Origin of the sequence: Alicyclobacillus fodiniaquatilis (genome assembly GCF_042678105.1) — a bacterium.
Taxonomy (GTDB): domain Bacteria; phylum Bacillota; class Bacilli; order Alicyclobacillales; family Alicyclobacillaceae; genus Alicyclobacillus; species Alicyclobacillus fodiniaquatilis.
Window position 1 is genome coordinate 179,019 of sequence record NZ_JBHUCX010000099.1, and the last position, 56,705, is coordinate 235,723.

Here is a 56,705-nt window from a genome sequence, read left to right on the forward strand (position 1 = left end):
ATGTCTGAGTTCGGGGTTGCCCAATCACGAGAATCCACTGTCCACAGCGCTACTGGATGACCCAGTGTCCGAACAGAACGAGTTTCAATTGAATTGATGATGCCGCCAGGCGGGCGATAATAGCGTGGGTATGCGCCAGTGATCTGATGAATAATCGTGTCAGTCTTACGGACGTCTTTGCCCACCCAAGTCGGATCCTTGTGTTTTAAAAAATCATGACAGTAACCGTGGTTTCCAATTTCATGTCCATCCTTCACAATTCTACGTGCGATGTTGGGGAACTTTTGCGCTCGTGCGCCCAAGATGAAAAAGGTGGCATGCACGTGCTCTTGCTGTAAAACCGTCAAGATTTTTGGCGTGTAGATAAGGCTCGGGCCATCATCGAACGTTAAATACACGACTTTGTGTACACCTGTTTTTCGATCCATCGCTTGACACACAGCAACCGGACAAAACGCGATTCCCATCATGATGGTCAAGAGGCAGTAGACCCACCGCAACCACTGACGAAGCAAAAGTCATCTCCCCCCTGACCGTTTCCAGACGTATTGCTCCTGAGTATGTCCCCCTCAAGACGGGTTCATGTGCTGTGGTACCAAAAGTCCCGATTGAATTGGGGGATATACACGATGCCAAATGACAAGTCCATGCATACTTTAGGTGTAGCGAATGTATTAGGGGGAGGGGCGATGCAAAAGCATGTCACGAAACAAAAACCAATTATCAGTCAGGCGATTCTTCGCTCCGTTGACTTTGGGACAGCCATCCTGATTTTGTCTGGTCAAGTGACCGGCGTTGGGGTCTTTGCAGTGCCCGGTGGCATTTACCTGAGTGTGACTGGGCCGATTTTGGGTGGAACCAGATTAACTGGCAAGTCGGAAGCAGCGAAAGTGCTGATTGACGCCATCGACATCATGATTGCGTTGCTTTTGATTCTGGGTGAATTGAGTGTATATGGTCCATTCGTTGGGCCTGGGGCATTATCCATTGTCATTACAGGCGCACCTTTAGGGATCACCAGCTTGCCAGCCGCAAAAAGTAAATCAAAAGCGGCTGAAGAGTTTTATCAGGACTTGCGGCGTGTATTAATTAATCGCTATGTATTTGGAGATGAGGTGTAAAGGGGGAGGCCCAATGCATTTACACGAAGTTGCAGCAAAAAAACTCTCGCTGTCGACGCTCGGCGCGATCACGCTCTTTCTTACAGTATTTTACTTCTATTTTACGACACCAGAGGATTCATCCACAGCTCCCGCAGAAACCAACAGTTAGGCCACTCTTCTGACTCGTGTAAAAGCGAGTGTATAGATTGGCGCCAAGCTGTTCACAATATGGCTTGTCATCATCACAACACCACTGGGAGGGCATAGACATGACATCTCGTAACCGTAAAGTGATTCCACAGGCAACTGAAGCTTTGTCCCAAATGAAATATGAAGTTGCATCAGAGTTTGGTGTACAACTTGGGGCAGACACATCAGCTCGTCAGAACGGATCAGTTGGTGGAGAGATCACGAAGCGCTTGGTCGCTTTCGCTGAACAACAAATGTCTGGCCGTTAATTACAAGTAACGTATCAAGCACAATAAAGCAAAGAGGCTGCCGACAACGGCAGCCTCTTTGCTTATCGACAGATGACTATGATTGCAAAAGTGACGGGAGTTCGTGAAGGTCGGTGATGATGTTGTCCGGTTGGGGACCAAGCGTGTCTGAGACCGCATTTTGCCGATTGCACCAAATCGAGTGGAACCCGAATGCCTTGGCGCCTGAAATGTCCCAACCGTTAGATGAAACGAAGATGACATCTGTTTTTTCGCAGTGCGTCGTGTCAATGACCAATTGGTACGCAGCACGCGCGGGTTTGTAAGTCCGAAGCGGTGCAGAAGAGAGCAGATAGTCAAAAGAGAATAAAATGTTTTCAGCAGACGCCAACTTTTGTAACGCGCGAAACGTCCCGTTGGAGAGCACAACCAACTTGTGTGAGGTTGCGTTGAGCGCATCCAACGTCGTTTTGACATCGTCGTAGACTGGTAAGCTGTCATGTGCTTCAATGAGCTTTGCACAAGCAATTTGTTCGTTGTGAACGCCCATGGAACGCAATGTAAACAGAAACGCTTGCTGTGTTAATTTGTCAAAGTCCTGATATCGGTTCATCAATGTGCTGCGCCAGGCGTAAGCGAGCTGTTTGTCGCGCCACACGCGTTGGAACTCATCGGCACGCTCACCAACAAATTGTGCGGCCACAGATTGCAGCGCATCAACATTAAAAAGTGTGCCATACGCGTCAAATACAATGACAGACATAGAAGGTGACTCCTCTCCAAAGGGCAACAGCCCCGATTGCGATCAACTATACCCCACGGGTATTCGGATCCCATATCACTTTGTGAATTTGCAGATTCAACTTCACGTTTGGCAATTTTGCCGCCAATATTTTTTCCACCAGACGATGCGGGGGCATCGTTTCCCACACAGGGCTGAAGAGCACGGTGGCATCCGAAGGATGGCGCTCAAGCACCGTTTGGGCGACGACGAAGTCGTCATCGTCAGCGATGACAAATTTGACTTCGTCGGAGGGCGTCAGCACGGCAAAGTGTTCGTGCACCATCTTGTCCATCTCACCGCTCGCAGGCAGTTTGTAATCGACGATGAAGCGCATTTTTTCCCGCAAAATGGCGCTTTCGTGACGAATTTGAGCGAATGGCCGCAAATCGATAGCGCCATTGGTCTCAATGTGGATGTCTCTGACGTGATCGACATCAGCCAAAGCTTCAATCAGACGCATCGACTTGTGCTGATGAATCAGCGGTTCACCGCCTGTCAGACAGATGTTCGACCAGCCATAGGCGGCGACCCGTGCGACGATCTCCGCGATGCTCGCCTCAAATTCCGGCTTGTACGGCGCGTAACTATAGGGGGTATCGCACCATGTGCAACGCAGGTTGCAGTGAAAGAGACGAACGAAGACCGTCGGATAGCCAGCTTTCGTGCCCTCTCCTTCAACCGTTTCAAAAATCTCGACCATTGGCAGTTGAATGTCGTTGAGATCCATTGCCTTGGTTTGTTCAAATTGGTTGAGCCAACGGTGCTGGCGACTCATTCCATCCACGTCCGTTTCATCGTTGCTCGACTGGTTGGCGTCTCGTAAAGCGTCAATTCTTCCAGACGGATGCCCCGTTCATCCGCTGTTTCGCGCTGAAAGGCCACTTCTAATTGCTCCCACATCCAGACGACCATGTTTTCCGCTGATGTGTTCATCGGCGGCAACACCTCATTGAGGTATTGATGATCCAACTTGTTTTCTATCACTTCGCGATAAATTCGCTTCAGTTCGCCAAAGTCGATGACCAGGCCGATCTCGTCGACAAAGCCACTGACCGTGATGACGAGACGATAGGTGTGGCCGTGGAGATTCTTGCATTTTCCTTCGTAGTTATGCAGATGATGCGCCGCGTCAAAGCTGAATTCCTTCGTGACAGCAACACGTTTTTGGTGATACGCAAGTTCATCAGGTTGTATATGTGTGCCGAGTTGTTGCAGTTTGGTGGGAATCTGATAGGACCCCATACAGATGATTTCCTCCTTGTTGAAAGGCCGTCTTGCGATGTTTGTATCTTGCGCTTTCAGCGCCGCGCTCATCAAGCAAACACGTCTTATTTTGGCCACGCAAATAAAGAAGCCCCTTATCGGGGCTGTTCGTACGCGCTATAATAAAAACCGCATGTTCGGTGCCATTCGTCGCTGCATTTATTCGCCATCTTCTGCGATCCACTGGTCTCCCCATTTTTGCACTGCTTCCATCACAGGTTGCAGCGCCTTCCCTTTTTGCGTCAGCTCATATTCGATGCGAACCGGCGTCTCAGGATACACGTGGCGCACTAGAATGCCCGTTTTTTCGAGCTCTTTGAAACGTTCAGCGAGCATGCGGTCGCTCATGTTTGGAATCATCTCCGAAATGTCTTTAAAACGTTTCGGGCCCTCCATCAGAACGCGAATAATCAAACCCGTCCATCGTTTCCCAAGGAGCGCAAATGCAGACTCGAATTTAGGGCACAGATGTTCATAGCTCCCCATCACGATCATCTCCTAGTCTCTAGTTTATCACATTTTGCTTCTATCTCGTAATGTTTTAAAGTAACTTCCATCTGTCGTGCCGCAAAGTCGATAAATATGTCCGTCGTTTCCTGTTGCATCTATGTATTTGGCTAGGACAATGCGCTTTACAAAACGGTGCCAAACTGGTTGACTTCTGATGAGAAATGAGAACGGTTGGAGGGTTCGAATTGATGCAAAATTCATTACGTCTGCCGGAACCAGCGCTGTTCGCCGACGAATATGCCACACAAGCAAAAATGCGATTAGATAACTTGACGAAACCACTAGGGAGTCTCGGCGACTTGGAGTTGGTGATCAGGCAATTGGCTGGGATCCAAAGGCGGATCATCCCGCAGTTGCAGCACCCACATTTTCTCGTGTTTGCTGCGGATCACGGGGTTGCTGCGGCGCATCAAGTTTCCCGATATGGGCAGGAAGTGACCGAAGAGATGGCCGTCAACATGGCGATGGGCAGTTCGGTGAGCGCGGTCTTGGCGCGTCAGCACAAGATTCCTGTGCGCGTCATCGATGTGGGCATCTGTCGCGCCGTCCGTCATCCTGACGTCGTCGTCCGCAAAATCGGCCATGGGACGAGCGATTTTACCCAAGGTCCGGCGATGACGCATACGCAGCTGGCGCAGGCCATCCAGGTGGGCATAGATGAGGCCAACCGGGCGATGGATGCGGGGGCGGATCTGCTGCTTTTAGGTGAGCTGGGCATCGGCAATACGACGAGTGCGACTGCTTTGGCCGCGTGGCTGTTGGACAAGCCGGTCAGTGCGTTGGTCGGCCGGGGGACAGGCGTGGATGATGAGGGGATGCAGCGCAAGATGAAGGTCATCGAGATGGCGCTTGCGGCCTGTCATGCCGCTGAAGCAGAAAGCGATTGGCTGGATGGCTTCGCCCGTCTGGGCGGGTTTGAATTGGCAGCCATAGCTGGCGCGATGCTGGCCGGGGCCGCCCGTCGTGTGCCGACGCTGCTCGATGGCTTGATGACTGGGGTGGCCGCGTTGTGGGCCACGAAAATGGCGCCAGCACTGGCTGCATATCTTTTGGCGGGTCACTTGTCGCCAGAACCAGCCCACAAATTGATTTTAGCTGCCATCGGCTGCCAACCGCTGCTGACATTGTCCTTGCGTGTCGGCGAAGGGACAGGCGCCCTTTTCGCTTGGCCAATTCTCGCGAGTGGACTGAAGGTGATGGCGGAAAGCGCCACTTTTGCCGATGCCCGCGTCACCAATCCACATCAAGATGCATCAGCGGATGAACATGTGGAAAATATATACACAAACCAAACAGAAGCGCCTGTCGCCGCAGATTTTAGCCTTGCTGAACGTGAAGCGGTATACAAGGTGATCCTTGCTCGGCGAGACATTCGCGTTTTTTTGCCGCAGCCACTTGACCCAAAGATCGTGACGCGCATCTTGCAAGCAGGCCATCATGGTCCTTCGGTGGGCTATATGCAGCCATGGAATTTCATTGTGATCGAAGATAAAGATGTGCTTCTTCGCTTGCAGCATGTGGTGGACAAAGCGCGCGTCGAGGCGGGGCGAGTGTACGCGGACGCCAAGCGGGATTACTATTTGCGCTTGAAAGTGGAAGGGCTGGTGGAAGCGCCATTGACCATTTGTGTCACCAATGACAGCACGCGCGGCGGGCCGCACGTTTTGGGGCGACATACGATACCCGAGACCGATTTGATGTCCACCGCCTGCGCAATTGAAAACATGTGGCTGGCTGCGCGCGCTGAAGGTGTGGCTATGGGATGGGTGAGCATCTACGAAAAACAGGATGTGCGCGATGTGCTGTCCATCCCGGCGCATGTGGATCCGTGCGCATTGCTCACACTCGGATATACACCTCATTTTCCGGATATCCCTGTACTCGAACGAGTTGGCTGGGGTGAACGGCTGCAACTCGATGATTTGATTTACCAAAATGAATGGGGGGCATTACCCGAAAAATAATAAATTACGACTTGTGTCGATCCCGCTCGACATCATATTGACAATTGCACGGTCGTTAAATAGGATGTAAAAGCGATGAAACATGTTTTTCAGGTGCTCTACAAATGTAGAGAGAATAGGGAAACCGGTGAGAGTCCGGTGCGGTCCCGCCACTGTAAGCAGCGTCGTGTCTGTTGCCACTGGTGAATTTTGCTGGGAAGGAAACAGGCGAATTGTTGTGCTGCGAGCCAGGAGACCTGCCTGAAAAAAGGACGAGCCAACCTTCGAGGAGAGGTTTGTTTGGCTATGGCACGAGCTTGGAACACTTGCTTCGCCATGACGAACAACGAGCCTGTAAAAGGCGTGCTTTCTTTCTCTCGTTGGGACGCTCCACACTTTGAGGAGGGTTCCATCTATGATAAACCGCAAGGCGCGGTACACCACTGTTTTTGCATGCGCCCTAGCTGTGTTGCTGGCAGGCTGTGGGATGGCAAACAATACATCTACGAATCAGACGACTTCAACGGGCACTTCACAGGCGAAGAACACCGCCCAATTTCCCATCACGTTGACCGATGACGCCGGTGACAAAGTGACGGTGCAGAAGCAACCGCAGCACATTGCGTCAGGCACGGAGGGCACAGATGAAATTTTGGCCTCTTTGGTGCCAAAATCACGCATTGCGCTCGTGACAAATCTGTCTAGTGATCCCACTTATTCCAATGTGGCCAATCTCGTAAAGGGGATTCCGCAAATGTCCAAGGCGGACTCGGAAAAAATCCTCTCGACCAACCCTGATCTCGTACTGCTCGCCTCTTATGTGACGCCTGGCGTCGTCAAACAGGTGCGCGACGCAGGCGTGCCTGTCTACGAGTTTGATGACTTCACTTCTGTACAGAGTATCGAGAAAAATATCAAGGTGATTGGCAAATTGGTAGGCGCGACGGCAAAGGCCAATGCGATTGTGACGAATATGAACGACAACATGCAGAAGCTCAAAAATGCCGTGAAAGGGCAAAAGCCGGTCACCGTGCTCGATTACAGCTCGTACGGATTTGCAGCGGGCAAAAATACCACGACCAACGACGAAATCACCATGGCTGGCGGTGTCAATGTCGCCGCGAACTTGGATGGCTGGAAACAGATCACCGATGAGGAGATTGTCAAGATGAATCCAGACGTCATCATCGACGCGACCGATGACAAAGGATTCTTGCAAAAATTGCAGAATAAAGCAGATTTACAATCTGTATCTGCCATTCGCAACCATCGACTGTACGCCATTCCCGATGCGGATTTGTCCAGCGTGTCGCAATATGTGGTCCAGGGAGGCGTCGATTTGGCGAAGGTGTTTTATCCGAAGGCGAGCATCCCTGATATTCAGGTCATGCAATGAGTGCGCGTCGCCATCAGTGGACGTTCATCGCGCTGGCAGTCGGCTTGCTCGTTTCACTCTGTCTGGAGATCTGCATTGGTCCGATGAATATTCAAGTCGACAAAATCATTCCAGATACGGTGCAATATTTGCAGGGACAGCACAATACCGATGCGACGGTCGTCGGCGCGATTCGCTGGCCGCGGGCACTTGTGGCGGTGCTGGTTGGGGCAGGGCTCGCCATATCCGGCGCCGTGCTGCAGGCGGTTTTCAAAAATCCGATGTCTGATCCCGGCATCATCGGTGTGTCCAGCGGCGGGGCATTAGGCGCCATTTTGACCATTCATTTGGGCTTGGCGGCTGCAAGTGTGTGGACGACACCGCTTGGCGCTTTTGTATTTGGGCTGTTGGTCGTTTTGCTCATCTATCGCTTGGCGACCGTCCGCCAACAGACCAATTTATACGCATTGTTGCTTGCGGGGGTGGCCGTGGGTTCGTTTTGCAGCGCCATCATCACATTGATTCTTTCCCTGTCACCGCTGCAAGAGATGCAAGAGATGTTATTTTGGCTGATGGGCGGATTGGATGGCAGCAGTTGGTCCGAGGTGCTGCTGCTCGCCATTTTTATTGGATTTGGCCTGATTCTGTTTATGTTGCTGGCCTGGTCGCTCGATATCATGATGACAGGAGAAGACCACGCGATGGGGGTAGGGGTGCCTGTCCAGCGGATGAAACAGTTGACGCTTGTGCTGTGCGCGCTCATCGTCGGCGTGTGTGTCAGCACCACAGGCGTCATTTCGTTTGTCGGGCTGATTGTCCCACACGTGTTGCGTCACTTTGTCGGAGCGCGCCATCGGCTGCTCATTCCTGCGTCCGCGCTCGGCGGGGCCATTTTGCTCTCCTTGTCCGATCTCGTCGCGCGCATGGCCCTGCAGCCAATGGAAATCAATGTGGGGGTTGTTACGTCATGTCTTGGCGCGCCCTTTTTTCTGTATCTTCTATTTAAACGTCAACGCGCGTGGCAGAGGGGTAGATAGCGTATGGCCATGCTCAGACTGGAACAATTGTCACAACACCCCATTCTCCGACCGCTGGATGTGTCCTTGGATGCTGGGAAGGTGGTCGGCATCATTGGGCCCAATGGCGCAGGCAAGTCGACCTTGATGCGTACGATTGCCGGTTTGTTGACCCCAACAGGCGGTCAAGTGTTTGTCAATGAGACGCCTGTCCAAAAATTATCATCGCGCCAGCGCGCGCACCACATTGCCTACTTGCCGCAGCAATTGCCGGATGACATCCCATATACCGTACAGGAATTTGTGGAGATGGGGCGCTACAGTCATCAACGGGTGACCTTTCGCGCGAGCGAGAGAGGCACCCCGGCGGTTCGCCGCGCGATTGCGCAAATGGGTTTGGAAGAACTCGTGGACACACCACTGCAGCATGTCTCCGGGGGTGAACGGCAACGCGCCGGGATCGCCCGTTGTCTTGCCCAAGAAAGCCCTGTTCAACTGCTGGATGAACCGATTGCGAGCCTCGACGTCTATTACCAGTTGGATATCATGACACAGTTGCGAAAAATGGCCCAAGCTGGCCATCTTATCTTGATCGCCATTCACCATTTGGAGTTTGCTTTGCGATTTTGTGACGATCTGTTGGTCATCCGCAATGGCGACTTCTATGATACAGGTCCTGTGGCGGATGTGTTTACGAGCAAAATGGTGCGTGATGTATTTCACATTGACGCGACGCTGTTTGTGGACCCCTTTTTGAATCATTCGCGTTTGAGTTTTTCACCGTTGGACAGCGAGACGTGACGTTAAGGCATCTGTAGCGGCGCGGAGGCATTCAGCAGAGCCAATGAGGCATCTTCTTTAGCGCGTGGAGGCGAAGTGTATGACGGTACATCTGGTCACGGGTGGTGCGCGCAGTGGCAAGAGCCGCTTCGCGGAACAACTGGCTGCAATGGCTGCTAGGCCCACAGAGATCTGTTTTGTGGCGACAGGTGTCGCGATGGACGCGGAAATGGAAGCGCGGATTGCGCGGCACAGGCGGGATCGACCGGCAGAATGGCGAACGCTGGAGGTGCGGCACGATGTGGCAAAGGCAATTGAAGATGGAGAATACAAAGTCTATCTGATCGACTGCCTGTCTTTGTTGCTCAATAACTGGATGTTCGATTTAGCGTGTACGGAAACGCTGTTCTGGCGCAAGTTGGACGATCTCACTGCCGCATTGGCAGCATCGTCTGCCACTTGTATCGTGGTGACCAACGAAATTGGCCTTGGACTTGTGCCAGCGGATGCCGAAAGCCGACGCTATCGGGATTGGCTCGGGTGGATGAATCAGGCCATCGCCCAAATGGCCGACCGAGTGTACTTCGTCGCCAGTGGCATTGCCATCGATTTAAAACAGTTGCCTGGCAGCGTGGTTGTCCGTTGAGTAGCGCGAAGGCTGCGGCAATGTAGTGCAAAACCATGTGTGAAATGGCGATTATGATGAGGAATGGGGGCGGGGGAAGGTGTGGCGCAGTTTTGTCCTTGCCTGGCAGTTTTTGACCATCCTGCCAGCGCCGTATATCAAAGATCCGAGTGAAGCGGAGTTTCGGCGGAGCGCACTCTGGCTGCCTTTTATCGGCCTTGGATTAGGGGCGATTTTAGCGGGCTTGCGATATGCCCTTGCTCATGTGTTGCCAATCGGTGCGGCGACGTTCATCGCTTTGACCGTCTATACCATTTGTACGGGTGCATTACATGTCGACGGACTGATGGATACAGCTGATGCGATTGGCAGTCGCAAACCACGCGAGTTGGCCTTGGATATCATGAAAGACAGTCGAGTTGGGGCCATGGGGGCCATCGCCGCGGTTTTGTCGCTCGCTGGCAAATGGATTGCCCTGACCGCCTATCCGGCAAAATGTGTATTGCCACTACTGCTCGTACCGCTGTTCAGTCGTTTGGGGATGGTGTGGGCGATGTTGTTGGCGCCGGCCGCCAGGCCAAACGGTTTGGGCGCGATGTTTGCGCGTCAAGTGCCGCCCATCGGCGTCGGCGTCGTTTCGGCCATCGTCGCGATCGGCTGTATCTGGCTGATTCCTCTGCGTGTGGCGATCACGCTGTTTTGCGCGTTTGTGCTGCTTGTGTTTCTGTTCACCCTGTGGATGCGGCGCCGCTTTGGCGGCATGACTGGCGATACATATGGGGCATTGGCGGAGCTCATCGAATGGGTTCTGTGGTTCGTCATGTTGGCCTTGTTCGCATGGAGAATGCCTTCATAGACTTCACTGTGACTTCACTGCAAGTGGCTTGTATCGTTCCAGCGCAAGATCTGCCAGTTTGATCCCTGTTTTTGCGCGACGGAGAAACTGGCGTGTTTCGGTTGATATGCGCGAAAATGGCCGAGACTGCGCTGTTCCAAGCCACAGCGCCAAAAGCCGAGCAGTGCGCCGTGTGTGACAATGCACAAAGTTTGGCCGCTGTATTCGGCGCTCCAGTCAGATACGGCCTGTTCCATGCGCCCGGCGGCACTGGACCACCGCTCGCCGGAAGGAAAGGCAAAATCGACCGTATCCGGAGAGAGCGCTTCGTCAAATGCCGCCTTGTGCAGCTCGTACGCCTCAAACGAAGACACGCCGTCCACGACGCCTAAATCTATCTCCATCAGCCGTTCATCCATATGCCGCACGCAGTTGGTATGTAGGGACGCGATGGCGTCGGCAGTTTGTCTGGCCCTGGCCAGTGGGCTGGTGATGACGGCGCAAATGGGGAGGCCGACGAGTGTGTTTGCCAGTCTCCTTGCGCACAGGTGCCCGTCTACGTGCAGCGCGGTGTCGGTTCGGCCAATCATCACAAACTGTTCATTTGCCAACGTGGGCGCATGGCGAGCGAAAATCACAGTCGTCAAGTACACCGCTCCTATCTCATCATAAAGTCGATACCCCGGTGCCGTGCCAACATGGTGGACTATTCTCGACCATCGTGCAAGTATTCTTGCATGATGTGGGCCATGTTGTGCATCGTCAGGGAATGCAGCCAGAGCCGGCCCGGTCCAGTCAGGCGGATCATATACAGGCCATCCCCGCCAAACAGCATGTTGGTGACGCCTTGCATCCGCTGTACGCGGTAGTCGAGGCTGGCAGAGAATGCGGCGATGTGGCCAGGATGAACCAGCAAACTTTCCCCGCGGGCCAAATCCCAGTGCAATATCTCACCGTCTATCGAGACAAAGCCAAGTCCATGACCATCCATATAGGTGAAGATGAGTCCGTTGCCGCCGAGGAAACGGCCGATGTTCAAGGTGGCTTCGACGCCAAATTCGACATCCGCTTCGGCGCACAAAAACGCGTGACGCTGCACGATGATGCGGCCGTAGTTCTGTAGCGGCAGCGGTAGAATGTGACCGGGCATCCGCGTCGTAAAGAGGACGGATTCCGCATCGTGCGGGGCGTGAAAATAGTTGAGCATGATACTGTTGCCGCTGAAAGCCCGCCGCAGCATGCCACCGAAGCCCCCAGGCGCCCGAGTTTCCATGTTGGTGCCAGGCGTCATGCTGACAAGGCACCCGGTTTCGGAAAAAACGGTCTCTCCCCGCACAAGTTTGATTTCTAACGTCTGCATGGTTGTGCCATGAATCTGATATTCCATCGCAGGATTCGCCCTTTCGTGCATCGACCTTTGCCAACAAGATCAGGCGCCCATTTTGTTCAAAGGGGCTGCTGGATGACAAGCTGAACTTTACGTGAACATGCCGTACGGTAGATGTATATTAAGCGTACCGCAATTGTACCATGCCAACGCTGAAGAACACGACGGCAAACCCAGCCAAGACGGTCAAGGGCCAGACGATGACGGCGAGTGTGACATTGCTCATGGCCGCAGTCTGAACTGCGTTGAGCGCCCAACTTTGCGGCATGAGCCAAGCAAGATGTTGCATCCACTGCGGCTCCAAATCAAGCGGCCAGTAGATCCCTGCAATCATGCTGGAGATGGACCCAATACCGCTGCCGATGATCATGTGTTGTTCCTGTGTTTTCACGAGCCCAGCAATACAGAGCGCAAAGCCCGCCATCGCAAAGATGTAAAGCGAAACAGTTAGAGCGATCCAGCCATTGAATGGGACATCTACACCAAACATCAATCTACCGGATAAAGTCATGAGGATATACTGGATCCAACCGATAAAAAAGTAGGATAACCCATAGCCAGTTATCACACCCGCTCTGCTCACAGGTGTCATTTTCATCCGTGACCAAGTGCCCGACATCTTTTCTTCCAAAATATTTCCGGTCGATCCGAACAGCGTGAAGATGATGAACATGACTGCAAACCCGATGACTGAGCGCTCCGTGTCGGTCAAGGGATTGTGCGCGGGTTTACCGCCGCTTAATGTATTGGTGGTGGTTGAGATGGGCGCTTGGATATGTTTTGCCTGCGCCATACTTTGAACAAACGTCTGCGCGCTTTGCTGCGTATCCAGATGTGTATGGGCTGTTTCTTTCAGCAGACCGACGTTGCCGGCAAGCGCCCATTCGTTGATTTGGTTTTGTAAATCAGCAATGGAGCTATTTGAATCACTTGCCCCTTCGTTGGGAGATGCAGTTGTGTCAATTACAAGCGATTGGTGCGCCAACGCTTGTTTCTGCAATCCTTGGGGCAACGTGATGATGACATCCGCCTTTAGATTGCGCAATTCGCTGGTCGCTTGACTTGACGAGATCACCTGGACTTTGTAGTCGGCATCCTGTTTCATTTCTTGTATCAATCCGCGTGAGACAGTGGAATGGTCATTATCCACAACTGAGATGTTGAGTTTAGCAGAACCGCCAGCGTTGGGCAATACCCCAAACACGAACGTAAATACGATGGGCAGTGCAAGCATCCAAATCAGCGTGCTTCGGTTCCGGACAATGCCCAATAAAGACCTTTTTAAAATCGCCAAACAGGCAGTCATCCGGCTACCCCCCCTCTTTCAACGGTCCGTCCATAGCGCAAACTGCCGACCAAACCACAGATGATGCCGAGCACCACCAGATAACAGAATGGCGCGAGCAACTCGCGGCTCGAAATGCCCATTACAGAGTTGACCATCGCAGTCAGCACTTGACCATTTGGCAAACCGCGGCCAATGCGCTGCATAAATTGCGGGAAGCCATACAATGGGTAGAAGCTGCCACCGAGAATGGCCGCAATTTGAGCCCCAATTTGGCCTAATGAATCCATAATGCGCATGTTGTTTATCCAACTGCCCAAGGCCACGGAAATCCCAGACAGCGCGACGGCGTATGCGACGAGAATCATCACGGTCTGATCTATCGGTCCCAAGTGGATGTTCAATATGAAGCGGAAACAAAGCAACAAGGCTGCCCCATACAGGAGCAAGACGACGAAAGTAGAGAGCAAATGGCCACTGACAATCGCATAGCGCGATGCCGGTGACGCCATCATTCGGCGATATAAATCGCCTTGTTTTTCCCGGACCATCCTGCCTGCGCGATTGAGGGCGTGGGTGAGCATAAACATCACCATCATGCCAATGGCGTAATAGGAGCCCGTCGAGACAGAATGCAGCGTCGTCGAGATGGACTGCACCTTGGCCGCTTTGATGTCAGCTGTTTGGTTAGGCAAGTTTTTCGCCGCGAACTGAGTTTCGGCCATAGACTGTCCATACGCTTGCACGATGTCATTCACAATGGAGCTTTCTGTATCGTGATCCGCCCCCGCTTCGATCCGCACATCCGATTTGTGACCCGCTTCGATGCTCTGTGAAAAGTTTTGCGGAATCCAAACGACGACATTTGCCTCATTGGAACTGGTCTGGGCGCGCGCGCTGGCCAACGAGTTGGCTTCATGCACCGTCATTTGCCCGGTTTGCTTTTCGAGCGTCTGGACCAAACCTTTGCCGAGTGAACCAGCATCTTGGTTATAGACGACCACCGGAAAGGAAGGGATTTTTGGATTGCTGCCAAAAATCCCGCCTAATGCGAAACTGAGCACAGCGGTGATGACCAACGGCATGGCAAATAAGAAAACCAGCGCCTTCCTATCTCGCACGAGCGCCAAAAGATTCGCTTTGGCCATTTTGACTGCCAATTGGATGTTCATGCACTGGCACCGTCCCATCCGTCGCGCAATTGCCGACCCGTCAGATGGAGAAAAGCGGATTCGAGATTCGGTTCTTCCACGTTGATTTTTGTCGGTTGCAAACCGTGTCGGCTCATGGCCAGAACCGCCTTGCTGACGGCAGAGGCTGCATTCGTGCTTTGCATGACCAAAGCGCCCTCTTTGTTCTGCACTTGCTTGAGGGATAGATCCTGCTGCAACTCTGCAACGAGGGCGGTCAGATCACCCTGCGTGTCAATCGTGATGGTGGCCAGGGTGCCAGCAAGTTGTCTGACATCGTTCAAATCGCCGTAGGCAATCACTTGACCGTGATCCATGATGGCCAAACGCTCGCAAAGAAATTGCACTTCTTCCATGTAGTGACTCGTGTAAATGATGGTGACGCCCTGACGGTTTAAATTTTTTACGGTCTCCAGAATGTGATTTCGCGATTGTGGATCAATACCGACTGTCGGTTCATCCATAATCAGCACTTCAGGGCGATGAATCATCCCCACAGCGATATTCAGCCGCCGCTGCATTCCGCCAGAGTACTTTTTGACCAACTGCTTGCTGTTGTCTTCGAGTCCGGCGACCTGCAGGCACCAGTTTACATTGTCCTTGAGTGCGGAGCCGGTGATGCCATACACGGTGCCCCAGAATTCCAGATTTTCACGGGCGTTCATCATGTCGTACAGCGCGATGGTCTGAGGAACGAGACCAATGCGCTGTTTTAAAAACTTTGGATGTTTGCGCATCGTTTTGCCGTGCATGGATATTTCACCTTCATCCGGCGAGAGAAGGCCGGTGATCATGGAGATGGTCGTCGACTTGCCGGCGCCGTTCGGACCCAACAATCCAAAAGCATCGCCTTGGTTGACTTGAAAACTGACATTTTTCACGGCCGCTTTCTCGCCGAAATGCTTGGCCAGGTGTTTGACTTCCAACATGTGTGGTACCTCCTCGTACTCGCATTTCCTGTTACAAGCTTACCCTCCAAGCGTTTTTCGCACATGTGCTAAAGGATAGAAAAACGAGGTGGCTTTTGTCGCCACCTCGCGCTATGGTCATATGACGAAAGTCATGGTCGCATGCTTTTGGTCAAGGGGAAGCAACTGCTCCCTAGGATGGTTTGTTGTGGGTAGGGAGCTGACCGTAACCTTGTCGCACAGCGTACAGCGCCACTTGGGTTCTGTCGCGGAGAACGAGCTTGGCAATCAGATTGCTGACATGGTTCTTGACGGTCCCCTCTGTGACGTGCAACTGCTCGGCGATTTCGCGGTTGGACATGCCTTGTGCCAGACAGTCGAGCACGTCGGTCTCCCGCTCTGTGAGTCCTGCGACAGCTTGCGGCGGCTTTTGGAGAACAGGCTCGGCAGGCTCTGGCGCCCGTTCTTGTTGATTGACCGCTGTGAGAAATTTTTTGGCGATGTTTGGCGGCAAGACAGCGCCGCCACGCACTGCCACGCGAATGGCTTCGGCGATCTCTTCCGCAGGCATGTCCTTGAGCAGATAGCCAATGGCGCCTGCTGAAAGCGCGCCTACGACATCATCCTGTTCATCATAAGTGGTCAGCATGAGAATTTTTACATCAGGCTGTTGCTGAAGTACGTTGCGCGTCGCAGTGATGCCATCCATTTTTGGCATGCGGATGTCCATCAAAACGACGTCTGGTTTTTCCGTCAATGCGGGAATGACCTCACTGCCGTCGCCTGCTACACCTACCACCATGATGTCGTTCTCCAACCCAAGCAACGTGCGCAGGCCTTCGCGCATCAGCCGTTGATCATCGACAATCAGTACGCGGATCATCCGTATGCTCCTTCCCATGTGGGTAATTGCGCCGTCAATCGAAAGCCCAAACCAGGTTCTGATTCAATTTGTAGGTCGCCGCCATACTGTTGCAACCGATGCTGCATGGAAGACAGGCCGAAGCCCATCGCCACTTCGGCCGTCCCCTTGCCATTGTCTTTCACTTCCAGTGTCACATAGGCGCCATTTTGATATAAGTGGACCTCGACACGCGTCGCCCGGCCATGTCGCTGTGCATTGGTCAGCGCTTCTTGGATGACTCGGTAAAGCACCGCCATCATTTGGGCAGGTAGCGATCCCAGCGCTGGATCGGCCGTGAAGAACGTCTCCATGCCAGTTAATTTTGTGAATTGCAACACAAGTCTGCGCAGGGAAGTGATGCCCTCGTCGGCTGAAGTGCGTCGAATGGCCCGCACCGATGTGCGCACTTCGTCCAGCGCTTCGCGCGCCAAGGCCTCGCAGACGACCAGGTTCTCCTGCGTCGTTTCCCGGTCGGCATCCTGTGTCCATATGCGCCTGGCCGCTTGAAGTTGGACGAGTAGCGCAGTCAAGCGATGTGCCACTGTGTCATGAATTTCTCCAGCAATGCGATTGCGCTCTTCAGCAGTGGCCAGATGATACACCTTGTCCGCGTATTCGTTGACTTGGTTGTTCACGATGCGAAGCTGGCGCGCCTGTTCCTGCACTTGGGCCATGGTTAAAAGTAATTGCTGACGCGCATTGGTTTGTACTTGCAACAAGAAAGCGAGTGTTGTGCCGACTCCGACGATGATGGCATAAAGCATCGCGACCAACCACCACGACAGCGCGGGGTCTGTCGTTTGTTCACCCGTTTGCATTTTTGCGCCGATGACGCACATCCAAGCGATGTCGATGACCGGGACAAGGCTTAGCAACCATTGCCACCAGTCGCCTTTGTATAGTGAAGTGAGCGTCAACAATGTCGGCAGCGTCAACAATATGGCGGGGCCAAATGGAGACACAATCGCCAGAAAGACGCTTAACAGGGTGATAAGCACACATTCGAAAAGCAACGTTACACGTTGAACCGTGCGCCAAATCATGTCATCGCGCCAAATGAACAGGATGAGGTTGGTGCCCATCAAGGCGACTGCGCCAATGATAAATATCGTTCGCTGCCAGGTCATTTGCGGGACATTCGTGTAATATATCACCACAAGTATTTGGGCAAATAAGCGTAACGTTAGCCAGAGACCTCGTGGTTCATGGCCGGAATGAATGCGTTTGACCGCATGACTGTCAACGGCTTCGTGCATGTTCAATTCGCTCCATCCGTCTGCGATAGCATCTTCGATGATGATCCATTGTCGATTTTGCTCTCATCTTACCATTGACATATGAAAGGACGGAAGGCATCAAAGTCAGATGGGTTGTGTCTCTGGGAACGTAACTGTCGTTCATGGTCACATAATGGGTATGATACAGATGCGGTGTAGTTCAATTTATTTGCTCATGTCCAAAGAGGCAGAGCAGTTCACTCTAGACCGCCATGCGTGATGCGCCCCGCACCAGCAGAATCATGAAAATGTCAGTCAATCGAGGCATCGCGGATGGCGCACGCAAAGGTGTCGACCTTATTTACAGGGTAGAGAAATCATATGACGTGAGGCGAAAACATGAATTTGCGGGAAATTGCACAGACCATCGCTGCAGCGGGCGGGCGGCTATATTTGGTCGGCGGCGGCGTGCGGGATCAAATTAGGGGACATTCGGCGAAAGATCTGGATTTTTGTGTCACAGGACTTTCGACTGAACAATTCTGGACCCATTTCCCGAATGCGTTTCTTGCCGGACGCGCCTTTCCTGTGTTTCGCCTGCCCGTTGACGGGCATGTCGCAGAATTTGCCCTGGCGCGGACTGAACACAAGATATCGGTCGGACATCGCGGCTTTCAGATAAACGCATCAGAGGGCGTGACCATAGAACAGGATTTAGAACGGCGCGATTTGACCATCAATGCGCTGGCGCTGGACGTGCTGACAAATGAAGTGATAGATCCGTTTGGCGGCCAAAATGACATTCACAATCGGGTGGTTCGCGCAGTGTCGGACGCATTTGCGGAGGATCCGCTCCGCGTTTATCGTGCAGCGCGTTTTGCGGCAACGTTGGACTTTCACATTGAACCACGAACCACTGCGCTGATGCGCAGTTTGCGCGATGAGTTATACGCGCTGAGCGCCGAGCGCGTGTTTGAAGAGGTCAAAAAAGCGCTTGGTAGCGCTCGGCCGTCCGTGTTTTTTATGGCGTTGAAGACGGCTGGCGTACTGGATGTCCATTTTGGCGAAATCGCTTCATTGGTTGGTGTGCTTCAACCAGAAAAATATCACCCAGAGGGGGATGCGTTCGAGCATACCATGCAGGTGCTTGATGCATCTGCAAGGCTGACGGAACGGGTAGAAGTGCGCTTTGCCGCATTGGTACACGATGTCGGCAAAGGGGTGACGCCGCGTGAGAAATGGCCATCGCATCACGGACATGAGGCGCTGGGCGTCCCTTTAGCGCGCCGTTTGTGCCAGCGGTTGAAACTGCCAAGCAAGTGGACAGAGGCGGCGACGTTTGCCACAGCAGAGCATATGAAGATGCATATTTTGCATCGCATGAAGCCTGTAAAAGTGGTGGATCTGCTGATGGCGGCGCAGCGCAATCCGTTGGGGGTAGAAGGGCTGGCCGTCGTTGGCATGTCGGATGACAGGGGGCGCAATTCGCCGAATGCGCCAAGTCCAAATGCAGCATCGTTGGATGCGCTGTGGCGTGTGATACAGGCCGTGAACGGAGCGGCGGTGACCACGGATGCAATTGGCAAGCAATTCGGTGAGGAACTGCGCAAAAAGCGTGCTGCTGCAGTACAGGCATGGCGGAACAGGGAAAAGTGATACCGTGAAATCAAGCGCGGATCGTTCATATTCAGTTCATAAAGTCCATGTATTTTTCCAGAGTAGACATGAGTAAAAAATGCGTCGCGATAGGTCGCGCTCATTTTGTGGGAGTTGAACTGGATTGATAAAAAAAGAGAAAAATAAAGGCGATTGGCGCCTGTTTCTCCATTTGCTCAAACAGACCAACCCATCGAAACGATTTCTCTCCATTGCGTTCTGTATGAGCATTGTGTCCACTTTGGTTGGATTGGTGATTCCGCTGTTTACCAAACAGCTGGTCAACGGGTTCTCCTTTTCTTCCCTGCATCGGTCGGAGATTGTCGTCCTCGTCATCGCATTTGTCGCTCAGGCGATTGGCAGTGGCTTGGCAACATATATGCTGAATCATGTCGGACAGAAAATCGTGGCGGGCCTAAGGGATAGATTGTGGAAAAAACTTATATTTTTGCCAGTTCCGTATTATGACAGTCACACGACAGGGGAAACCATCAGTCGGATGACCAACGATACGGCCGTCGTCAAGGCATTGATTACCGAACATCTGGCCAATCTCTTGAACGGCACGATTTCGTTGATTGGTTCCATCGCCATTTTGCTTTACCTGGATTGGAAAATGACACTGGTCATGCTGATTGCCGTGCCATTGTCCATGGCCATTTTGATGCCTTTGGGACGTCAGATGTTTAAAATTTCACGCGGGTTACAAGATGAAACAGCCCACTTCACAGGCATATTGACACAGGTTTTATCCGAGATTCGCCTCGTCAAAGCCTCCAATTCCGAACCAAACGAGTATGCGAGAGGGGAAACGGGGATTACCAACTTGTTTCGCTTTGGGTTGCGCGAGGCCAAAGTACAAGCGATGATTGGGCCGCTCATCTATTTCGTCCTGATGATTCTGCTTGTGCTCATCATTGGCTACGGCGGTGTGCAAGTCTCTTCCGGCGCGCTCACGGCTGGCGACTTAGTTGCCTTCATCTTGTATCTCTTTCAGATTATCATGCCGATGACCCAATTCACGCAGTTTTTTACACAGTTTCAAAAGGCGATGGGGGCCACCGAGCGAATCATCACGACGCTCCAGCACGACGAGGAGCGCCACGACGAAGGCAAGGTCGTTGAAAAAACGGATGAACCCATCATTGTCGATCACCTCACTTTTGGTTACAAGCGCGGCGAAGCGGTGCTCAAGGATGTCAATTTTACGGTACAGCCAGGAAAAGTGACGGCCGTCGTCGGGCCGAGCGGGGGTGGCAAAACGACGCTGTTCTCGTTGTTTGAGCGCTTTTATCAGCCGCAGGAAGGCTGCATTCGCCTTGGCGGGGACTCCATTGACACGTTCTCACTGGCTTCGTGGCGGAGGCAGATAGGCTACGTGTCGCAGGAAAGTCCGCTGGTGGCGGGTACGATTCGTGATAACATCTGCTATGGAACAGACAGACAGGTTGAAGACGCAGAGATCGAACGTGTCGCAGCGATGGCATATGCGGATCATTTTATCGATGCACTGCCGGATCGATACGACACTGAGGTGGGCGAGCGCGGCATTAAACTGTCCGGCGGTCAGCGGCAAAGAATTGCCATCGCACGGGCGCTCCTGCGGGATCCAAACATCTTGATGCTCGACGAAGCGACGTCAAGCCTGGATAGCAAATCGGAAGTTGCTGTGCAAAAAGCGCTTAAAAATCTGATGCAGGGCCGAACCACGTTGGTGATTGCGCACCGTTTGTCGACTGTTGTCGATGCGGATCAGATTTTGTTTATTGAGAAAGGCACCATCACAGGAAGCGGCACGCACGAGGAACTGTTCCAGCGGCACGAGATGTATCGCGAGTTTGCCACGCAGCAGTTGCGCATCAAAGAGGCGCCTGTGGCAGTCAGTGTGGGAGACTGATGGTGTGAAAGTGTTTGGTGTGACATGTTGACCATACGACGCGCCCAAAAGTGCCGAGGGTATCTTCATGCCAGAGAGGTGGATGATGAAAGATGACTAAAATTCTCGTAGTAGATGACGATCCCCATATTCGCGAACTTGTCGCATTATATCTGCAGGCGGAGGGCTTTTCTACATTTGAAGCGGCGGATGGCCTTGAAGCGCTCACGTTGTTGGAGTCCGTCAAAGTCGACATGGTGATTTTAGATGTCATGATGCCAAATATGGACGGGTGGGAATTGTGCCAGGCGCTGCGGACAGATTCGGAATTGCCGATGTTGATGTTGACCGCAAAAGGCGAAACGAATCAAAAAATCAAAGGGTTTCAGTTGGGGACGGACGATTATTTGGTCAAACCGTTTGAACCCCTTGAGTTGATTGCACGTGTGAAGGCGCTTTTAAAGCGTTATCGCATTGCGATTTCACAGACGGTTGAACTGGGGGCGCTGGTGCTCAACCGCAAAACACATGAAATATTTGTAAACCATGAAAGGATCACGTTGCCGCTCAAAGAGTTTGAACTGTTGTTTAAGCTGGCGAATTATCCGGGGAAGACATTTTCCAGAGAACAGCTGATTGAACAAATTTGGGGATACGATTATGAGGGGGACGAGCGGACCGTCGATGTGCATGTGAAGCGGCTGCGGGAGCGATTCCCTGAAGCGGAGCACACCTTCAAGATTACCACGGTGCGTGGACTGGGATATCGTTTGGAGGTTCAGGCGTGAGGGGTAAACTACGCATTTTTGGGATCATTTTATGTGTGCTTGCTTATAGTTTGCTTGCATTTACTGGCGGTTATTTTTTAACTAACGTCTTGTTTGCGTGGATGAGCATTCACTCTGTTGAATTGATTCGTCAACTGACGGCTTCGCTCTTTGGCTCTCTCATCTTTGGGCTGACAGCGTCTTTGATTGGCAGACTAATGCGTCCGAAACAGATGAAAATGTTTCGTTCAATGATAGACGCGCTGCGCGAAATCGCCAAAGGGAACTTTCGCGTCAATGTGCACATCCAGCACAGGCACGATTCCGACGATCCATTTGACCAACTTGCCAGAAGCATCAACGATGCGGCCGCGCAATTGGATGCAATGGAGCAGATGCGCCAGGAGTTTATCTCGAACGTATCGCACGAAATTCAGTCGCCATTGACATCGATTAACGGCTTTGCACACGCGCTATTGTACAATTCGAGTTTGAGTGATGGGCAGCGCGCGCACTACCTGGATATTATCGAGACGGAAAGCATCCGCTTGTCAAAACTCAGCGACAATCTGCTCAAACTGACTTCGCTTGAGTCGGAGCATCATCCGTTCGAGCCGAGGTCATATCGAGTGGACAGACAATTGCGCAAAATCATCCTCGCTTGTGAACCACAGTGGTCACAGAAAGATTTAAACCTGGACGTTTCATTGGATGAGGTCAGCATCATTGCCGATGAGGATTTATTGAGCCAGGTGTGGGTGAACCTTCTGCATAACAGCATTAAATTTACCCCTGATGGCGGCGAGATCAAAGTCACCCTGACACGGGCGGACAAATGGGTCTACGTGCACGTCAAGGACACGGGCGTGGGCATTGCACCTGAGGCGAAAGAGCATATTTTCGAGCGGTTTTATAAGGCGGACTCGTCGCGCAATCGGTCAGTCGGTGGCAGTGGGCTGGGGCTGTCCATCGTCAAAAAAATTGTTGACATGCATCATGGCGAGATCGACGTGAACAGCCATTTGGGGGAGGGAACTGAATTTACGGTCAAACTCCCGCAAAATGCGCTGAGGTAGAGATTGCGGCCAAGGTGCGGCTTTGTCACCTTGGCTAAATTTGTTGAAAAAAGTTGTCGAGCGTTGCAGGAAAATGGCGAAATACGCAGAATCTATAGTTTATAACAACAATGATTCGACTTTCATGATGATCGCTTCGTTAAGGAGGTGGATAGAAATGAAAGTTCTGAAGAAGGAAACATTCATCACAGTCGGCGTACTCGTCGCACTGGCTATCGCAACAGTCGCAGAGACTCCGTGGTTGGTAAGTTAACAGCTATTATTTTTTTCCATACAAAGAACCGGGGATATCCGGTTCTTTTTTTCTGCCTACACGCTGTAGATTTGAACTTATGGGTGAATATGCTAATGTTAGGATGGAGGATCATATGCCATACTTTGTGCTTGTTAGTATTGTTTTGGCGCTCCTGACGAAAAGAAACTTAGCCACGCTTCTTGAACTGCGATTTAAGTATTGGTATTTGATTCTGGGCGGTTTGGCGTGTCAAATCGGCTTAAATGCCGTCCATTTTGATGGCACAACCTCAGCAAGATGGTTGCTTGATCTATTTTTTGGCTGTGTGCTTCTTGGGATATTTTTAAATCGACATATCAAGGGTATGAACTTGATTTTATTTGGCGCTCTGCTAAATTTTTTTGTGATTGTCTTTCATCATGGGACCATGCCTGTGCTTGGCAGCTTGGTCAATGAGATGCACCTTTCCAAACTTGGCTCACGCCACAGCATTGCATCTACTTCTTGGGGATGGTGGCTTGCTGACTGGATTCCAGTCCCCCCGTTTATTATGAGCCCTGGCGATATACTGGTTGGAAGCGGGGTGATTCGGTTTGTTCTGTTAAATGCACGAAGAAGAAGAGAGGAATGAACGGTTTGCGCGCAATCAAACGTGGGTATCAATGGGGGTTGTTTGCCTCCGGCCTGTTTGTTCCGATTACAGCGATTCTTCATTTCTATATGAACTATACCTCTGAAATTTTCATTTTTACGGCGCTCGCCGTGGTGTTGAGTCTATTGCCGATTTATTTACCTGGCAATCTTGTGTGGAGTACAGGGGTCATTTGTTATATTTTCGTTCTCTTTTATTATGGGTTATATAATTCCTTTATCCCGCTCTTATTTGGCACATTGACGGTATATTTAAAGCATTCACAGTGGAATTTTCGCAGAGTTAATTGGTTTCGTTTTTTTGTGACCATGGGCATGTATCTCTACGCATTGTCTGGTAGTTGCCTATGGGAAGATTCTGTGAAGGGCATTCCGACCTTTTTTTCTATTTTTGGCGCTGTGGCGATCTTTGAAATCATCAATTTATCTCTATTTTTAGGCATACAACTTTCGGTTGGGCAAGCTAAAACGGCTTCGCGCTCATTCAAAACCTTTCACCTGATTCCGTTGTTTGCGACAACCACCATTCTCTCTTTGTTGATCAGTTCTGCCCATCTTGTGCCAGCGGTGTTTTATGCAGGCATTCTCCTTTTCTGTTTTATTTTGCTTTCTCGGCAGTATTTTAGGGCGGTGGAAACGTCCAAGGAGGCACAAGATAAGTATCGACTGATTGCACATCATACCTCTGACTTGATTGTTGTCATAGATCAGGATGCCATGATTACGTATGCATCGCCATCACACGAGCAAGTTTTTCAGTGTGTGCCTGAAGAACTCTGCGGCACCAGTCTGTACGATTATGTGAAAGAAAAGGAAACCGCGCAGTCCTTGCTCGCTAAAATCAAGCAGGAGCCGATTGCCCAGCGCTTGCAAATGACACTGCAAATTCAACAACACGCTGTCGTCGTGGAAACTGAGCTTTCCCCGGTGCTGGACGAGCGTGGACGCATTCATGATTTTATCGTCGTCTCCAGAGACATCACGGAACGTTTGCAACAGCAAGAATATCTGATTCAGGCGGAGAAGTTGGCCATCACCGGGCAGTTGGCGGCGGGGATCGCACATGAAATCCGCAATCCGCTCACGTCCATCAAAGGGTTTATGCAACTTTTGAAAGAGCACTTCAACGAGTTGTCGAATCAGACTTTTGATGTGATTTGGTCAGAGATCAATCGCATTGACGAAATTACGAGTGAATTGCTCGTGCTTGCCAAGCCGCAGCGGACCCAGTTGAAGAAGAACGACTTGAGCGCGATTATCCGGCACGTGATTACGTTGTTGGATGGGCAGGCGCACCAAAATAACATATATTTTAATTTTGATAGCGACAGATTGATTTTAGTGGAGTGCAATGCCAATCAAATGAGACAGGTATTCCTCAACATTTTCAAAAACAGCATTGAATCGATGGCTGGCGGTGGGACAATTGATGTTCGACTGCGCGAGACGGTGAGCGACGTCACCATCACTGTGACAGATGAAGGCACTGGTATTCCAGATGAACTCATATCCACGCTGGGTGAGCCTTTTTATACAACGAAAGAAAAAGGGACTGGCCTTGGATTGATGGTCGTGTACAACGTGATTCAAGAACACGGTGGGACCATCAGCATTGATAGCCAGAAAGATAAAGGCACAAAGGTGTGTATCAGTCTACCAAGCGTGCAATTGTCGCGTACGGACGATTTATGCTGAAGTTTGAGCGCGATGGCGCGGCGACAGACCGTATTGCCAAAGTGGGACATACTTACCTCATTTCAACGCAATACGGATGTTCATCCTCTCAGGATTGATTCGGATTGAAATCATTTTTAAATTAGCTCAAATTTATTCTTGAAGTGAGACACATCTACCTTTAGAATAATCATGACTAATATGGTCATGATTTGGACTTATAAACGAAGTTTTGAATGACTTATTTCCCTTTGGAAGGTGAGTTTGGCATATGTCACGGAGTTTCAGGCGCACGCTTTTAGGCCTGGCCGCATTGATTGTGATCGTGATTCTGGCTTGGCAAGGCATTACGGCTCATGGCAATCCGGATCCGACAACGAAAAATGTCGGTCACAGCGCAGCGATCATCGACACAGGTATTTTGGTTTTTAGGGAAGGTTTAGAGACAATTTTGGTCTTATCTGCAATTACGGCAAGTCTTGTGCGGACTCGTCAAGTGTATTGGAAACCCATTTCGGGCGGGGCGGGGTTGGCTTTTGCTGCAACCATTGTAACGTGGTTTGTCGTTGTTGGCATCATTGCCCTGGTGGGCCAAACGGCTCCGGAACTTGATATTCAAGCCGCAACTGGTCTACTCGCCATCGTTGTCTTGCTGGTCGTGATGAACTGGTTTTTTCACCGCATCTATTGGACTGGTTGGATTTCTATGCACAATCGGAAAAAGAAGCAAATCATCGACACGGTTGAGACGTCTTCTACTGGTTCTGCGGTGGAGGCGGCCAAGTCGGCAGCTTACAAAGGGCTGGTCATTCTCGGCTTCACATCTGTTTATCGCGAGGGATTTGAGGTTGTCCTATTCTTGCAAAGCATCCGCATGCAAGTGGGGTCTGGCGTCGTCGTGATTGGCGCGGCGCTTGGTTTAGCACTGTCTTTGCTGGTGGCAGTTCTCACATTTTTTGCGCATCAAAAGTTGCCATACAAAAAGATGCTTGTCTTCACTGGCGGCATGCTGGCAGTCGTCTTGCTGGTCATGGTTGGTGAGCAGATACAAGAGATGCAACTGGCTGGCTGGATGGGGACGACCACCATCCCTGTCAATATTCCGGATTGGCTTGGACTTTGGTTCTGCGTCTTTAACAATGTGCAAACCATCGTAGCACAGTTGATTGCCTTGTTGTTTGTCATTGGTTCTTACGTGGCTGCACAGTATGTTCGGGTATGGAAACCCCGGCGGCAATATGCGAAAAGCAGCGCGTCAGCCTAATGACTGACTGCGTGTTTATATCTAAGCTATTTTCCATTGTTCACGTGTAAACACGAACCGAGTGTATGACGGAATTTTTCAGATGGACGCATTCTGTGTATACTTATCTTTAATAAAGGTGATGGAGCTCACCACAACCGCCCGGAAGGGATAATGGCTCCTGCGCATGGTTTTTTCAATGTCGCAGGGGCCATTTCTTTTTTTCGGAGAACATGGATGTCGCGATGAGCGCGTTTTATTCTTCGATAACGGTGTGACATGTTGGCTACTAACTTTGTGATGGGGCGTGATCGACAATGGGGAAGTATTTAGAAATTCGCGTGCATGAGGGAGATCGGAAAGGCTGGTTTGGGAAATTGACCTACGAGGCGCTTGTTCAGTACTTGTGGAAATCCGGTGCGCCAGGCGTCACCGTTTTCCGTGGGAATGAAGGTCTGGACGAAGCAGGGCATTTTCAAAATGTCTACAATGAATACGCATCAGACAAATTGCCGATCACGTTACAGGTATATGGGGATGAAGCTGAAATTGACCACATGATGGAGGGCTTAGAAGCGCACATTCCACACAATGGGCAAGTTTTTGTCACAGAGAATGTATATTCAGCCAAACAGTTAGAGGGGGACTCAATCATGGGAGACGGCACTGTACTGAAGGTATATATGAAAGAGGAAGACCAATATGATAAAAAACCCTTATACCATGCACTGGTACTTGCCTTCAAAAAATTAGATGTGCTATGGGTCAGTGTGCAGAGCGCCATTGAAGGATTTGGCGCTGATCATGTCATGCGCAAATCGACGGTTTTTGAGTTTGCGGCGCATGCCCCGGTGCTTGTTGAAGCCGCATTGGAAGCGGACAAGGTGGACGCTGTTTTGCAACATATAAAACCACTCCTTGCATGCGCATCTGGCCCAGCGATTATTCTCAGGGGCGAAGTTGTCTCCATCGAGCCAGGTGACCATAAAAAAGATTGAACTCTTTTAAATCGAGTTGAACATGGTGCGCATTTGGTCGAAAAGGTTGGAGCGAAGGGGGACGAGTTCACTCGTCTCTCTTATCGCGTTGGGCCTTGAACGCATGATTCAACACTTCCGCAAATCCTTGCGGCGAAAAAGTAATGTCAATCCGAGTTGAACAACAATCGCAAATCATCGCCAAATGATTCCCGTAATTTTTTGATCGCTTCAGCTTGAATCTGGCGGATTCGCTCACGTGTCAAGCCAAAGAATAGACCGGTTTCCTCAAAGCTTTTCGGCTCCTCTCCGTTCAGGCCAAAACGCAACTGCAACACTTTTTCCTCTCTGGAGGACAATGTAGATAAGATCGCGTTAATTTCTCGTTGTCTGTCCTTTTCCAGGCTGGTTTGTTCAACGGATTGTGATTTGGTATCTTGTATAAAATCCTTGAGCAGGAAATTTCCTTCATCTCCATAGGGCGTTTCAAGAGATGTTGGCTCAGCGAGCATATTTTGCAGAATCTGCACAGTTTCAGACGGCACGGCTAGATGTTCTGCAAGGTCTTCTGCCGTTGGCGGTTGACCGGATTCACTCAACAGTTTGTTGGTAAGATTATTCACTTTAATCATTTTTCCATAAGCATAGACAGGAATGCGGATCATTTTCGATTTGTCCGCAAGCGCGCGCGTGATGGACTGACGAATCCACCATGTTGCATACGTGCTGAAGCGGCACCCTTTTTTGACGTTGAATTTTTTTGCTGCAGTGAGTAGCCCAAGGTTCCCTTCTTGAATTAGGTCTTCCATGTCCAAACCACGGTTCGTGTATTTTTTTGCAATGCTGACAACTAGGCGCAAATTCGCTTCAATCAACCTTCTTTGGGCTTCGTCGTCGCCTTGCTGAATTTGTGCACCGATTTGAATTTCTTCTTCATTGTCGAGCAATTTTTTCTTTCCAATTTGTTCTAAGTAAGAAGTGAGCACACTGTTTATACTGGTATTGCTTTCCTGATTATTCAAATTGGGCATCTGCGATCACTCCGTAGACGTGATAATAAAATAAAAAATGGCTCCTGCGACACGAGTTCGCAGGAGCCATTAGCCCAAAGGGCGGTTGTGGTGAGCTCCATCACCTATTCGATTATCTGCTATATCGGATTATACGCGCTTAGATCTCTGTCATGCAACTGTTATGGAATCGATTGCAAAAATTCTGTAAAGGGTTGTGACATTCATATTACAGCCTACAAATTAGACAGGGATACATCGCGATTCGAAATCAGAACAGATATGTTTTTGCACAAGTGACTAAAGTATGTTAAAACGTCACTGGCTTCCTGATAAGCATTGAGATCGACCTCATATCCTGTGCTCTATTTTATGGGGAGGCGTGAATTGATGAGAAAGGAAAGTGAACTTTACTTTCGAGGAAAGGGATGACACAATGACAAAGACACACTGGGAATTTGATTCCACCTGTCCACACTGTGGGAATGTGAATCATATTCAAGCGCCAATCGGGGAGTATGTTGTTCGTGTTCATTGCACACACTGTTCTCATGGATTTGACTACACCCATATTGTGCACAAACATCATGAGGTAAACGAGACCGACGATTGAATCAGGGTTCGTATATCACATGAATTTCTGTATATAGGCGATGGAGTTCGCCAAAACCGCTGGCAGCCCAGCTGATGACTCCTACCAGAATACATTTCTGGTAGGAGTCTGTTTTTTTCTAGGGGTTGTTCAAGGGAGCCATCTGTCGTCTTTGCAAGTCAAAAACAAATAAGTAGTGCCAGAGGAGAGAGACAATTGAGTAAAATAGCGCAGTTAAAAGCTCGTGAAATTTTGGATTCCAGAGGATTTCCGACCGTTGAAGTAGATGTCGTTTTGGAAAATGGATGTATGGGTAGGGCATCCGTGCCATCCGGGAAATCTACCGGACGCAACGAAGCCTATGAGCTTAGGGATGAGGATGAAGGGCGGTATCGTGGCAAAGGGGTTTTAAAGGTTGTAGAACATGTACAACAAGATATATTGCACTCAATTCGGGGGATGAGTGCTTTAGACCAAGCGGCAATAGACGATGCCTTGATTCAATTGGATGGCACGGATAACAAACAGCGCTTGGGCGCCAACGCCATACTGGGTGTCTCGCTTGCCACTGCCCGTGCTGCTGCAAAGTATAAAAATGTCCATTTGGTTGTGCACCTAGCGGAATTTGCTGGGCATCACTTGGATGATCTCACACTTCCGATTCCCATGATGAACGTCATCAATGGTGGCAAGCATGCAGACTCAGGCATTTCTGTTCAGGAGTTTAAGCTCGTTCCGCATGGAGCGACCAAAATCTCTCAAGCGATTCAAATGGGTGCAGAGACGTACCACGCTTTAAAGGATTTGCTGGCGCGCCAGGGACATCGCATTTCGGTGGGGGACGAAGGTGGATTTGCGCCGAAACTTGCGACGAACGAAGCGGCATTACAAATATTGTGCGAGGCCATTCTTGCAGCCGGTTATCAACCAGGCCAGGACATCTCCATTGGGCTGGATTTTGCCGCAAACGATTTTTATGCGAATGGAAAATATCATCTTGAGGGGCATGATTGGTCGTCTGACGATATGATCGAGTATTGTGTTCAATTGATCAATAAATTCCCGATTGTATCCATCGAAGATGGCCTTGCAGAGGATGATTGGGATGCTTGGCCGCGTTTGACGAATGCTTTAAAAAAGGTGCGGGTTCAGTGTCTGGGCGATGACATATTTGTGACAAATCCACGCATTTTTGCACAGGGAATCCAACAGGGGATTGCTGACGCCATTTTGATTAAACCAAATCAGATTGGCACGTTGACTGAGACGGTTCGCACCATGAAAATGGCTGCGGACGCTGGGTACAAAACGGTGATGTCGCATCGCTCCGGTGAGACGACCGATACTTTTATTGCCGATTTAGCCGTGGCGACCAACGCGAGGCAAATGAAATCAGGTGCACCAGCAAGAGGGGAACGCATCGAAAAGTATAACCAATTAATCAGACTGGCAGAAGAATTGCCGGATTTACAATTGGCGACTGGGTTATATCGGTTTTCATGACGGATTGAAATGAAATACCGGGCGAATCAGGCTCGCCTGGTATTTGATATGCGTGTGGAAAGGCGGAAATGATTTGGCATCGATTTCGTTTGTTTTAATGATTGTGCTGCTCGTCATTCTGGTCATTTCGCCAGCATCCTTGTTTGGATACCTGTATATCTTGTCAAAGAAACCCCAACATTCTGTCGTGCGGGCTCACCCCTATTTGGGATGGATGCGCTATCTTCTGGAGAAACTCGGGCCGGAATTTCGTCAGTACTGGTTTGATGATGATACGTCTGGAAAGCCATTTTCCAGAAGTGATTTTCTGGCGGTTGTGTTTGCGTCGAAGTATCGAAGCGATTTAATCAGTTTTGGCGGCAAACGCAATTATGATGAACCTGGGTTCTATTTGTCGAATGATTTATTCCCGAAACTGGTGGAAGAACTGCGCGTGGATAACCGCGTACAGGTTGAAGGACACAAATACAAAATCATTCGTGAAGGGCTGTTTACACGCCATGAAAAAATGATCGAGGATCAGGCGCAGCGATGGCTGTATGACGATGCGGAGGCCCTTGTCATCGGACAAAATCTCCAATACCCGTGGATTGTCAAAGGGATGTTTGGCGTATCAGCGACTTCGTACGGAGCGGTGGGGGAGCATTACATCGAGTCGACGGGAAGCGGTGCATTGATGGCGGGCGGATCGTGGATGAATACTGGGGAAGGTGGCGTGGCGCCTGAACATCTGGCGACAGGGGTGGACATCATCGCCCAAATCGGTCCTGGCATGTTTGGATTTCGTGATGAAAACGGCCATTTTTCATTTGAAGAATTCCAGAAAAAAGCCTTAGAACAAAATATTAAAGCGTTTGAATTGAAGTTTCATCAGGGCGCAAAAATTCGTGGTGGTCATTTGGAAGGCGCTAAAGTCAATCACAAAATTGCTGCGGTCCGCAAAGTGCCGATTGGCCAAACGGTCAATTCGCCGAATCGATTTCCTTTTCTCAAAAACGAGGCCGATGCATTGCGATTTGTGAAACAATTGCAGTTGAAAGGTGGAAAACCCGTTGGTATCAAGATCACCATTGGCGATGGTGGCAGAATCGAAAATTTTTTCGAAATGATGCTCAAGTTGGACATATACCCTGATTTTCTAACAGTAGATGGGAGTGAAGGCGGTTCAGGCGCAACTTTCAAATCTATGGCGGACGGAATGGGGCTGCCGTTGTACACTGCGCTTTTACTCTTGGATGACATGGCAAGACAATACGGAATCCGGGACAAAATGAAAATCTTTGCTGCGGGGAAATTGATCACACCTGATAAAGTGGCCATTGCGCTTGCTTTGGGGGCTGATTGTGTCAACTCAGCGCGGGGGTTCATGATGGCGAACGGCTGTATCATGGCCATGCAGTGTCATACAGGAAAGTGCCCAACCGGGGTGACGACAACGGATCCAAAATTCCAATCTGCGTTGGTTCCTAGCGAAAAACGTTGGCGCGTGATGAATTATATTTTACAGATGCGAGAGAGTGTGTTTGCCTTGGCAGCAGCTTGTGGTTTGAACAGCCCACGGGAATTGAGGCGAGAGCACGTCGTTTTTAAAAATGAATATGGGCGGACGGTACGTGTATCGGAATTGTTTCCCTATCCAAGTGTGGGCGCATCAAAATCATCGGCAGAGGAGATCAGCTAAATTTACGTATTGTGATATATCCCAGCATGTTGGCAGCGAACTTGACATCTCTTGACATCGTACTTTTGATTTGTGAAATGCTCAAAGTCTAAAATGCTAGGAGAATCGTTGATGATAGATGACATTGTAAAAGAGCTTGAATCCCTGCCGCAAAGTGAACTTCAATCGATTTATGAACTCATTGTCGCCAAAAAAGCGACATACCACACTTCCCTGGCCTTTGTGCAAGAATTGATGGGATTTTCCAGCCAGGGAGAAGTGAACGGAAAATATGTATACCATATGAAGGTCTACAACGAGTTGCTGAATCGGTATGGAATTTTACATGGTGGGTTAATGACTGCGTTTATTGACACGGCCATGGCGGAAACGACGTTTATTGTCGACAATACTGTTGAACGGGCATTGACATTGAACATAACAGTGGATTTTATCAAACCTGGGCTGGAGGGCGCGATACTTCGAGCAGAGGTGGATACCGTACAAAACAGTCATTCCATTATCGTTTTCCATGTGAATGTATTTGATGAAAATCATGAACTGAAGGCGACTGCGTTAGCTCATTTTTATAAACAGCACAAACGAAAAGTTTGAGTTGGTTGATGCGATTTGTGAACTGTTTACAAAACAAAAATGACTCCCGCGAGGTTAAAATTTCGCAGGAGTCATTAGCCCTTTTGGACATTAAGGTGAACTCCATCACCGATGCGTTTGTGACCATGGTATGCCTCGTCACTCATCTTGCAACGAACACTCGCCTAGTTCGAGGGGGCTGGATACCCCACGAATATCTCGAAGCCATTCGAGAAAGGGCGAACTCCAAAGGTTTGAGATAGTATAAGCAACTCATTTCAGAATGGCTACAGCCATTCGCCTCCTCCATCCATAAATTCAGAACCCAATCTCGTTTTCTAGTAATTGGACATGTTGCCTAGTCCATTTGTCCGGTTCACCAAAGTCGCCAACTTCGTACCCTAGCGAATGACTAACTTATCGAACTGGGGTGTAAGCGATGAAGAGGACAAGTTTGAATACCATCACTGCGCAGGACGGTGAATGTGATGGGATGGGCATCAATTATTGTCGTCAATCTAATTGGAATCGGCTCTAACTTTGATAATACGGGTGTTGGGTTGGCATATGGTTCCGACAAAATCAAAATCCCACACTGGGTGAACGCCATCTCGAACGTCGTTGGCGGAACGATGGCTCTGTTAGGTGCATTTATCGGAGACAAAGTAGCAATATTCATGCCCGCCACCATGGCAGACTGGTTTGCATGTATCGCATTGTGTGGAATTGGGATGTTCTTTTGGTATGCTGCCTATATCCATCCGCGGCTTTCAAAACAGGGAACAAAGCTCTGGATCCCCACACCAGGTCTCTGGCAAGGGATTTTGCTCGGACTCGTCATGTCTCTGGACAATATTATTCTCGGTTTTGGTTCAACCGTGTCGGGAACAGCATCACTATGGGTATCCGCTATCAGCATCGCTCTCTGGGGGTACGTCATGTTGTGGTTAGGACACGTTATCGGTTACAGCATATTCGCGCAATTTGTTGGCAAGTACTCTTCGTTTGTTGCGGGAATCCTCCTGATTGCTGTTGGAATGTATCAAGTCTATGGATGAAGCCTACCAGTCCTCAAGGGGTGGAATGTTGTGCGTTAGCCCGTTTCATTCCACCCTAACTTCATTTATTTTTTGGCCTTGACGTTTCGGAAAATCGTGTGGCGAATCCCAAATCCGATGACCAGTATAGCGATGGTAATCAAGCACTGAAACGTGGTGCGCGGCGCATCATCGAGGTTTTCAATAAAATGTTTGATGGACGGTATATCTAACATCAGTGAAGCCGCCGCCCAAGCCATCATGCCCGCACCGATAGGTAAAATCCACTGCTTTTTCTCAATCTGTCGTGAGAGCAGTAATCCAACGTTCACAAAAACCGGAATTGTTCCTACAGATGAAATAATGAGCCAGAATCGATCCCCCTTTAACACAGATCCCAACCAAATCATGTTGTCTAAGTTCCCAAAGACTGTGAATATCCATAGCTTCGCAATGGTTCCGAATCTGCCAAACATCGCTCGATGTTGTGGACCGATGCCTAGCGTATGAATGGACATCCAACCGAGCAGAACAATTGCGATAACCCGGAACAATACATGACCCAACAAATGGTCAATACCTACAGCAAGCACAATTTGTGATGCCGCCAGTAAAACCCCGATGACTGACAACGTCACTCTTTTTTCCTCGACAGTCGTATTTGTTGGCAATAGCAGACCGACTAAAAGCGCGTTATCTACCGCAACGATCAGTGCAATGAGAATGATTCCTAATGACGATGTTTGCATATACCCCTCCAAAAATAAAAGCCCCTACTGCATGAAAAAATAAGCAGTAGGGGCTATTAGTTGGCTTGCGCCGACGGTTAAAGGTGAGCTCCATCACCGATTCAGTTGATATGATATATGCTCGGAATGCCTCGGGTATGTCCATCATCCAGTCCTCTTTCACATGAAGAGGATTGGAATTGCACAAGGTGATCTCGAAAATGCAGCCAAAAAAACCAAACTTGCATAGTTCTCCCCACTGCAAGTGACACAGTAGGAGTCATTAGCCAATTTGGCGGTTAACGGCGAACTCCATCGCCTGTATGCAGTTGTAAACCAAACTTGCAAGAGCTTCACGCTTCAACGAGGACATATGAACCGATTACAACATCCAATGTTCAAGTAGAACCATGGCGCTCAAAACAAGAATTTTATGCCGAGCAAAATTAACAATACAGCGCTGCATACCTCTCCTAGTTTACCAATGGTATTGCTTAATTTTCTCCCGATGAAAAGTCCAAATCCACACATGAGCATACTTGCAAGACCAAACGACAAAGCGGAAGCGATCCCGTAGGTCGTGCTGCGCAGCCCAAGTACAAAACCGACGGAGAGCGCGTCTATGGACACGCTCGCGGAAAACAACAGAAGCGTATAGAAGCTCGTAAAAACCGACTTTGAGCTATCGCTCTTTCCGAACAACTTGACATATAACATATGTGCGCCCATCCCGATTAAAAGTATGGAACCAAACCACATAGAAATGTGGCCAATATAATGCCCGATTGTGTTGCCAAACATCACGCCTCCTAGTGTGAACAATACGTGAAATACGCCGACAGCAACGCATAGCTGGACGGCTAATTTTGGACGTATACCAGCTAGTCCAATGCTGATGGACAGTGATAGCGCGTCCATTCCCAATGCTACTGACATCATCAGGATTACGAGATAAGTTTGAAAATGTTGGATCATTGTTGCAAAATTCCCCCTCTCTGCGATTTTCAACTGGCACCTATCCTATGCGTCGCTTGATTTCTTATGATGCCAAAAAATAATTGGGTGATTTCGTAGATCAAGCATCAATCATCTTGTTTTCACATAATATCGTTACAAACTGATTGTTATTTAGGTGATGGAGCTCGCCTTTAACCGCCCGTATTCCGGGCTAATAGCCCCTACTGCTTATTTTGTGATGCAGTAGGGGCTTTTTTATGCGAGAGAGGTGCACACAATGGAGGCATGGTTGGGGATTTGCGCAATTGTCATCATCATGGCATTTGATTATATTTTGCTGAATTCTGCTGGCGTCTGCGCGCTAATTTGCACTATGGAAATCCCGCACTTCCAATTACACGGATGGCGGCGATACGATGTCGCCACGTCTTTGTGTCTAAATCCTCCATGAGAAGCGATGGGGCAGCAACGATTCGGTGATCAAAAACAGTCATTTGATGAAACAGACGAGAGGGACGGCAATATCGCACATGTAGGCACCATCGGTGTTTAGCAAGGTTTCATACACCTGCGGATGTTGTGGCGGCTGGTCGATCATTGGATTGAGAACACCTACATTGTGTGTACGCCAGTTTACAGCGCATGGTTCGGGCGTGCAGGAAGACGAGGACCAAGTTTATCCCTGGGTTCATCGACTGATGCATAGCAGCTTGTGAAATTTGGGCAATTGTTAGTCACAGGATCCAGCGTAAATCATACGCTAAAGCAACAATAGAATTGGTGATGGAGCTCACCACAACATCCGAGAGGATAATGGCTCCTGCGAACGTCATTCGCAGGAGCCATTTTGTCGTTTAAGGGGGTCTGATGCGATGAACATCGTATCAATACTGATTTTTGGATTTATCGGCGGCATCATCAGATTCGTTTGGACCAATGGGAACTCAGCAGATGTTTTGTTTGTGAATGCACTAGGGGCGCTCATTCTGGGTGTACTGTACGTGCTCTGGCAGAGGGCCCATGTGAAACCGTGGTTAGAAATCGGCTTAAGTGCAGGGTTCATCGGATCTTTCACCACTTTTTCTTCGTTGATGATTGAAATAGTTCAGTTTTATCCAAATCACTGGTTCTATAGCATGATATGGATACTGGCATCTTTTGGAGCGATTGCATTGTGTGCAGTAGGGATGGGCTTCACAAATTATTTCACTATGCATTTTAACTCAAAGGATGATGCCCAAAATAATGAGCAAAGCGCCTGAAAGGATGGCGGTGTGTTGTTTTAGTTGCGGCGTTTCTCCAATAAAAAAATGTGAAGGCAACACGAAACATACGATGCAGAAAAAACCGGCGAACATCGCGGTTAACCAGACGTTCATGTGAGAAAAGCCAACGGCAAACCCCATGGCTAAATCGGTCAATATTTGCGCAAGCCCAATCAACATCATCTCGTGGAAATGGATTGTTACAGGCGTATCGGGATGATGATGATTGTAAAAAGTGTGAAAAATGGTCCATGTTCCGATGGCAATCATCAGGAAAGAACCAAGCAGATTGCACGCCCGTGTAGAGAGCAGAGGTTCTATGTGAATGCTAGTCAAGCCGCCGAGCAAGCAGGCGGCCATAGAGAAGCATGCTGTGGCAAGAAACAGGCTGTATCTGATGCCTCTTTTATAACGAGTGAAGGACAAAGCAAGCCCGATGTCGCTGAGATTGGAACATGCGCCAATGGTCGCGCTGAACATGATAGCACTGATGGTCATGTCGATGTACCTCCGCCTGCTGGTAAAAAACTTGTTACCATTAGGATATGGAAGTGACATCAATTGCTACATGGACAGGCGACTACTGGGCAATGCGCGGAATGTTCATAGCCATAGTTGAATCATCCATGCCACAATCAGACCAATGCCAAATGAGCTGATGATGTACACCAGTGCCAGCCAGGCATTGGCACGAAACAGGCGAACGGTTTCGACGGACATAGTCGAGAATGTGGTAAAGCCACCGCAAAAACCGGTGCCTAAAAGCACCCACATCGCAGTCGAATAGGGTTCGAACCATTGTGCAAAAAGTCCCAGAAGAATTGTGCCAGCGATATTGATGACCCAAGTTCCCCAAGGAAAGGGGCTATTGTTGATTTTCGCAAACAATTGCCCCAAACTATACCGTGCGATCGCGCCTACGGCTGCGCCACCGCCTGCCAAAAAGATCAACAACGGCGTCATGCAGTTTCCTCCTCAAATTGCTGGAGCATGCGCGTGTTGACGAACGTGACGCAAAAATCGCCAGCATAGGCGAGTAGAGGGCCAATGACGATGCTGGACACCGCATAAATCAGTCCCAGGAATGCGTGATGATTTTCCATGCTGACAGTGCCCACGCAAAAGGTGGAAAACGTGGTATATGAACCGATGACACCTGTTGCAATGCCGTTGCGCAGCCAAGGTTTTATGTTCTTGAGGTCTGCGATGCCGTAAAAAATTCCAAGGGCCAGACAGCCAGATAAATTGATAATTAAAATATCCAGGGCAAACCCACCAGGGGTTGGTATCACGAAGGTCAGTAAATAACGAATGATGCCGCCGATGATCCCTCCGACAAAAATCGCGATGTAGTTCATGATATATGTCCTCCTTTATTTGAATTTCAAAATCTCAATAAAAATGGCTCCTGCGAATTTGTCTTCGCAGGAGCCATTATCCCTTGCGGGCGGTTTTGGCGAGCTCCATCACCGATTCAATTACTTCACTTTATTATACCGGATAAATGCCTAGATGCGCAATTGAGGATCGATTTATCAGCATCAGAAATGAACACGTCTTCTGAAATGCTGGATATTTTTGTATGCAGATCGTGTAAAAAACAAGAAATGATTACAAAATAGGCAGTTGTCGTGCCAATGAGTCCGTCATCTGTGTATTTGTGAAGGGTCAAATTCGATTCGGGGGGCGAGTGTATGGCGGATTGTCCAGAGGTACAAGTAGGTCATGTTGAAGTGTCTGGAGAGGATTACAGCAAAATACAATTCATGGTGGACAGGGGGCAAAATCTATGGCGTTTGAGTCCAGTGCGCACAGCGCAAATTGTTGGCAGCACATATTTCGGTTTGAGCCCCAACGATGCATACACTTTGGTTGAGCGGTATATTGATACAGATTCCGGTTTGCCCAATGCGGTCGTCCGCGTGAAACACGGTCCCTGCACGTTTCTCGTACAGCTTTACCAACCCGAAAAAAGGGGGGCAAAGGGGATTTGGGTGGCTGAAAGCATCACGCCCATCTGATGATGAGGTGAACTTGGTTGCGTCAATGTATAGGAGAGACTTCGGCATCCATATTGTGAGGCGTGGCTGGATTGGAAATCGTGACTTCTAGGAACGCCTCGTTTGTGTTCATCGTCTGATATGCAATCGCGTATCGCCATGTCGCGACTGAATGGTCAATGTCGCCGCGATATCCCTGGCCCTGCTCGCGATGATGTCAAGTCCATACCTTCCGTCTCGAACAGCGTCGGTGTTGAACCCAATGCCGTTATCTTGAATCATAAAAGACCAGTGACCTGAATTTTCCTCATCTGCGCTGAATGTCACGGTTACCTGTGTCGCTCTTGCGTGTTTGACGACATTCGTGATGCTCTCTTGAAGAATCCCAAACAATTGAACCTGTTCTGCTGGGCTCAGTTGGCCGACAGAACGAGCAACTTGAAAGTCCCATGCAATATCATTTCCGGATAATGTCTTCTCCAAAAACGTGCGTATTCTATCCTCTAGATTTGCGCCTTCCATCGTATTGTGTTTTAAATTAAAAATGGCTTGCCGCACATTTTCATCAATTTCGCGCAAGGAAAGTAAAACATCGTTCAGATTGTGCGCCAAGGTTTTGTCAGCGTGATCGAGGCACATGGTTTTTGCTGCGGTGACTTGTACGCCTGCATAGAAAATGGATTGGGCAATTTGGTCATGAAGCACGCGAGCCAGGCGTTCTCGCTCTTCCAGGACTGCCCGTGACGCTTTTTCTTGGCTGAGTTCTTGTTCTTTCTTGGCGTAGGCCAGGAACAATTTTCGTGCGACCAGCGCGATGACACCTGCATCAATACATGCTGTCACCCAGTTTCCCAATTCTGTGGGCAGGATGTTTTCGAGCAAGGTGTGCCGGAGTGTCTCAAACAGGCCAATGACAATCGCCGGAATCAAAAATAGAGAAACTTTTATCCGTGATGGAACCATGTGAACTGGAACCTCCAAAAAAGTAATGATGTGGCGCATGCGCGCAGACCAAAACTATTATACTATCGTAAATAAAAGTGGAAAAAGCAATTGCGTTTACTGTTTTGGGAGGGTCCATCATGAAAACATATGATATTCTCGTGGCGGACGACAGCGAGAGCGCTCGGAAGGCCATCAGCATTCTCTTGGATGCTGACCCACGCTTTCATGTGGTGGCAGAAGCGACAAATGGACGAGAGGCAGTGGAAAAGGCGGTGCAGCTTATGCCGGATCTCGTTCTGATGGACATCAACATGCCAGAGATGAACGGATTTGAGGCGACGCGTGTCATCAAGCGGGAATTGCCGTATATGATGGTCGTCATTTTGAGTGTTTCGGACGATGCCGCAGATCTGTTTGAAGCCATCCGCAACGGCGCTCAGGGATACTTGGTGAAAAGTCTGCAGCCTGCCGATTGGGTCGCTTACTTGCATGGTGTTTTGGCGGGGGAAGTCGCTGTCACACAACCGATTGCCGAGAAGATTTTAGCCGAGTTTAAGACAAGTTCGGATAAAGAAGCGTTTGCCATATCCGATAAACTGACGTCACGCGAGCGAGAGATCCTCCAATATGTGAGCAAGGGACAAACAAATAAAGTTATTGCAGAAGCGTTGTATATTTCAGAGAATACGGTCAAAAATCATCTCAAGAACATCATGGCCAAATTGCATATCAAAAACCGTGTGCAATTGGCGATTTATGCGCGTGATCACGTGGGGGATGCGTAGGCAAGACAACATCACGCCCACGTCACGCGCTTTATTGTCTCCACTGTCGCCGCAAAAAGGTTCACAACTTCTCCAAATCCTCATCACAATATGGCCCGAACGGGTCAACGACAATTCCGCTCTTCGTTCGTACAATCGTTCATATGTCTAGGCAGTTGCCTACGGTAGATCGCGAGCGCCATCAGACCATGAGAATGGGAGCCAATCGTGGCAGCGTGGATGGCGCACGCAAAGGTGCCGACTTTGTTTGCAGAATAGATTGTGCACAGAGAGGATTGTTCAGTATGCAAATGACAAACAGACGTGTGATCACAGGCGTGTTTTTCGCGTGTTTGGCAGTGGCGCTCACAGGCTGTGGAACGACAGATGCAAAAGATTCCTCCAATCATACCGTGAAGGCTGCGAGCGCAGATGCGCATGCCATCACAGTCACCGATGGAACTGGGGCAAAGGTCACACTGCAAAAACCAGCGACCAGCTTCGTCTGTTTGGATCCTTCTGCCATTGAGATGTTGAAAGATCTCGGTGAGAAGGATATAGCCTATGACAATGGGGATCAATTATTTGTCAAAATGGTATTCGGGTCATATGCGAGCAAGTTGAAGCAGATTGGCGGTTCGTGGGAGCAGCCGAATGTCGAGGACATTCTTGCTGATCATCCGGATTTGGTCATTGGCGACGCATATCCACACGCAGAGATCAAACCAGCGCTGAAAGGGGTAGCGCCGATGTATCTGATCTCACGCAGTGGCGGATACAAGCAGTCAATGCAGGATTTTGTGAATTTAGGCGTGTTGACAGGACACAAGGCGACAGCCGAACGAGATGTCAAAGCATTTATGCAGGATTTACATACGTCTGTCAAAGCGTCTCCGAAAAATGAAACCTCTTTGATCATCTGGGGGGATTCACCGACTGACTTTGAGGTGCCGACTGTGGATGATCCGTCCGCTTCCGTGCTCGCCGCCATCAGCAAATACCCCTGGGGTGGCAAAGGCGCGCAGGGCATGAATCTATCTTTGGACAAAATCCTACAGGTGAATCCAGATGTCATTTTTGTCGAGTCCATAGCCAAATTGGACAATCCCAAAGCGCCGACCTTATCGTCGCAACTGGCTTCAAACCCGCTATGGGCGCAATTAAAAGCGGTCAAAGACCATCATGTTTACGAGGTGAATCCAGAAGTCTGGCACTCCGACAGAGGCGGTCTTGGTTTGGAAAAGATCCTTGACCAGGCCATGCAAAAAATGTATCCGAGTCTGCATGAAACCAAATAAGGCGCGCCTGACAGGTTGAGAGGAGTTTCTATGAATCAGCGCATCAGATATCCCAAGAACATGACGATCACGCTTGTGGTTCTATGCGGGCTATGCTTATTTTGCATCGGCCTTGTCAGCATGATGGCAGGGACGCCCCCCCTCTCACCGGAGCGGCTGTGGCGCGTGTTGGCGAACACGGATACGCATGTCGCACATGTGCTCGTGTGGCAGTCGCGCTTGCCGCGATTTGTGCTGGGCGCGCTCGCGGGCGGGTTGTTGGCTACCGCAGGTGTGTTGTTGCAGGATGTCATGCGAAACGCCTTGGCTGGCCCAGAGATGCTCGGTGTATCCTCTGGCGCTGCTGCCGTCATGGCAGCCATCATCATCTTTCAATTGCCCATTCCGTATATCTGGCAGCCATGGCTCGCCCTGTTTGGCGGCGTGCTGGGCGGTGGCATGGTCGTGGGGGCGAGTTGGGGCAGTCGCTCGCCCGTCCGGGTCATTCTCATCGGCGTGGCGGTCTCGTCCCTGTTTAACGCGGTCATCACCACCATCATCAGTTTGGGTCAGCAAGACACCATCAGCCTTTTTTACGATTACTTTGTGGGGGGACTGGAGAACCGTACATGGACACAAGTGTTGCTGGTTTTACCTTGGATCACAGCGCTGTTGCTCTCCTACCTCTTTGTGAAGCGATTAAATGTCATGCAATTAGGCGATGATGTCGCCGCGGGACTGGGGCTGAAGGTCGCGGCATTGCGCCTTGTCGTCTTTATTTGCGCGATTGCCCTCGTGGCGCCTGTCGTCGCCACATGTGGGCCAATTGGCTACATCTCCCTTTTGGCCCCACACCTCACCCGACGCCTGCTGCAAACACAGGATGCCTCGCGCGTGTTGCCAGTGTCCGCGCTACTTGGCGCGATACTGCTGACGGGGGCCGATCTGCTGGCACGGACCCTGTTTTCTCCAATTGAGATTCCGGTGGGCGTGTGGACCACTTTGCTGGGCGGGCCGCTCTTATTGATTTTCCTCGGGCGGCGCTTGCGGGGGGATCACCCATGATGCGGACGTTGAAAGCGCGCAACGGGAGAATGTGTTTTTTCATCACGATTTGGTCGATTGTACTGCTCTGCATGTTCGTTTTGCATGTCGGACTGGGTTCCGTCTACGTCTCCCCTTGGCAGGTCATTCGAGCCATCGCAAATCGTCCAGTGGAGCCATATCAGCGCTGGATCATCTGGAATTTGCGGCTGCCGCGCAGTTTGATCGCGCCTGTTGCTGGTGGCATGTTGGGACTGGCGGGCGCACTGATGCAGGCGCTGACGCGCAATCCACTTGCTGAGCCGAGTTTAACGGGCGTTTCCGCTGGCAGCATTTTCGGCATTGTGCTATGGCTGGTGTACATGCCCAACGCGGAAGCCATGCCGCTGTTTTTGCCGTTGGTCGCATTCCTGGGGGGCGTTGGTTCGATGTTGGTGATGTACGCGCTCACTCGTCAACTGAAGGATGAGCCGTTCGTTCTGGTATTGAAAGGTGTCATTGTCTCGGCTGTGCTTTCCTCGGCTTCGTCGTTGTTTCTGATTCAACACAACAACCAAATGCCAACGGTCATGCTGTGGATTGTCGGCTCGCTGAACGCGAAGGTGTGGTCCGATTGGTTGACCCTCTGGCCATGGGCGCTCGTCGCCATCCCGCTCGGCATATGTTGCTGTCGCCTCGCCAATGTGCTGCAGTTGGGGGCGGACGTTGCCGTCAGCTTGGGGGTTCGCTTGCAGCACGCCAGGCTGTGCTTGTTTTTGGTTGCGGCACTGTTGACGGCCGGCGCTGTATCCGTGGTCGGGGCCATCAGTTTTGTCGGGCTGATTGGACCGCATATCGCAAGGCGTCTGGTTGGACATGATGCATTTCGCGTTTTCCCAATGAGCATGCTCGTATCTGCCTGCCTGTTATTGTCCGCCGATTTTGTCACACAAATTGCCGGTCAGATCTTCGGCAACATCGCCAGCGCACTTCCAGTCGGCGCCGTGACATCGTTGTTTGGCGCACCCTTTTTCCTCTATCTCATCGTTCGATCACGACGTGAACAGCGCTAGGTCACACAGTGAATGTGTGCAGTGACAACAAAGTCCGCGCCAGCTTCGGCACAGCTGGAGCGGACTTTGTCTGTGTGTCAACCGACGTCGTACCCGGCCTCTTCGATGGCTGCCTTGAGCGCTTCGATAGTGGCTGTATTTTCGTCGTATTTCACGGTCGCTTCATTGTCTTTCAGCCGAACATCCACGGCTTCAACACCTTCAACCACCAAAAGTGTGTTGGTCACCGCTTTGACACATGCTTCACAAGACATCCCTTGAATCGCAATGGTGACTTCCTGCATTGTTTTTCCTCCTCAAATGTTTTGGTCGCATACATATGCGCATAGCTTTCCGTTACTGCAATGATACCTACTGCAATGATACCTCGGCTTGCTGTTCGCGGTTGGGCAATTTGCCAAGTTTCACGCGTTTCAGCAACAGACTGTTCGACACGACGGAAGCGGAACTGAAGGCCATGGCCGCGCCTGCCATCATCGGATTAAAGGCGCCGAGCGCCGCCACCGGAATTGCGATGGCGTTGTAGATGAAGGCCCAGAACAGATTGATGCGGATGGTGCGCATTGTCCGCTTGGAGAGATAGATGGCGTCGGTGACGCCTGTCATGCGCGAATGCATGATGGCGATGTCTGCCGCATCAATGGCGATGTCCGCGCCAGTGCCCATGGCAATCCCTACGTGGGCGGCGGCCAGCGCCGGGGCATCGTTGATGCCGTCGCCGACCATGGCGACAATTTGGCCGCTTTTATTCAACTCAGCCACTTTCTTTGCTTTATCCATCGGCATGACGCCAGCCATCACTTGATCAATGCCAATTTGCGCGGCGACAGCCGCTGCTGTGCGTTCGTTGTCTCCCGTGATGAGCCAGACGTCAATGTCCATGTCTTTTAGTCTTTGAATGGTTTCCCGCGCATCTGGTTTTACTTTGTCCGCCAGTGCGATGGCGCCGAGGTAGACGCCGCTCGATGCGACATGCACAACTGTTTTGGCCTGCGACTCCAGTTTTGCGGCCAGCGCTGTGTCAATGTCGTTGATGCCGTGCGCATGAAGCAGCGCCGCACTCCCTACGATGACAGGGCAGCCATGCACGATACCGGTCATTCCCTGTCCACTGATGGTGTGAATATCCGCAGCAGGCAGCAGGCTGATATGCTGTGTTGTCGCATAGTCAGCGATGGATCGACCCAATGGATGTTCACTGTAGGTTTCCAGTGATGCCGCATGTTTCAACAACAGCACTTCGCGCTGTGGGACGTTTGGAATGACATCGGTGACCATGGGTTTTCCTTCGGTCACGGTTCCAGTCTTGTCAAAGATGATGGTTTTCACCTTGTGGGCGACTTCGAGATATTCTCCGCCCTTGACGAGAATCCCATGTTCAGCGCCGAGGCCGCTCGCGACCATGATGGCGGTGGGGGTTGCCAGGCCAAGCGAGCAAGGGCAAGCGACGACGAGCGCAGAAATGGCCGCCCCAAGCGCGCGGGACCAGGTTCCCCAAAATCCCCACAAGAAAAAGGCTTCCAGTGCGATGACGAGCACGGTCGGAACGAGAATGAGTGCAATGTGATCCGCCAGACGTTGAACAGACGCTTTCGATCCCTGCGCTTCATCGACCAAACGAATGATCTGCGCCAGCACCGTCTCTTCGCTCGATTTGGTCACTTGGATGGTGAGCATCCCCATTTGATTCACCGTCGCGCCGTACACGACATCACCAATGTTTTTTGCTACGGGCTGCGACTCGCCAGTGAGAAAAGATTCGTCGATCATCGATGAGCCAGCGACTACTTGGCCGTCGGTTGGGATTTTTTCGCCGGATCGCACTTGGATGACATCGCCGATGTCGAGTTCTTCAACTGCGACATCGACTTCCACGCCATCACGCAGGACGTGCGCGACTTGTGCGCCCATTTTGGCCAGCGATTCGATGGCGGCGCCTGATTTTTGCTTCGCTCTGGCTTCAATCATTTTACCCATGAAGACAAGCGTGAGAATGGTCGCCGCGCTACCACAGTAAGTGTTGTTGTCGTCACCGCGAAAGGTGAGGATCACGCCAGTGACGTAGGCAACGGTCGTCCCGAGCGCGATCAACACGTCCATGGTTGCTGTGCGATTGCGCAACGCGTGGTATGCGCCGCGATAAAAGCGCCAACCGGTCACAAATTGAATCGGTGTGGCGAGCAGCAAAGCCACCCCAGAGGGGATGAGGCGCTGATGGCTGGACATCCACAACATCAAAGGTGTGCTCGTTGCCGTGGCAGTGGAAGCGCTGCTTGCGTCCATGTTCATATTTGCCGCCATGCCAAGCATCATGATGGCGCTCATGATGCCCATGACGGCCATCACCACCATCTCGACGAGAAAAGGGAGGGACACAATGGCTGATGCCCAGAAGATCAGCAAATCTCGCTTATAGGCTCGCCGCCGTTTTTTCTGTTGGCTCAAAATATCAGCTTTTGAGGCGCCGAAGGTCTCATAGCCGGCCTCTTGCATGCTGCGCAAGATAACGGTCTGATTGACGACGCCAGGAATATAGGTTATGTACGCTTTTGCCGCATTCACATCGACAGAGCACGATTCGACGCCGTCCATTTTGGCGAATATCGCCTGTAGCTGGTCAACGCGCTGCTTGTTGGTCAGTCCGTGCACGGTCAGTTCCAGCGTGTATGTCGGGACGTGGTAGCCCGTTTTTTGAATTCGTTCGACGACATTTTTCCAACTGAGCGCGGGATCGAAAACGACCTGTGCTTTTTCCGATGCGAGATTGACATTGATGTCCTGGATGCCATCCAGTTTGGAGACGACTTTCTCGATACGCGCTGCACAAGCCGCGCAAGTCATTCCTTCAACAGGTAAAGTCAGAACCTTTGCTGCGCTCATCCAGACTGCTCCTTATCATTTTGTAAATCGGCGAATGATTTCCATCAGTTCATCCATTTTTTCGCTCCCGGCCTGCTTGTCTTGTATCGCTGAAGCCACACAACCGCGTGTGTGCGCGTCCAATACGGACCAGGCCACCATGTGCGTCGCTTTTTCGATGGCCGCCAGTTGGGTCAGCACGTCGACACAATAGCGGTTCTCTTCCAACATCTTTTGCACACCGCGAACTTGTCCCTCAATTCGGCGTAAGCGTGCGAGCAAGTCCGTTTTTTGTGCCGCATAGGAATGGGTCAAATCAAGTCACCTCATTTGTCAAGAACCGTGCCTTTGTAGGGTATCGGACAGGTGTAAATCTATACAAGATCAACGCATGTCATCAAATAGAGGGTATACCAGCGCCATGTCTTCATCAATAGCTCGAAGGGGCTAGCTTTGAGGCATCAGGGATGCGGGTGCATAGGGATCGGTTTATTTACAGCGTTAAAGTCGCTAAAATGGACGCGTTTTAGCTGTAAAGCATTCAATATGACCGCGATGGAGCTGAAGGCCATGGCCGCGCCCGCCACAAGCGGATTCAATCCGCCACAAGCGGCAATCGGAATGCCGATGGCATTGTAGCCGAGCGCCCAGCCCAAACTGCGCCGAATGTTCCTCATGGTCGCTTTGGACAGTTCAATGGCGTGTACAACCCCCTGCAAATCCCCGCTAATCAGCGTGATGTCAGCAGCGGCCACGGATACATCCGCCCCAGTGCCAAGGGCAATGCCGATGTCGGCTGATGCCAGCGCGGGCGCGTCATTGATCCCGTCACCGACCATGGCCACTTTCCGCCCTTGTCTTTGTAAATGTCTGACGATGCACACTTTGTCCTCCGGCGAAAGTTCCGCATAAAAGTGTTGAATCCCGACATCGGCGGCCATGGCGCGCGCAGTTTGCGCATTGTCGCCAGTGACCATCATCACCTCTAAGCCCATCCGCTTGAGCTTGGCGATGGCTTGCGCCGAACTGGGGTGAACGGTGTCTGAAATGGCGATGAGACCCGCGATGACGCCATCGACGGCGATGATGATCACTGTTTTCCCAGTTGTTTCCCAATCTTGTTTTTGCCAAGGCATCTGTTGCTGAATGTTGTGTTCGCGCATCAGTTCGGCATTGCCGACCAGTACCACATGGCCTTCGATCACGGCGCGTATACCACGGCCGCCAAAGGCGGAAAAATGTGCAGGTTCGCACAGTGATGCATGTGTGCGGGCGAAGGTGACAAGCATGTTGGCTAGCGGATGTTCGGAAGGCAGTTCAGCACTTCCAGCAAAGCGCAGAAGATCGCTTTTTGTCCGCACGTATTTGTGTTTCAACAACAAGACATCTGTGACCACCGGTTGCCCTATGGTGATGGTGCCTGTTTTGTCGAGTAGGACGACGCTTGCTTGATGCAGGCTCTCCAGGTGTTCTCCGCTTTTGAAAAACACACCCATTTCTGCGCCTCTGCCGGTGCCAACCACAATCGCAGTGGGCGTGGCAAGGCCCAACGGACACGGACAGGCAATCAGCAAGACCGCGGTTGCGTTGGTCATGGCCGTCGAAAACAGGTGGTGATCCGCCGAACTCGTGAAGAAGAGCCAAAAACAAAAGGTGAAGAGCGCGATGAAGACGACGCTTGGGACGAAGAGGCGGCAAATCGTGTCTGTCATACGTTGGATAGGCGCTTTTGCGCCTTGCGCTTCTTCCATCAGCCGGATAATTTGCCCGAATGTCGAATCACCAGCGATTTTCTCGACTCGTACGCGAAGTGCCCCGTACTGATTGATGCTCGCAGCGTATACCAGGTCTCCTGCCTCCTTCGCAATGGGTAAAAATTCGCCCGTCAACAGGGATTCGTCCACATTTGATTCGCCATCAACGATGAACCCGTCTGCAGGGATGCGTTCACCAGGTTTGACGATGATGAAATCGCCACGCTGAAGCTGATCAGCAGGGATATCCTGTTCTCCGTTTGGCGTCCATTGATGGGCCATTCTTGCTTGGAGCGCCATCATCCGTTGCAGGGTATCAGCCGTGCGGATTTTCGTGCGCGCTTCCATCAATTTGCCTAAGCGCACGAGTGTGATGATCAGCGCACTGGTTTCGAAATACTCGTTGTGCCCGCCACTGAGAACCATCCACAGGCTGTAGGCGTAAGCGGCGGATGTTCCCAGACAGACGAGGACGTCCATGTTTGCGTCCATGTTTCGCAGCGCAAGGAACGCACCTCTATAAAACGTCCATCCAGCAATGAATTGGATTTGGCTGGCCAGGGCCAATTGCACCCATGGGTTGAGCAATGCTTGTGGGATATAAGGAAGACCTGCCATATGGAGCATGGTCCAGACAAATGGGGCGGAGAGGATGAGTGCAAATAGAAACATTTCTATTTGTCTACGCGCGTCGTCTGCTTTGTTCAACGAACGCTGGCCGCTTTCCAAAATGGTTGCGCCATAGCCTAGTTTCTGTACGCGGGCGATGATATCAGGCACTTGCGTGATGTCTGTCCGATAGACGACGGTTGCGCGTTCCAGCGCCAAATTGACGTTTACGTCTAGTACGCCGACGTCTTTTTGCACCACTCTCTCGATGCGTGTGGCGCACGCCGCGCAGTGCATGCCCGTCACTTGCAACATTACGCTTTGCCTTTCCATGCCATCGACCTCCGGGCAGCCTGCGCATTTTTATGTACCGGCTGTACTATTCATAGTTTATTAGCCAACGGTCGACGACTATGCGAAAAAATGTATTGTCATTATCGAATTTTTTATAGAAGGCTTTTGCACCAGCCTCCTAGTGCGCCGACTATCTCTGAACAGAAAAGATGCGCACCTTTATCAGTTGGCAGAGCGACGCGCCCAGAGGAATGAAAACAAGGGTAAACATAAAGTAACACGGCGCCACATAGATCATGTAATCGGCCAAGTCGGAACTGGTTTTAAACAGATATATGGATCCCACGAGAATCAACAGCGTGGCGGGCCAGATGAAGAAGCGTGCGGCGGTTGCCTTCGCTGTACATTTGATGATAGAGATGAAACAGTAATGAAAAAACGCCATTTTTAGAAACAAGGTCGTGATGATACCAAGGACATAGAGGGTATCCAGCCGCTCGATAAAATGCCCGATTTTGATGCTGCGAACCACTTCCAATACGGGATACACGAGATAATTCGTCGAATTTCCCAATGTGCCAACGATGATGATTTGATTCATAGTGAGCAGCAGCGTGACAATCCCGCCTAAGAACAACACGTTTCTCCACAAAGTTGGCGCTTTTGTCACATACGGCGCAATCTGCAAAACGACCAGGATCTCGACTGCAAACCCAAAAACCGGCATGAAGGCCCCTCGGAAAACCGGTGAGAACCCATCGATCAACGTCGGCTGAAGTAAGCGAAAATCGATGTTTTTAATGGTCAATGGGATGATAATGATGGCCGTGATGATGGCGAGGAGAGTGATAATTTCACTCAGCCGTCCGACGACCTCTATCCCCAGATAGACGGCGATGCCCACAATCATCAGCATGACAGCGCCGAGGAGAGATGGCGGACTTTTGGGCAAGAGATTCGCGTGCGTAAAATCTACGAACTCGCGCACAATGGCCGAGGTTGTGACAAAAAACCAAGCGGCCAACCACACGCCAACACAGGTGCCGAAGATAGGGCCAAAAGCATCGATTATCGCTTCGGTTAGATTTCTGTTGGGAAACATCTTAATAAAGAAGAAACATGTACCGCTGCATAGGAGAATGCCAAAAAAGAACAACAAGCAGCTGATCCATCCGTCGCGTATCGTAAATTGAGCAATGGTAAACGGTACCGTCAGAATGCCGGTGCCCATCACCACCCATAACATTAAACATATGATTTGGAATTTAGATAATTTAAACATCAAGATTGCAACCCCTTCAGAGTATCTGATAGAACCAGCCAGTCATTCCTTCAAACAAATAGCGCAAAGGCTGTAACAACATGATGTTTTTATCCCACGTCATGAGCATGACCAATGCTGCTGAACATGCCAAGAGGCCAAAGTGCAACATTCGTTCCTTGCCCGAGGCGCGTGACATGGACCACCATTGTACTGAGATGGCTAAACAGCCAATCGCCGTGATCACAACCATCCAAACTACTCCTTATTTTGTAGTCCTGGTGAAATCCCTTTTGGCGAATATGTCGACACAGGCGGGGTAGATGTCAATCCGTTTCCTAGCAGGTCTATATCCGCTGTGTACGAAACTTTCAGATGAGGAAATGTCTCTTGCCAATTGTCTGCAAGGTTTCTCCAGACGTTGGGATTTGTCCGAAACAGAACATTGCCAAATTGTGTTGCATCGCAGTCTATTTTTTGCAAATGATCCACGGTATTTTTCATGTCGGCAACAATCTTTTTATCCACATTTGACTGCAATAGTTTCATGAACTGCGGCGTCAATTGCGTTTGTTCCGGCAGATGTTCTATCTCAGCTTTGCCCTGAATGGCAACTTCAAAAACAGGTTCTCCGTGTTCGATCCGGCAATGAACGCGTCGATTCATCCGCAGAATGCGAATACTCGCCGTGTTTTTGACTTCATCGCGCTTGGCGGTTGGAATCGTCAACACCATCTGCTTGCTGTTGCAAAGGAGCCATGTCAGAGACTGTGATTCGTCCATGGGGAGCACAGCGGCCAACTTCGCGTGTCTGAACACACCCAATCCGGCGAGATAAGGATTCCCGGTCTCGTCAATGTCGACGCAAGACACGACGGGGGAATTTGAGACAGAGAGATATTGCCGCATGACCCGTAATTGATCTGTCTCATATAACTTAGAACTTTTCGCCATTTGCTCAACCAGATTCCGCATAGCCAGCGCGTTGATAGGCTGCGTCTGGGCGTTTGATTCCAGCAGTTGTCGCGCGCTCGTGTGGGTCACCACCCACAATTGATTCCTGCGGTAATAGCGGGATCGTTCCAGATAATCAAACGCGTCATCAATCCCGTGTTGCGCGTATGTTTGTCCGAACACGACAATGCTGTTGTGCGGGAGATATAGCACTTTGGAAAGCTTACTCAAATATTTGTCCAACGCTTCCGGGATGCTTTTGGCTTTCGATGAGTACACGAAAGTTTGACTTTCTGTTTTGCCGCCAGATTTCTTTTTGTCATCCGGGGAGGCGGATTGGGACGTCGAGTTGACGATTTCAACGGTCACTTCGACATTTTTGTTGTCAAGTTGGTCAATGCCCAGACCAACGACTGTGTTGAGATTGTCGACTTCGACTTGATCAAAACAGCCTGTACAAGTGAGGGTCGCAAAAAAGATGGCGCAGCATTTCCAAACCTTCCGCCGGCTGCTCATGTTTGATTGCCCCTTCTGGGTTTAGGGCGCGTCATACGGCTGCGCGTTTTATTGATGGGTTCAAAAGCGGCAGGTCTCGTTGACATGTGCCACCACGGCGAGCGGAAGAAGGTGTCTTGCATGCCTTTATAGTCAAATGGCGCAATCGGCGACATGTAGGGAACACCCCATGAGCGAAGTGACACGAGGTGCAAAAGCAACAGGATCATGCCGAGGACCAATCCATACAAGCCGAAAATGGCTGCTGCGAGCGTAAAGGCAAACTGCAAGATGCGCGCTGTGCTTACCATGGAATATGAGGGGATGACGAATGAAGCAACGCCGCTGGAGGCGATGACAATGACAATCCCTGGCGAGACCATGCCGGCAGTCACTGCCGCTTCTCCAATCACCAATGCGCCGACGATACTCACGGACTGGCCAACTGCCTTTGGCAGTCGTATGCCTGCTTCCCGCAACGCTTCAAATGCGAATTGCATGCCCATTGTCTCGATCACTGTTGGAAATGGGATTCCTTCATGTTGAGATTCGAGATTGATCAGCAGTGGGGTTGGAATCAGATCCTGGTTGTACGACAAAAGGGACAGATAGATGGCTGGCAGCAGCATGGCGGCCCAAAAAGCCATATGACGCAACAGGCGAATTGGCAAGCTGATCATATAGTTTCCGTAATAATCTTCAGCTGAAGATAAAAAATTGACAAATAGGGATGGAACCAAAATACAGTATGAGGTACCGTCCACCATAATACCGAGGCGTCCTTGAGCGACTGCTGCGGCCACCCTGTCCGGGCGTTCAGTGGACTCCATGGTTGGAAACGCGCTGTAAGGTCCGTCCCGCAGCACTTCTTGCAGCGTGTTGACATCGGAAATCATATCGATGTCCAAGCGACTGAGGCGCTCTTCTGCCTCTTGCAAATGAGTTTGCTTTAATACACCTTCCACATAGATGAGCGCCACAGGCGTATTGGACAAACGGCCAGCATGACGCAGCAACACCTTGAGGCGGTGGGAGCGGATGATTTTTCTCACTTGAGCGATATTCATGTCTTGGTTTTGTGTAAAAGCTTCTTGTGGTCCCTGAATACTGGGTTCGTTCTGTGAGACTTCTACGCTCATGCCGGGAAATTTGCTGACGTCTGCGGCAAGCGCTACTTCACTGCCTTCAACGAAGATGACAACCTTGCCATTTGCCAAACTTTCATTTACTATATCAAACTGGTTGATGCGATGTAGGGATCCTACGGACAAGTGATTTTCAATGTGTTCGAAGTGCTTGTGCTCCGTATCGAGCATCAGGGTAAGTGATGTCAAAATGCCGTTTTGCATCAATTCGTCGTCAATGAGGCCGCAAAGCCACACGACGAGAAATCCGTTGGCTTCATTCCGTATCTCTTTCATCATCAAATCGTCGCAATGAAACCAGTCTTGTTCTAGCTGGTGGCGACAATCAGCGACGTGGACGCATATTTGCTTTGTCACAGTCGGCTCTGGCTGGGATGCATGTTGTGTGGCATGTTTTGTTTCACCCATTTTTTTGCGTTGTCTAAAACTGAATTTTGATTGATTCGATTTCATGAGGCCCCTCGAATGATATGTGTCATACATTGAGTAATATGGCTTTTTATCCAAAAAATATGAATCTGATTTGACTTTCGGATCAGCTGTTTGCTATCCGTGCGCACTTAAGTTGATGCTTTGCGGTTCTGCGATTCGCCAGATGGGAGCGAAAGATATATTCGTCATGCTGGCGTGTGGCGTCTCATGTACAGCGCTATGTACACTAAATATGAGAAGTTAATCTGATTTTTATATTGAAAAACACTATATGTAGTGTTATGATGTCTGCAATTACATATGCGAATCTGGTGCTCACGCTTGTGGGTGAAAAGGGAATCCAGTGTAAGTCTGGAGCGGTCCTCGCCACGGTAAGGTACGATGCAGTATGCGTTAGGGGGTTAACCCCAACCACTCAGCTTTTGAAGCTGGGGAAGGTTGCTTGCTGCAGATGAGTCCAAGTCCGGAGACCTGCCAGGTTTCGCAAATGCATCACTCCCACGAGGGATTGGGAAGGGGCGATGGAGAACTCGATTCGATGTGTGTATTCGGCGTGGTCTCTCTATGTCGCATGGTCATTTACATGACACCCTATTCCTCTGTGGAGGAATAGGGTGTTTTTACGTTCCAGTAGGAGGGACTTGATTTGAACCAAAATACGATGACAACGGTGCTTGAGCCTGAAATGAGCGCTTCCCACAGCAACTTCACAGTGAAAAAACGCAATGGTGAAATGGAGAAGTTTGCTGACTCCAAGTTGCGAGATGTCATGAAGCGAGCGTGTGAGGGGGTGGAGGACTGTCATTTTCCGGACTTGGAAGCTGCGTTTTACCCCCAAATTCGGGATGGCATGACGACAAAGGAATTGATGCAAACGCTCATACAGGTTGCGGTGGAAAAAACATCCATTGAACAAGGCAATTGGCAGTTTGTCGCTGCCCGTTTATTCCTCTTTGATTGTTACAAAAAAGCGGCTGTCAATCGCGGCGAATCGGCGTATGGCTATGGTCGATTTTATGACTTGATTGAACATCTGGAGAAAATCGGTCGCTACGGCGCGTATATCAGGGAAAATTACACACAGCGTGAAATTGATCAGTTGGCACAGTATATCCAGCCGGATCGAGATCTCTTGTTTAACTATGTGGGACTGAAACAGCTCATGGATCGCTATGTGATTCGAGGCATGGATGGCGAAATCATGGAATTGCCGCAGGAGCTGTTCATGGGTGTCGCCATGCATTTGGCGATGAAAGAACAGGACAAGCTGACGTGGGCCAAGCGGTTTTACGACATGTTGTCCAAACTGGAGGTGACGGTGGCCACACCGACATTGAGCAACGCGCGCAAACCGCACCATCAATTGAGTTCATGTTTTATCGACATGCCTGAAGACGATTTGTTGAGCATCTATGAAACGAACAACGCCTTTGCGCGCGTTTCAAAATTCGGGGGCGGCATGGGGATTTATGTCGGCAAAATCCGTGCCCGCGGCGCGGCCATTCGCAATCACCAAGGCGCCAGCGGCGGCGTCATCCCCTGGGTCAGAAACTACAACGATACAGCCATCAGTTGTAATCAGCTCGGCGTTCGCAGCGGTGCAGCGGCGATTTATCTCGATATTTGGCACAAAGATATCCTTGATTTTCTGCAGTTGCGGACCAACAGTGGCGATGAGCGGATGAAGGCGCACGATATTTTTCCTGGCGTTTGTGTACCCGACGAGTTTATGCGACGCGTCGGAAATCGGCAAACATGGTACCTGTTCTGCCCTTACGAAGTCAAAAAAGTGATGGGTTTTTCGCTTGAAGACGCTTGGGGAGAGGAATTTGAGCGCCGTTATCAAGCGTGTATCGAGCATCCTACATTGGATAAGGTGGAGATCCCGGCCATCGACATCATGAAGCGCATCATGCAATCCGCCTTTGAGACGGGAACACCGTTTGTGTTCTTCCGCGACACAGCGAATCGCCTCAATCCAAACAAGCACGAAGGCATGATTTATTGTAGCAATCTGTGCACGGAAATCATGCAGAACATGAAGCCGATGAAGCTTATTGATGAGACCGTGGCCGATGGCACCATTACCACTCGTCACGAAGCCGGTGATTTTGTCGTCTGTAATTTGTCGTCTTTAAATCTTGGCCGATGCGACAGCCTGGCAGCCATTGAGCAGACGGTCGGGCGGCAAATCCGCGCGATGGATAACGTGATCGATCTCAACTATTATCCAGTTCGCCAAGCGCAGTTGACCAATCAGCGGTACCGGGCCATCGGACTTGGCATCAGCGGCTATCATCAATACTTGGCCAATCGAGGCATCCAGTGGGAGTCTGACGAGCATCTTGCGCACGTGGATGAGCTGTTTGAGTGGATCAACTACTTTGCCATCAAGGCGTCTGTGCAATTGGCCAAGGAAAAAGGGTCTTACAAGCTGTTTGCGGGGTCGGATTGGCAGACGGGCAATTATTTCGAATTGCGTGGCTACAAATCTCGCGTTGGCGGACCGGATTGGGACGAATTGCGCCGGGAGGTCATGACACATGGGATTCGCAATGCGTATCTGTTTGCCGTGGCGCCAACCAGCAGTACAAGCTTGATTGCTGGCAGCACGGCTGGGATCGATCCAGTGTTCTCGCGATTCTTTCTGGAAGAGAAGAAGAATGGTGTGGTCCCGCAGACGGCGCCACAGCTGAATCCGTCCAACTTCTGGTATTACAAGGAAGCCCATACGATTGATCAAACGTGGAGCATCCG

Annotated in this window: 55 protein-coding genes and 11 riboswitches (2 of these 66 cut by a window edge); of the genes, 28 read left to right on the top strand and 27 right to left on the bottom strand. The window is 50.4% G+C overall.

All coding sequences use genetic code 11. The annotated features are described in order from the left end of the window. On the bottom strand, positions 1-515 hold the 5' portion of the coding sequence (locus ACFSB2_RS24600; protein ID WP_377945767.1) for a polysaccharide deacetylase family protein. The gene continues 154 nt to the left of window position 1, outside the view; only the first 515 of its 669 coding nucleotides appear in the window; it begins with the start codon at positions 513-515; its stop codon lies beyond the left edge, outside the window. Between the two features lie 174 nt (positions 516-689). Between ACFSB2_RS24600 and ACFSB2_RS24605 the strand changes: the two genes are divergently transcribed. The 3 genes from ACFSB2_RS24605 to ACFSB2_RS24615 all read left to right on the top strand — a co-directional run bounded on the left by ACFSB2_RS24605 (position 690) and on the right by ACFSB2_RS24615 (position 1,561). Further along, entirely contained in the window at positions 690-1,121 is a 432-nt protein-coding gene (locus ACFSB2_RS24605; protein ID WP_377945768.1) for a hypothetical protein, read from the top strand. A 13-nt stretch (positions 1,122-1,134) separates the two neighbouring features. Then, positions 1,135-1,272, top strand: a complete 138-nt coding sequence (locus tag ACFSB2_RS24610) for a hypothetical protein (protein WP_377945769.1) — start codon at positions 1,135-1,137, stop codon at positions 1,270-1,272. Between the two features lie 100 nt (positions 1,273-1,372). Next, entirely contained in the window at positions 1,373-1,561 is a 189-nt protein-coding gene (locus ACFSB2_RS24615; protein ID WP_377945770.1) for a small, acid-soluble spore protein, alpha/beta type, read from the top strand. Positions 1,562-1,637: 76 nt separating this feature from the next. On the opposite strand, the gene ACFSB2_RS24620 is transcribed toward ACFSB2_RS24615, so the two are convergent. The 4 genes from ACFSB2_RS24620 to ACFSB2_RS24635 form a co-directional block, all read right to left on the bottom strand. Then, positions 1,638-2,303: a haloacid dehalogenase type II gene (locus ACFSB2_RS24620; protein WP_377945771.1), complete on the bottom strand. Its 666-nt coding sequence runs from the start codon at positions 2,301-2,303 to the stop codon at positions 1,638-1,640. A gap of 46 nt (positions 2,304-2,349) precedes the next feature. Next, entirely contained in the window at positions 2,350-3,099 is a 750-nt protein-coding gene (locus ACFSB2_RS24625; RefSeq protein ID WP_377946009.1) for a 7-carboxy-7-deazaguanine synthase QueE, read from the bottom strand. Beyond that, complete coding sequence (gene queD, locus ACFSB2_RS24630) at positions 3,096-3,566, bottom strand: 6-carboxytetrahydropterin synthase QueD (RefSeq protein ID WP_377946010.1); 471 nt, start codon at positions 3,564-3,566, stop codon at positions 3,096-3,098. Before queD ends, ACFSB2_RS24625 begins: the two co-directional genes overlap by 4 nt. A 180-nt stretch (positions 3,567-3,746) precedes the next feature. Continuing rightward, entirely contained in the window at positions 3,747-4,082 is a 336-nt protein-coding gene (locus tag ACFSB2_RS24635; RefSeq protein WP_377945772.1) for a winged helix-turn-helix transcriptional regulator, read from the bottom strand. 203 nt (positions 4,083-4,285) lie between these two features. On the opposite strand from ACFSB2_RS24635, the gene cobT reads away from it, so the two are divergent. The 6 genes from cobT to ACFSB2_RS24665 all read left to right on the top strand — a co-directional run bounded on the left by cobT (position 4,286) and on the right by ACFSB2_RS24665 (position 10,692). Continuing rightward, entirely contained in the window at positions 4,286-6,061 is a 1,776-nt protein-coding gene (gene cobT, locus ACFSB2_RS24640) for a nicotinate-nucleotide--dimethylbenzimidazole phosphoribosyltransferase (protein WP_377945774.1), read from the top strand. A gap of 74 nt (positions 6,062-6,135) precedes the next feature. Then, positions 6,136-6,319: riboswitch (cobalamin riboswitch) on the top strand. A 136-nt stretch (positions 6,320-6,455) separates the two neighbouring features. Further along, positions 6,456-7,436 carry an ABC transporter substrate-binding protein gene (locus ACFSB2_RS24645; protein WP_377945776.1) on the top strand — a complete coding sequence of 327 codons (981 nt, stop codon included), beginning with the start codon at positions 6,456-6,458 and terminating at the stop codon, positions 7,434-7,436. Continuing rightward, positions 7,433-8,452 (top strand): FecCD family ABC transporter permease, encoded by a 1,020-nt coding sequence (locus ACFSB2_RS24650; RefSeq protein ID WP_377945777.1) that lies wholly within the window; start codon positions 7,433-7,435, stop codon positions 8,450-8,452. Before ACFSB2_RS24645 ends, ACFSB2_RS24650 begins: the two co-directional genes overlap by 4 nt. A 3-nt stretch (positions 8,453-8,455) precedes the next feature. Further along, the gene (locus ACFSB2_RS24655) at positions 8,456-9,232 is read left to right on the top strand and encodes an ABC transporter ATP-binding protein (protein WP_377945778.1); all 777 of its coding nucleotides are present in this window, start codon (positions 8,456-8,458) and stop codon (positions 9,230-9,232) included. Positions 9,233-9,311: 79 nt separating this feature from the next. Beyond that, positions 9,312-9,857 carry a bifunctional adenosylcobinamide kinase/adenosylcobinamide-phosphate guanylyltransferase gene (cobU, locus tag ACFSB2_RS24660; protein ID WP_377945779.1) on the top strand — a complete coding sequence of 182 codons (546 nt, stop codon included), beginning with the start codon at positions 9,312-9,314 and terminating at the stop codon, positions 9,855-9,857. A gap of 79 nt (positions 9,858-9,936) precedes the next feature. Continuing rightward, on the top strand, positions 9,937-10,692 hold the full coding sequence (locus ACFSB2_RS24665; RefSeq protein ID WP_377945780.1) for an adenosylcobinamide-GDP ribazoletransferase: 756 nt from the start codon (positions 9,937-9,939) through the stop codon (positions 10,690-10,692). Between the two features lie 14 nt (positions 10,693-10,706). Here ACFSB2_RS24665 and ACFSB2_RS24670 read toward each other — a convergent pair whose 3' ends face one another. The 7 genes from ACFSB2_RS24670 to ACFSB2_RS24700 all read right to left on the bottom strand — a co-directional run bounded on the left by ACFSB2_RS24670 (position 10,707) and on the right by ACFSB2_RS24700 (position 17,601). Then, the gene (locus ACFSB2_RS24670) at positions 10,707-11,309 is read right to left on the bottom strand and encodes a histidine phosphatase family protein (protein ID WP_377946011.1); all 603 of its coding nucleotides are present in this window, start codon (positions 11,307-11,309) and stop codon (positions 10,707-10,709) included. 68 nt (positions 11,310-11,377) lie between these two features. Further along, entirely contained in the window at positions 11,378-12,058 is a 681-nt protein-coding gene (locus ACFSB2_RS24675; RefSeq protein ID WP_377945781.1) for a TIGR00266 family protein, read from the bottom strand. Positions 12,059-12,179: 121 nt separating this feature from the next. After that, entirely contained in the window at positions 12,180-13,364 is a 1,185-nt protein-coding gene (locus tag ACFSB2_RS24680; protein WP_377945783.1) for an ABC transporter permease, read from the bottom strand. Continuing rightward, positions 13,361-14,515, bottom strand: a complete 1,155-nt coding sequence (locus tag ACFSB2_RS24685; protein ID WP_377945784.1) for an ABC transporter permease — start codon at positions 14,513-14,515, stop codon at positions 13,361-13,363. The genes ACFSB2_RS24680 and ACFSB2_RS24685 overlap by 4 nt, the downstream gene beginning before the upstream one ends. Next, the gene (locus ACFSB2_RS24690) at positions 14,512-15,462 is read right to left on the bottom strand and encodes an ABC transporter ATP-binding protein (RefSeq protein ID WP_377945785.1); all 951 of its coding nucleotides are present in this window, start codon (positions 15,460-15,462) and stop codon (positions 14,512-14,514) included. The genes ACFSB2_RS24685 and ACFSB2_RS24690 overlap by 4 nt, the downstream gene beginning before the upstream one ends. Positions 15,463-15,634: 172 nt before the next feature. After that, the gene (locus ACFSB2_RS24695; protein WP_377945786.1) at positions 15,635-16,324 is read right to left on the bottom strand and encodes a response regulator; all 690 of its coding nucleotides are present in this window, start codon (positions 16,322-16,324) and stop codon (positions 15,635-15,637) included. Next, positions 16,321-17,601 (bottom strand): sensor histidine kinase, encoded by a 1,281-nt coding sequence (locus tag ACFSB2_RS24700; RefSeq protein ID WP_377945788.1) that lies wholly within the window; start codon positions 17,599-17,601, stop codon positions 16,321-16,323. Before ACFSB2_RS24700 ends, ACFSB2_RS24695 begins: the two co-directional genes overlap by 4 nt. A gap of 360 nt (positions 17,602-17,961) precedes the next feature. Between ACFSB2_RS24700 and ACFSB2_RS24705 the strand changes: the two genes are divergently transcribed. The 8 genes from ACFSB2_RS24705 (at position 17,962) to ACFSB2_RS24740 (ending at position 27,738) form a co-directional block, all read left to right on the top strand. Continuing rightward, complete coding sequence (locus ACFSB2_RS24705; RefSeq protein WP_377945789.1) at positions 17,962-19,218, top strand: HD domain-containing protein; 1,257 nt, start codon at positions 17,962-17,964, stop codon at positions 19,216-19,218. Between the two features lie 127 nt (positions 19,219-19,345). Then, positions 19,346-21,115 carry an ABC transporter ATP-binding protein gene (locus tag ACFSB2_RS24710; RefSeq protein ID WP_377946013.1) on the top strand — a complete coding sequence of 590 codons (1,770 nt, stop codon included), beginning with the start codon at positions 19,346-19,348 and terminating at the stop codon, positions 21,113-21,115. Between the two features lie 92 nt (positions 21,116-21,207). Further along, on the top strand, positions 21,208-21,882 hold the full coding sequence (locus ACFSB2_RS24715) for a response regulator (protein ID WP_377945790.1): 675 nt from the start codon (positions 21,208-21,210) through the stop codon (positions 21,880-21,882). Further along, a complete protein-coding gene (locus ACFSB2_RS24720) occupies positions 21,879-22,937 on the top strand; it encodes a sensor histidine kinase (RefSeq protein WP_377945792.1) in 1,059 nt (352 codons plus the stop codon). Before ACFSB2_RS24715 ends, ACFSB2_RS24720 begins: the two co-directional genes overlap by 4 nt. A gap of 368 nt (positions 22,938-23,305) precedes the next feature. Then, complete coding sequence (locus tag ACFSB2_RS24725) at positions 23,306-23,803, top strand: DUF5317 family protein (protein WP_377945794.1); 498 nt, start codon at positions 23,306-23,308, stop codon at positions 23,801-23,803. Then, positions 23,800-25,518, top strand: a complete 1,719-nt coding sequence (locus ACFSB2_RS24730) for an ATP-binding protein (protein WP_377945795.1) — start codon at positions 23,800-23,802, stop codon at positions 25,516-25,518. Before ACFSB2_RS24725 ends, ACFSB2_RS24730 begins: the two co-directional genes overlap by 4 nt. A gap of 250 nt (positions 25,519-25,768) precedes the next feature. Then, the gene (locus ACFSB2_RS24735) at positions 25,769-26,761 is read left to right on the top strand and encodes an FTR1 family protein (protein WP_377945796.1); all 993 of its coding nucleotides are present in this window, start codon (positions 25,769-25,771) and stop codon (positions 26,759-26,761) included. 108 nt (positions 26,762-26,869) lie between these two features. Continuing rightward, a riboswitch (Fluoride riboswitch) is annotated at positions 26,870-26,931 on the top strand. A gap of 126 nt (positions 26,932-27,057) precedes the next feature. Then, positions 27,058-27,738 carry a DUF190 domain-containing protein gene (locus ACFSB2_RS24740; protein ID WP_377945797.1) on the top strand — a complete coding sequence of 227 codons (681 nt, stop codon included), beginning with the start codon at positions 27,058-27,060 and terminating at the stop codon, positions 27,736-27,738. A 146-nt stretch (positions 27,739-27,884) separates the two neighbouring features. Here ACFSB2_RS24740 and ACFSB2_RS24745 read toward each other — a convergent pair whose 3' ends face one another. After that, positions 27,885-28,748, bottom strand: a complete 864-nt coding sequence (locus ACFSB2_RS24745) for a sigma-70 family RNA polymerase sigma factor (RefSeq protein WP_377945798.1) — start codon at positions 28,746-28,748, stop codon at positions 27,885-27,887. 53 nt (positions 28,749-28,801) lie between these two features. After that, positions 28,802-28,862: riboswitch (Fluoride riboswitch) on the bottom strand. 505 nt (positions 28,863-29,367) lie between these two features. Further along, a riboswitch (Fluoride riboswitch) is annotated at positions 29,368-29,431 on the top strand. A 104-nt stretch (positions 29,432-29,535) separates the two neighbouring features. Here ACFSB2_RS24745 and eno point away from each other — a divergent pair. The 4 genes from eno (at position 29,536) to ACFSB2_RS24765 (ending at position 34,134) form a co-directional block, all read left to right on the top strand. Continuing rightward, positions 29,536-30,822: a phosphopyruvate hydratase gene (gene eno, locus ACFSB2_RS24750; protein ID WP_377945799.1), complete on the top strand. Its 1,287-nt coding sequence runs from the start codon at positions 29,536-29,538 to the stop codon at positions 30,820-30,822. A 97-nt stretch (positions 30,823-30,919) separates the two neighbouring features. Next, entirely contained in the window at positions 30,920-32,503 is a 1,584-nt protein-coding gene (locus ACFSB2_RS24755) for a glutamate synthase-related protein (RefSeq protein ID WP_377946014.1), read from the top strand. Positions 32,504-32,614: 111 nt separating this feature from the next. Continuing rightward, positions 32,615-33,097, top strand: coding sequence for a PaaI family thioesterase (locus ACFSB2_RS24760; protein ID WP_377945800.1), 483 nt, complete (start codon positions 32,615-32,617; stop codon positions 33,095-33,097). 58 nt (positions 33,098-33,155) lie between these two features. Further along, positions 33,156-33,216, bottom strand: a riboswitch (Fluoride riboswitch). A 348-nt stretch (positions 33,217-33,564) separates the two neighbouring features. Then, positions 33,565-34,134 (top strand): manganese efflux pump MntP, encoded by a 570-nt coding sequence (locus ACFSB2_RS24765; protein ID WP_377945801.1) that lies wholly within the window; start codon positions 33,565-33,567, stop codon positions 34,132-34,134. A gap of 65 nt (positions 34,135-34,199) precedes the next feature. Here the strand turns inward: ACFSB2_RS24765 and ACFSB2_RS24770 are convergent, their stop codons facing one another. Then, positions 34,200-34,862 carry a hypothetical protein gene (locus ACFSB2_RS24770; RefSeq protein WP_377945802.1) on the bottom strand — a complete coding sequence of 221 codons (663 nt, stop codon included), beginning with the start codon at positions 34,860-34,862 and terminating at the stop codon, positions 34,200-34,202. A 40-nt stretch (positions 34,863-34,902) separates the two neighbouring features. Beyond that, positions 34,903-34,969, bottom strand: a riboswitch (Fluoride riboswitch). 139 nt (positions 34,970-35,108) lie between these two features. Next, a riboswitch (Fluoride riboswitch) is annotated at positions 35,109-35,170 on the bottom strand. 88 nt (positions 35,171-35,258) lie between these two features. Beyond that, entirely contained in the window at positions 35,259-35,816 is a 558-nt protein-coding gene (locus tag ACFSB2_RS24775) for a manganese efflux pump MntP (RefSeq protein ID WP_377945803.1), read from the bottom strand. A 147-nt stretch (positions 35,817-35,963) separates the two neighbouring features. Then, a riboswitch (Fluoride riboswitch) is annotated at positions 35,964-36,029 on the top strand. A 539-nt stretch (positions 36,030-36,568) separates the two neighbouring features. Further along, positions 36,569-36,628, top strand: a riboswitch (Fluoride riboswitch). 42 nt (positions 36,629-36,670) lie between these two features. Between ACFSB2_RS24775 and ACFSB2_RS24780 the strand changes: the two genes are divergently transcribed. Continuing rightward, on the top strand, positions 36,671-37,060 hold the full coding sequence (locus tag ACFSB2_RS24780; protein ID WP_377945804.1) for a FluC/FEX family fluoride channel: 390 nt from the start codon (positions 36,671-36,673) through the stop codon (positions 37,058-37,060). Here the strand turns inward: ACFSB2_RS24780 and ACFSB2_RS24785 are convergent. From ACFSB2_RS24785 to ACFSB2_RS24795, 3 genes are all read right to left on the bottom strand, one after another. Further along, positions 37,022-37,561: a manganese efflux pump gene (locus ACFSB2_RS24785; protein WP_377945805.1), complete on the bottom strand. Its 540-nt coding sequence runs from the start codon at positions 37,559-37,561 to the stop codon at positions 37,022-37,024. The two genes, ACFSB2_RS24780 and ACFSB2_RS24785, sit on opposite strands and share 39 nt — an antisense overlap. 105 nt (positions 37,562-37,666) lie before the next feature. Beyond that, positions 37,667-38,026, bottom strand: coding sequence for a fluoride efflux transporter FluC (locus tag ACFSB2_RS24790; protein WP_377945806.1), 360 nt, complete (start codon positions 38,024-38,026; stop codon positions 37,667-37,669). Then, positions 38,023-38,421, bottom strand: coding sequence for a FluC/FEX family fluoride channel (locus tag ACFSB2_RS24795; RefSeq protein ID WP_377945807.1), 399 nt, complete (start codon positions 38,419-38,421; stop codon positions 38,023-38,025). Before ACFSB2_RS24795 ends, ACFSB2_RS24790 begins: the two co-directional genes overlap by 4 nt. Positions 38,422-38,481: 60 nt before the next feature. Next, positions 38,482-38,543, bottom strand: a riboswitch (Fluoride riboswitch). 214 nt (positions 38,544-38,757) lie between these two features. Between ACFSB2_RS24795 and ACFSB2_RS24800 the strand changes: the two genes are divergently transcribed. Continuing rightward, positions 38,758-39,084 carry a hypothetical protein gene (locus ACFSB2_RS24800; protein ID WP_377945808.1) on the top strand — a complete coding sequence of 109 codons (327 nt, stop codon included), beginning with the start codon at positions 38,758-38,760 and terminating at the stop codon, positions 39,082-39,084. Positions 39,085-39,192: 108 nt separating this feature from the next. Here ACFSB2_RS24800 and ACFSB2_RS24805 read toward each other — a convergent pair whose 3' ends face one another. Further along, positions 39,193-40,026 carry a sensor histidine kinase gene (locus ACFSB2_RS24805; RefSeq protein ID WP_377945809.1) on the bottom strand — a complete coding sequence of 278 codons (834 nt, stop codon included), beginning with the start codon at positions 40,024-40,026 and terminating at the stop codon, positions 39,193-39,195. A 119-nt stretch (positions 40,027-40,145) separates the two neighbouring features. Here ACFSB2_RS24805 and ACFSB2_RS24810 point away from each other — a divergent pair, with 119 nt between their 5' ends. The 4 genes from ACFSB2_RS24810 (at position 40,146) to ACFSB2_RS24825 (ending at position 44,145) form a co-directional block, all read left to right on the top strand. Then, positions 40,146-40,793, top strand: coding sequence for a response regulator (locus ACFSB2_RS24810; RefSeq protein ID WP_377945810.1), 648 nt, complete (start codon positions 40,146-40,148; stop codon positions 40,791-40,793). Between the two features lie 284 nt (positions 40,794-41,077). Continuing rightward, the gene (locus ACFSB2_RS24815; RefSeq protein WP_377945811.1) at positions 41,078-42,070 is read left to right on the top strand and encodes an ABC transporter substrate-binding protein; all 993 of its coding nucleotides are present in this window, start codon (positions 41,078-41,080) and stop codon (positions 42,068-42,070) included. Between the two features lie 30 nt (positions 42,071-42,100). Beyond that, entirely contained in the window at positions 42,101-43,114 is a 1,014-nt protein-coding gene (locus ACFSB2_RS24820) for a FecCD family ABC transporter permease (protein WP_377945812.1), read from the top strand. Next, on the top strand, positions 43,111-44,145 hold the full coding sequence (locus tag ACFSB2_RS24825) for a FecCD family ABC transporter permease (protein ID WP_377945813.1): 1,035 nt from the start codon (positions 43,111-43,113) through the stop codon (positions 44,143-44,145). The genes ACFSB2_RS24820 and ACFSB2_RS24825 overlap by 4 nt, the downstream gene beginning before the upstream one ends. A gap of 77 nt (positions 44,146-44,222) precedes the next feature. On the opposite strand, the gene ACFSB2_RS24830 is transcribed toward ACFSB2_RS24825, so the two are convergent. From ACFSB2_RS24830 to ACFSB2_RS24865, 8 genes are all read right to left on the bottom strand, one after another. Then, the gene (locus ACFSB2_RS24830; protein ID WP_377945815.1) at positions 44,223-44,429 is read right to left on the bottom strand and encodes a copper ion binding protein; all 207 of its coding nucleotides are present in this window, start codon (positions 44,427-44,429) and stop codon (positions 44,223-44,225) included. Between the two features lie 67 nt (positions 44,430-44,496). Then, complete coding sequence (locus tag ACFSB2_RS24835; protein ID WP_377945816.1) at positions 44,497-47,025, bottom strand: heavy metal translocating P-type ATPase; 2,529 nt, start codon at positions 47,023-47,025, stop codon at positions 44,497-44,499. A 15-nt stretch (positions 47,026-47,040) separates the two neighbouring features. Continuing rightward, positions 47,041-47,319, bottom strand: coding sequence for a metal-sensitive transcriptional regulator (locus ACFSB2_RS24840; protein ID WP_377945817.1), 279 nt, complete (start codon positions 47,317-47,319; stop codon positions 47,041-47,043). A gap of 146 nt (positions 47,320-47,465) precedes the next feature. Continuing rightward, on the bottom strand, positions 47,466-49,700 hold the full coding sequence (locus ACFSB2_RS24845) for a heavy metal translocating P-type ATPase (RefSeq protein WP_377945819.1): 2,235 nt from the start codon (positions 49,698-49,700) through the stop codon (positions 47,466-47,468). 151 nt (positions 49,701-49,851) lie between these two features. Continuing rightward, positions 49,852-50,943 (bottom strand): GerAB/ArcD/ProY family transporter, encoded by a 1,092-nt coding sequence (locus tag ACFSB2_RS24850; RefSeq protein ID WP_377945820.1) that lies wholly within the window; start codon positions 50,941-50,943, stop codon positions 49,852-49,854. A 16-nt stretch (positions 50,944-50,959) separates the two neighbouring features. Beyond that, a complete protein-coding gene (locus ACFSB2_RS24855) occupies positions 50,960-51,175 on the bottom strand; it encodes a hypothetical protein (RefSeq protein WP_377945821.1) in 216 nt (71 codons plus the stop codon). 5 nt (positions 51,176-51,180) lie between these two features. Continuing rightward, positions 51,181-52,392, bottom strand: a complete 1,212-nt coding sequence (locus ACFSB2_RS24860; protein WP_377945822.1) for a Ger(x)C family spore germination protein — start codon at positions 52,390-52,392, stop codon at positions 51,181-51,183. Beyond that, positions 52,389-53,969 carry a spore germination protein gene (locus tag ACFSB2_RS24865; RefSeq protein ID WP_377945823.1) on the bottom strand — a complete coding sequence of 527 codons (1,581 nt, stop codon included), beginning with the start codon at positions 53,967-53,969 and terminating at the stop codon, positions 52,389-52,391. Before ACFSB2_RS24865 ends, ACFSB2_RS24860 begins: the two co-directional genes overlap by 4 nt. A gap of 272 nt (positions 53,970-54,241) precedes the next feature. Further along, positions 54,242-54,441: riboswitch (cobalamin riboswitch) on the top strand. Positions 54,442-54,633: 192 nt separating this feature from the next. On the opposite strand from ACFSB2_RS24865, the gene ACFSB2_RS24870 reads away from it, so the two are divergent. Continuing rightward, positions 54,634-56,705, top strand: partial view of a ribonucleoside-diphosphate reductase subunit alpha gene (locus tag ACFSB2_RS24870; RefSeq protein ID WP_377946015.1) — the 5' portion only. The gene runs 187 nt beyond the window's last position; only the first 2,072 of its 2,259 coding nucleotides appear in the window; the start codon lies at positions 54,634-54,636; the stop codon falls past the right edge of the window.

Excerpts from the sequence above, each read along its gene's own strand:
- ACFSB2_RS24605 (WP_377945768.1), top strand. The coding sequence starts at position 690 with ATGCAAAAGCATGTCACGAAACAAAAACCAATTATCAGTCAGGCGATT.
- ACFSB2_RS24610 (WP_377945769.1), top strand. The coding sequence starts at position 1,135 with ATGCATTTACACGAAGTTGCAGCAAAAAAACTCTCGCTGTCGACGCTC.
- ACFSB2_RS24615 (WP_377945770.1), top strand. The coding sequence starts at position 1,373 with ATGACATCTCGTAACCGTAAAGTGATTCCACAGGCAACTGAAGCTTTG.
- ACFSB2_RS24620 (WP_377945771.1), bottom strand. The coding sequence starts at position 2,303 with ATGTCTGTCATTGTATTTGACGCGTATGGCACACTTTTTAATGTTGAT.
- ACFSB2_RS24625 (WP_377946009.1), bottom strand. The coding sequence starts at position 3,099 with ATGAGTCGCCAGCACCGTTGGCTCAACCAATTTGAACAAACCAAGGCA.
- queD (WP_377946010.1), bottom strand. The coding sequence starts at position 3,566 with ATGGGGTCCTATCAGATTCCCACCAAACTGCAACAACTCGGCACACAT.
- ACFSB2_RS24635 (WP_377945772.1), bottom strand. The coding sequence starts at position 4,082 with ATGATCGTGATGGGGAGCTATGAACATCTGTGCCCTAAATTCGAGTCT.
- cobT (WP_377945774.1), top strand. The coding sequence starts at position 4,286 with ATGCAAAATTCATTACGTCTGCCGGAACCAGCGCTGTTCGCCGACGAA.
- ACFSB2_RS24645 (WP_377945776.1), top strand. The coding sequence starts at position 6,456 with ATGATAAACCGCAAGGCGCGGTACACCACTGTTTTTGCATGCGCCCTA.
- ACFSB2_RS24650 (WP_377945777.1), top strand. The coding sequence starts at position 7,433 with ATGAGTGCGCGTCGCCATCAGTGGACGTTCATCGCGCTGGCAGTCGGC.
- ACFSB2_RS24655 (WP_377945778.1), top strand. The coding sequence starts at position 8,456 with ATGGCCATGCTCAGACTGGAACAATTGTCACAACACCCCATTCTCCGA.
- cobU (WP_377945779.1), top strand. The coding sequence starts at position 9,312 with ATGACGGTACATCTGGTCACGGGTGGTGCGCGCAGTGGCAAGAGCCGC.
- ACFSB2_RS24675 (WP_377945781.1), bottom strand. The coding sequence starts at position 12,058 with ATGGAATATCAGATTCATGGCACAACCATGCAGACGTTAGAAATCAAA.
- ACFSB2_RS24680 (WP_377945783.1), bottom strand. The coding sequence starts at position 13,364 with ATGACTGCCTGTTTGGCGATTTTAAAAAGGTCTTTATTGGGCATTGTC.
- ACFSB2_RS24685 (WP_377945784.1), bottom strand. The coding sequence starts at position 14,515 with ATGAACATCCAATTGGCAGTCAAAATGGCCAAAGCGAATCTTTTGGCG.
- ACFSB2_RS24690 (WP_377945785.1), bottom strand. The coding sequence starts at position 15,462 with ATGTTGGAAGTCAAACACCTGGCCAAGCATTTCGGCGAGAAAGCGGCC.
- ACFSB2_RS24695 (WP_377945786.1), bottom strand. The coding sequence starts at position 16,324 with ATGATCCGCGTACTGATTGTCGATGATCAACGGCTGATGCGCGAAGGC.
- ACFSB2_RS24700 (WP_377945788.1), bottom strand. The coding sequence starts at position 17,601 with ATGCACGAAGCCGTTGACAGTCATGCGGTCAAACGCATTCATTCCGGC.
- ACFSB2_RS24705 (WP_377945789.1), top strand. The coding sequence starts at position 17,962 with ATGAATTTGCGGGAAATTGCACAGACCATCGCTGCAGCGGGCGGGCGG.
- ACFSB2_RS24715 (WP_377945790.1), top strand. The coding sequence starts at position 21,208 with ATGACTAAAATTCTCGTAGTAGATGACGATCCCCATATTCGCGAACTT.
- ACFSB2_RS24725 (WP_377945794.1), top strand. The coding sequence starts at position 23,306 with ATGCCATACTTTGTGCTTGTTAGTATTGTTTTGGCGCTCCTGACGAAA.
- ACFSB2_RS24730 (WP_377945795.1), top strand. The coding sequence starts at position 23,800 with ATGAACGGTTTGCGCGCAATCAAACGTGGGTATCAATGGGGGTTGTTT.
- ACFSB2_RS24735 (WP_377945796.1), top strand. The coding sequence starts at position 25,769 with ATGTCACGGAGTTTCAGGCGCACGCTTTTAGGCCTGGCCGCATTGATT.
- ACFSB2_RS24740 (WP_377945797.1), top strand. The coding sequence starts at position 27,058 with ATGGGGAAGTATTTAGAAATTCGCGTGCATGAGGGAGATCGGAAAGGC.
- ACFSB2_RS24745 (WP_377945798.1), bottom strand. The coding sequence starts at position 28,748 with ATGCCCAATTTGAATAATCAGGAAAGCAATACCAGTATAAACAGTGTG.
- ACFSB2_RS24755 (WP_377946014.1), top strand. The coding sequence starts at position 30,920 with ATGATTGTGCTGCTCGTCATTCTGGTCATTTCGCCAGCATCCTTGTTT.
- ACFSB2_RS24760 (WP_377945800.1), top strand. The coding sequence starts at position 32,615 with ATGATAGATGACATTGTAAAAGAGCTTGAATCCCTGCCGCAAAGTGAA.
- ACFSB2_RS24765 (WP_377945801.1), top strand. The coding sequence starts at position 33,565 with ATGGGATGGGCATCAATTATTGTCGTCAATCTAATTGGAATCGGCTCT.
- ACFSB2_RS24770 (WP_377945802.1), bottom strand. The coding sequence starts at position 34,862 with ATGCAAACATCGTCATTAGGAATCATTCTCATTGCACTGATCGTTGCG.
- ACFSB2_RS24775 (WP_377945803.1), bottom strand. The coding sequence starts at position 35,816 with ATGATCCAACATTTTCAAACTTATCTCGTAATCCTGATGATGTCAGTA.
- ACFSB2_RS24780 (WP_377945804.1), top strand. The coding sequence starts at position 36,671 with ATGAACATCGTATCAATACTGATTTTTGGATTTATCGGCGGCATCATC.
- ACFSB2_RS24785 (WP_377945805.1), bottom strand. The coding sequence starts at position 37,561 with ATGACCATCAGTGCTATCATGTTCAGCGCGACCATTGGCGCATGTTCC.
- ACFSB2_RS24790 (WP_377945806.1), bottom strand. The coding sequence starts at position 38,026 with ATGACGCCGTTGTTGATCTTTTTGGCAGGCGGTGGCGCAGCCGTAGGC.
- ACFSB2_RS24795 (WP_377945807.1), bottom strand. The coding sequence starts at position 38,421 with ATGAACTACATCGCGATTTTTGTCGGAGGGATCATCGGCGGCATCATT.
- ACFSB2_RS24800 (WP_377945808.1), top strand. The coding sequence starts at position 38,758 with ATGGCGGATTGTCCAGAGGTACAAGTAGGTCATGTTGAAGTGTCTGGA.
- ACFSB2_RS24805 (WP_377945809.1), bottom strand. The coding sequence starts at position 40,026 with ATGGTTCCATCACGGATAAAAGTTTCTCTATTTTTGATTCCGGCGATT.
- ACFSB2_RS24810 (WP_377945810.1), top strand. The coding sequence starts at position 40,146 with ATGAAAACATATGATATTCTCGTGGCGGACGACAGCGAGAGCGCTCGG.
- ACFSB2_RS24815 (WP_377945811.1), top strand. The coding sequence starts at position 41,078 with ATGCAAATGACAAACAGACGTGTGATCACAGGCGTGTTTTTCGCGTGT.
- ACFSB2_RS24820 (WP_377945812.1), top strand. The coding sequence starts at position 42,101 with ATGAATCAGCGCATCAGATATCCCAAGAACATGACGATCACGCTTGTG.
- ACFSB2_RS24825 (WP_377945813.1), top strand. The coding sequence starts at position 43,111 with ATGATGCGGACGTTGAAAGCGCGCAACGGGAGAATGTGTTTTTTCATC.
- ACFSB2_RS24830 (WP_377945815.1), bottom strand. The coding sequence starts at position 44,429 with ATGCAGGAAGTCACCATTGCGATTCAAGGGATGTCTTGTGAAGCATGT.
- ACFSB2_RS24835 (WP_377945816.1), bottom strand. The coding sequence starts at position 47,025 with ATGAGCGCAGCAAAGGTTCTGACTTTACCTGTTGAAGGAATGACTTGC.
- ACFSB2_RS24845 (WP_377945819.1), bottom strand. The coding sequence starts at position 49,700 with ATGGAAAGGCAAAGCGTAATGTTGCAAGTGACGGGCATGCACTGCGCG.
- ACFSB2_RS24850 (WP_377945820.1), bottom strand. The coding sequence starts at position 50,943 with ATGTTTAAATTATCTAAATTCCAAATCATATGTTTAATGTTATGGGTG.
- ACFSB2_RS24855 (WP_377945821.1), bottom strand. The coding sequence starts at position 51,175 with ATGGTTGTGATCACGGCGATTGGCTGTTTAGCCATCTCAGTACAATGG.
- ACFSB2_RS24860 (WP_377945822.1), bottom strand. The coding sequence starts at position 52,392 with ATGAGCAGCCGGCGGAAGGTTTGGAAATGCTGCGCCATCTTTTTTGCG.
- ACFSB2_RS24865 (WP_377945823.1), bottom strand. The coding sequence starts at position 53,969 with ATGAAATCGAATCAATCAAAATTCAGTTTTAGACAACGCAAAAAAATG.